The sequence below is a fragment of the Piscinibacter sp. PDB1-1 genome, assembly GCF_056675995.1.
Genome location: NZ_JBWVZJ010000004.1, coordinates 1 through 56,973 on the forward strand (window position 1 = coordinate 1; position 56,973 = coordinate 56,973).

Consider the following 56,973-nt stretch of genomic DNA (forward strand, 5'->3'; position numbering starts at 1 on the left):
CTGCGCTGCGCCTTCGAGGTTGTACAGCCGCACAGCGCTCGTCCAGCGCGCAAGCAGATTCGACAGCGGGGCAGGCAGTGAAGTCGCCAGTGCGGCGTCGCTCAGGCGGTCGTTCATGGGGTCCCTCCGAGACTGGCCGACGATTTTGCGGGGATCGAGCGCGGGGCACGAGTGAGTGCAACAGACCCTTACACCGATCCACTCCGATGGGGGGTCAGCATGAGCAGTCGGGTGCGCTGTCTTAGCATCGCCGCAGCTCAAAAAACGAAAGCAGCCGCAGCTCGGACGAGCGGAAAGCGGTCTGCGAAAACGGGAGAGGAAACACATGTCGCTCGCGGTCATCCACAGCCGTGCGCTCGACGGCCTCGCAGCGCCCGAGGTCACCGTCGAGGTGCACCTTGCCAATGGCCTGCCGAGCTTCACCTTGGTCGGCCTCGCCGACACCGAGGTGAAGGAGGCCCGCGAACGCGTGCGTGCGGCCATCCAGAACAGCGGGCTGGCCTTTCCCCATGCCCAGCGCATCACCGTCAACCTCGCGCCGGCCGACCTGCCCAAAGAGACCGGCCGGTTCGATCTGCCGATCGCGCTCGGCATCCTCGCCGCCAGCAGCCAGATCGATGCACAGCAGCTCAGCCGCTACGAGTTCGCGGGCGAGCTCTCGCTGGCTGGTGACCTGCGCCCGGTGCGCGGCGCGCTCGCGATGGGGCTGGCCATGCGCCGGCGCGCCACGGCGGGCCTGCCGCTGCGCTCGCTCGTGCTGCCGACCGACAGCGCGCAAGAGGCCGCGCTGGTCGATGGGTTGTCGATCCACCGCGCAGGCCACTTGCTCGACGTGGTGCAAGCCCTGCTGCCCGCTGACGCACAGCACCGCCACGAACTCCCGCGCGCCACGGTCGCGGTGCAGCCCGGCCTGCTCGCGTTGCCTGACCTGCGCGAGGTCAAAGGCCAGGCGGCCGCCAAACGTGCGCTCGAGATTGCGGCCGCCGGCGGCCATAGCGTGCTGATGATGGGCCCGCCCGGTACCGGCAAATCGATGCTGGCGCACCGCTTCGCCGGTTTGCTGCCTGCGCTGACGCAAGACGAGTCGCTGGAGTCGGCCGCGGTGCTCAGCCTGCAGGGGCATTTCAGTGCCGAGCGTTGGGGCGTGCGCATGGTGCGCCAGCCACATCACGGTGCGTCGGCGGTGGCCCTGGTGGGGGGCGGTGTAAAACTTCACTGGGGATGCGCCGGCGGCAAATTCAGTGCGAATATGGCGCACTAGATGCGACCAAACCACAGCGCTCAGCACCCGCTAGACGTTGCAATCCGCGAGTTCCCAAGCGGGCGGGAGCCCTGGCGGATAGATGGGCTCGGCAGGATTCACTATGCCGGCAGCCACCGCAGTGAGCCTTTGATATCGGTCTACCTCACCCAACTCAAAGAGGGCTTCGCCGATCCTTTGTCAAACCTGTCCTTGAACGGCCCAAGCACTGAGGTTCAAGTCAAGGCCGGCCAGATCGCGTTTATGAAGCATGGCTCTGTATGGGTCAATAAACAACGCGCTGGCTATCGACAGCAGGCCATTCGTGACGTCGTGGTTACCCACGAGCAGGTTGAGCTAAGAAGCTTTACAGATGAGATCGAGGTGGACGGGAAAACGGTTCCTCTCGTGGGCCATGGTTTCTTTGTTGGAAAAGAAAGCTGGCTCGGGTTGAGAGACTCGTGGCTTGCGGTCATTCGCCGGCCCAGGCCAGATATCCCGTATTTGGTCATTCCATCAACAGTGATCTTCCAGAAGTGTCTGGCTCAGTCAGCGAAGGCTGTGCCTCAGCTGCTTTGGGGGCGCCTCAACAAGATCGTGGACGCACCCTCTTCCTTAGTTGACGACGATGGAGCTAAGGCTCTGTATTTGGAGGTGTCCAAAGAGATTCGGTCTAGGCATGCCTATGCCTACGCAAATCTGCTGGTAGACCCCATCGGCCGACGCGAATATGAGCGGTTGCGGCGCTCGCTTGTAGTTGGAACGGTCAATGAGGCAGCAAACCGAACTGCAGCTTCGCTACATCTGCATCTAAAGATGGGGCTTCCGTTCAGTGGCCCTGTGGCTATGAAAGTCCGAGGCAAACCGTTGCCCGTAAAAAAGTCCCGTTTCGATTCCTCCCCCGAGTGGGCCTTTCTGGTCACCGAGATCATTGACCTCAGTGTGCAACTGTCTTTTGACCGCCTCGTTGTTCATCGAAAGAACGATGGGGAGCAAGGCCTCAACGCCGGAGATCCTTCGCTGCGAGATGCCTGGGGCGTGCCGCCGCCAGCGAGTATTGATTTTGACGAGGATGAAGTTGTACAGGTTGGCTCCGACGATGATCCGTTGACTAGTCTTGAGGCGATGTCGGCTGAAGAGATGGCCGGATTTGAAGCTGTCGGTCTCGATGTAGTAAAGGATCCTAAGTTCGTCCAGGAATACCGCCGGAAAATTGCGGCCATGGAGCCTGGCAGTTTTGACGGATCCGCCACAACAGGTGATGGCACCGGCGCTCATGAAGGGCCAACCGAAATCGACGTTCATGCCAATCAAGCACCTCGAGTCCCCGTCACTCTTGAAGCCTTCTTCGAAACCTTGGAGATACTGCGCCGGAGTGGGCTCAACGTCGAGACACACGTAGTCGCGGCGGTGCATCGCAGCGACAACCTGGGGAATATCGTGAACTTCTTTCCCGAGAGCATCAACGGTGTTCGCTCTTGGCACCTGACCTCGGATGAATTGGGTGCTTCTCCGCGTGGATACGTTGTCGCCTCGACTCGCGTCGGTAGCGCTCAGCACTACTTCGTTGAGGTCGAACGCAAGGGACAGGAGGCCTTGTCTTTGGCGCACTTTCGGCAGAACGACAACTCCGAAATTGACGCCCGCCAGATCCGCGCATTCATGCGAGACGTCGCCCGAGAGAATGGCTGGGGTGCCGCGAGGCTAAGGCCCAATTGGATATTCCAAACGATCAAACACACGCCGCAAGGTGGCCTCAAGAGATTCGCCCACTTCATCGCTCGAGCTACTGGGGCGAAGCTTTGAGCGCTGACGCTTCGGGCATCGATCCGGCGCATTTCGAGTGCGCAGTTATTCGGCTCGTCTCCATGCAGCTAAACAGGAAGCAGCGTGGCCGACTTTTTTTCGCCTCGGTTTCGCTGCTGGCGCGAGGCCGCCAAAGACCGCCGACATCCCGGCTCGAACTCAAGGCAATTGGGCGTACTGAAGGGCGCTTGTACTTTCGCCGCTCCGTATTGACCCCGGAGGCAGCTCTTAGCTGGTACCGCGGCTTGGGCACCGACGTAGGTGACGTAACACCAGTCCCCGAGCTAAAGGCAGAGCAGAAAAAAGAGCTGGATGGCGTACCCCTGGAGATTCCAAAACTTGTAGACAGTCCAGCGTGGCCCCGATTGGGGCTCAGCCTCGGACGTGACCTCATGGTGACCGCAGACGAACTGGCTGAGCCTTGCCCTTTCGTGGGTTCCACTGCTTCGAGAATTCACCGCAGATTTGGCTCAGCTGCTGGCATGGAAGACGTGGTGGACGATGCGGACTGTGTTCGTCTGCTCAGGCAGTGGGTTCATGTTGACCTGCGCAGGTACCCAGAGTATCTCGGTAGCGCTGTACTGGTTGTTCCAGATCCCTTTGTCAGACGCCTAGATAGCTTTTGCGTCAACAAGCAGTCCGGCGGAGAAGACCAAGTGGTCCGGGTCGTGCCGCGATCGCCTGATGGTCTGAAGAACCTCACCCTGACTCTGTTCGAGCGCCAAGCGCACCTTCTAAGCCGGTTCGAGACGCGCATTGTCCCCGCTGACGGTTTGATTGTCGTGTCGGGCAACGAATCGCCGGGCGCTACCGGCTTTGTCTTGAGTCATCACATCTATGGCCCGCTGCAAGCCACAGCAGCGACGCACTATCTGCGTGCCGTGCGGCTCAACCTCGACATCGAGGAACGTGTTGGGCTAATCGAAGTAGCCGCCAGCGACTCTCCTAGCTCTACAGCTACCTCGTCCTACAACGTCACGAACTTCACCTCGAGACACACCGTTGCCGTTGGTGAGGCGTCGGCGCAATCGGTTGAGATTCGCGTCGAGGAAGCGGCGATACGTCGTCGGCAAGCGTTCGAAGCCTCTCACTACGAGCAGACCTGGCTGGAGGCCAACAAAAGAGAAGCGGCGCTGAATTTCGTTCGTTCTCGTGTTCATCGCGCAACGCAGAATGTGCTCGTTGCTGACCCGTACCTTGGCTTCCGTCAGGTCAGACAATTCATGTTCGCAATTTCTCATCCTGGCGTGACGGTGACGCTGCTGACATCTCGCTTGGCGTTTGAATCTCGCTATGCCGAGAACGCCGAGTCGGAGCCTATTGATTCGCTTGGGTCCGGTGTCCCGACATCGCGCGCTATCGAGGCTGCGCGCTTGGAAGAGCTTCGCAAAGAAGTCGAAAACCTGAAGAAGCACGTCAAGGGCGACGTCAGCGTTTGGGTTCTGCCTGGGGACTCACCAGAACTGCACGACCGATTCCTTGCTGTAGACAGAACTGTCTGGTTCTTTGGCGGCTCGTTCAATGGGCTTGGAGACCGTGCGAGTCTGGTTGTTCGGCTTCCACATGCCGGCGGCGTTCTGGAACAGCTGGCAGTGATGACTACTCGGGCCAGGACGCTTGATCAACACATCGCAATGAGATCGGCCGCAGTTGGCCAAGCCCATCCGAGCAATTTGAGTTGGTGGCGCCGCAAGCTCATTCATTGGCTCGATTCACTGCGGAAGTTTCTGAAGCACGGAATTAGGAGCGACTCTGGTGAGTGATGGCTCTTCCGACAGTTTCACGGAGCTTCAGCGCGCGTTCGATGAGCTGTGGCGCGGTAACAGAACCACGTTGAAGGCTACTACCGGCGTTCTGCTTAGTCAGCTCGCGGCTATCGGCGCAAAAGATTACAAGAGCGTTGACTGGCGGGTACAGGTCGAGAGGCTAACCAACGCAGCTGAGGGCGCAGCTCGCTCGCTGAGTGAGACCACGGTTGAGAAGGAGCCTCTTGGTCAAGCGTTGCTGCTGTGCGCAATCACGCTTGAACTTGCGATCACGCCTAACGCCAGAAGCTTGTCAATACTTCGAAGTTTGGCGTATCACTCCTGGGTGCTTGAGCATAGCTTGGCCCATTTGATACTGCTCGCCATGAACGAAGACGAGGTGACTCGTCTATCTTGGATTGAACTGCTCAAAGGCTGGCTGTCGCAAACAGTACCGGCCAAGCAACCCGCCGAAGATCCGCTTGACCATCACACATGGGGAGATGTCTTTCAGCCCAACAAATCGCACGCATCACTCGATGATCTTGTTGTTCCGCTGACGGTGCTATTGGAAGTCGATGCCGCGTTTGGTTTCGCCTGCCTTGAATCAATTCCTGACTGGGAGTACGTCGAACTTGCACTTCTTCGGTCAGGCGTAGTGTCGACGTTCGAGCGTTGGAGTTCCGCCTTGGCGCAGGCCTCGCCTTCATTCACGGCCTCTGGCAACTGGACGGGGTCCGTCGTGGGCTTGCTCCTGATGAAGCGCGCCCAGGAAGAGCTACTGCTTCCCGAGGGCGACCGCCTATTTGGCAGATCACTAGCCGAGCCACTTTGGTCTTGCGAAAGCGTAGTCGCAGCAGCACGAAATCGAACGGATTGGTTGCCAATGCTGAGGTGTTGGTCGGTCAGCATGTCCCGTGACTACATCGACACTGCGGACTCAGTGTCTTGGGGAAATCAGGATCGGAGAACACAGCGGTTGTCCCGTCTTGAACAGGTCCTTGATGGCATGCCAGTTGAAGTGCGCGAAACCCGCTCTACTAGCGAGCTCCCTACCGGCTATCCAGCTTGGTTCGTCTGGTATGAGCGGGCGCTTGAGGTCCACTGGCATGCTCAGCTCAATCCCAGCCTTATTCCAAGCGCACAGGTAATCGCGCTCTACAGCCAGGTGGCCAACTGGGATTCGACTGTGTGCGTCGATCTGCGCCGTCACCGCGCGCAAATCATTTTTGGCCGATCCGATTTGTTCGTTGGGGGCCTTGATTTTCAACTCGGCGTGGCAGTGGCTGCTGCTCAACATCCAGTTGTTGCCTGGCACACACTCTGGCAGAGCACCTTCAGTCTTCGCGAAATGACTGAATTTGGTGGGTGTAGCGAAGATGACTCCGAGGACTGGCAAGACCGCAGCGCCGCATCGAGCCTGACGGAGCTTGTGCTCCGACTTGGATTGGCGATTGCCCAGACGATGCTTCAGTCATCGACGCCAGACTGGGTTACGCGTCGTTCCGAAGCGTGCTTGCTTCTGGGCTTGCTGCAGACTTCCGCAATGGAAATGGCCTCAATAGAAATCATTAAGGCTGATGTTTGGGCCCATGCACTGCGCTATGTCCTTCTACTCTGGGGACGCTTCCATGCATTGGAAGCGGCTGTTGATGGTGCGAAGACTGGCGCACCGCGAAGTGAAGAGCGTCAACTACTTGAGTACCTTTCAGCTGATCCCACTGAGCTACTTCTGGCACTCGCAGCCTGTGCAAAGAACGGCATCACTGAAAAAGTTCTTGCCGACCAGTTGGCCGATGCTCGAATCGACCTTGGATCTGCTTTGTCTCAGGCAAGGAAGTTCTCCGACATCTGCGGGTCAAAAGAGCGCTTGCCCAATGTGTGGGTGCCTCTCGCGGAAAGACTGTGCAACCTGATAGTGCCTGAGTAGGTGCAGGCCAGCGGGTTTGGAAAGAGCGTTTGCCATCCCACCAATGGGTGCCCCATGCGGAGGCATCGAGAAGGATGCGCGTGTCGCCAAGGGAATCGCAGAGCACATCGGACTTTCGATTGATCAGTAAAAGTGAGGTCTGTGCGCGAGCCATGCCGACGTTCGCCCGTGTGGGGGAACACCATGTGGTGATTGGCAATGGTCTTTGATGAAGAAAGAATTCCCTCGTCAACTGCCAACGAGGAAGAAATATGGAAGAGTGGTTAACTCAAGTTGAGCGACTTTCGCTGGAGCGCGCACCCGGGATGACGACCGAGCACGCTCGTGATCTTGCCGATGATTTGCATCGGGCTTGGCCGGAGTCTGCGCCTTGCGAAGTGGTGGCCAGGTTCTTTGCAATGATGCCGAAAGGCTGGAATGCCGCGCCTCGCCAGCACTGAAGAAACGACTCGGCCGAGTTATCTTCGAGCGTCGCAACGGACGGATGAATACATCGTGGACAAAATTCAACCAGACCCTGCGCAAGGCAAGCTCGAACCCGCGGTAGCCAGCCCATCGGCGTCGTCGCTGGTCGACGCGCCGCCGGGCGACCAGCGGCCCATTGATGCCTGGATGGATCGAGCGATGGCCAACGTGAAACTCATGTCTACCGACGAAAGCTATCGCCGGCACATTGGCCTCCTGGCGCTTGGCGATTCATCCGCGTGGCGACGACATCGAGAAGCAATCGCAAGCGTGGAGAGCAAATCTCGCTCGTAGAGACTTCACCGTGCACAAGTGATCCAACGGTCTTTCGCCGCGATGGTTCATCGCCTTTGTCGGCGTACGCGCGACCCAACTAAGGCACGTGAGCGGTTCCAAAAACTATGTTGCCGTCTTCATCCATGCCTACCCCACCGCCACGTCGGCGGAGTTCTTCGAAGTAGGCATCCTCAATGGGACTGGGAGCCCAGTAGCTCGCGTCTAGCTTGTCGAAATAGACTTCTTGCTCCGCCTCTGTCAGGTTGCCAGGAGCAATCTGCCCGTTGAGCGCACCCTCGACTTTCTTGAGGTCAACGTCAACGTCTGAGCACGTATCTCTCTCTGTCATGGCGCGTCCTTTCACACGAGCACGGCTCGGGATCACATCTACTCAGGTGCCGCTTGAGCTCGGCCACATCTCATGGGATCAATGCTACTCGCCGCGACGCTTGCCTGCTCCATCATCGGCATCGCTGACGGTGACACTCTGACGGCGCGATGCGAGATGCCTACAGGCGCGGAGAACGTGAAGGTTCGCCTGGCCGAAATCGATGCCCCTGAAAAGGCGCAAGCCTTCGGGGTTCGCAGTAGGCAGAGCCTTGCCGCGCTGTGTTTCAAGAAGGCGGCGATCGTGCGGGCGCAAGGAACGGATCGCTACGGGCGCACCATCGCGCGCGTCGAATGCGATGGCGTCGATGCCAGTGCCGAGCAGGTGCGCGCCGGCATGGCATGGGTGTTTGACCGATATGCCACCGATCCTTCGCTGTACGCCCTCCAGGAGGGGGCACGCAACGAGCGCAGAGGTCTGTGGGGTGACATCGAACCGATGGCGCCGTGGGAGTGGCGCAAAGCGCAGAGGGCGCGCTAGGTTTTCCGCAGTGAAAGCTGTTGGCAAACAAAAAGAGGCGACCGCAGTCGCCTCTCCGAGTCAGTCCTCCCGGAACTGACTCAGCCCGTCACCGGCCTTTCGGCTTGGTGGGGGCCGGCGCCGGCGCTGGCCTACGCGTCGGGATCGTTTCGATCACCGTCGTGCTGGGTCGGCGCTGCGCTTCGCGAACGGGGATGAACTCGCCCGTCTTCGCGTCACGGCCAATCTTGGTCGTCATAGCGTTCCTTTTTTGGGAAAGGATGTCGGTGCCAGACTGTAGAAAACCCCAGGATTGCGCGCTGCAGCAAGTTAGCTTACTGTTCGCGCCTGTTTTGCATCGCAAGGCAGACAGGTTTCGCCGGCATAACGGTCGCCTGTCAAGGCTGCTCTCGGGACTCGTACTCCCTTGAGCAGCTTTTTCTCGTTAGCACTCCCGGGAGGTGAGTGCTATGGAACGGCAATATAGCCTCAGACCGTCCCACCAACAAGCACTACAGATAGCGCCTTACCCTATTTGGGTTTGCTGAGGCGCAAAACGGGTGCGACGCATCTATCTCGGCGCCGCTATTGCGACTGGTCTATAGACCGGCCTCATGGCGCTCCGTCAGCGCGTTGAGCAACACGAAGTCGAACAGCGGAACTCCATACGTGGCACTTGGGGACACCACATCCTTCTTGCTGTTCGGTCGAGCATGCTGGTGCGCCGGGCCGAAAGGCAGTTCAGGATGATGAGCGGCCGAGTCAATCCTGTGTCTCTCTTTGCCTTTCGGATCGAGCAACACATATGCGTAGTCGCTCAGAGAACGCAGCCGCAGCTTCCATGTCCAGCCCGATGTTCTGGCGAGCGAGGCATGCCACCCGTTCCCGCGCTTTTCTGGAGTTGATGCAGTGACCTTCATTTGAGCTGCCAGGAAATCGACGATCGAGAAAATCACGTCATCTGGAATGTGATCAAGGCGTTGGAGTTCAGGCAGATCAATCTGGGCGTGGAGCAGCTCCGCGACCAAGGACAAGACAGTTGGAGAGGCCTTGGCATGCTCGGCGTGTGTTTTGCAAACCGGCAACTGAATGAACTGGCGGCCATCACCGGACGTTGTCCCGGCGTAGAAGCCAGCGGTCTCACCGCAAAAAACGCAGCCGTCGCCGCGACTGAAAATCACGGCCTGCTCTACGGTCGTGTTGGAAAGGCGCACCTCGGCTAGTTGCGCTGGCATGGCAAGAATCGTTTGGCGGTGCTTCAACCAGGCTTCATAAATCTGTGACCGCCCCGAGCCTTTGAGAACATCCACCAGGTCGTCCTCGGAGCCAAAGGTTTTCCATTCTGCAGATGCTGGCTGAGGTGCATAAAGGTAGGCGCGCTGACCACGGGAGGGAGTCCACTGGTAGACCCGCGTCATACCCAGTTCTGCATGTGGCTCATAGATTGCGAAGCCGCAGCCTTCACGGCGTGACCAACACCGCCAAGAGCAATCCTTCAGCAGTTGATGCCACAGTTGTTCCTGATGAGTCACGAGCGCGGCAACGAACTCGGGGCTTCGCTGCGTTTTGGCAATGTTCAAAGCAGCCGCTTGGACGACCTGGTCGATGCGGCTCCCCGTCACTTGCGAGAGCGACATCGAATCGAGCAACCCGTCGATGTCGATCAGCGGAAGTATCGAATGCTTCGGGGCCAGTTGCATCGAGTTGTCGCTTCGGATATCCGTCAGTAGTGAACCAGAAAATGCCGCGCCGCCATGCGATGGCAGTCGACCATTACGATGGCTGGTGTTGGCATTCTTCTCCTCCCCGCTTGCGCGCTATTGTTGTGCCGAGCCTCTTAGAACTGCTCATCAATTTCGGGATGCAAATGATCGAACCTCCATGTCGTGCAGTCTCGCGCGGGTAGGGTCTAGCTATGCTGGGCGTGAAACAACCAGAGAAAGCTCGATGTGCATGACGCCGCCACATCCCACTGGATATCTGAGGACGCAGTGCTTGTGGTGGGCCAGCTGCAGGCGTGTCAAGGTGCGCTTCTAGGAGAAGAGTCGAACTCGATCCATGTCGCCATTCCCGCGCGCGTGAGGGAGTTCACTGCCGGTAGAACGATCGCGCGCAAGGGGATCGTCGACCTCGGAGTTGCTGCATGTGAGATCCCAGAGGGGCAGGGAGGCGAGCCGATCTGGCCGGACGGCCTTTGTGGAAGCATCAGCCACACTGGAACTGTCGCCGTTGCCCTGGTCGCGCGCCGATCAGCGTACGCCTCGGTCGGGATTGACGTTGATGACGAGCGTCTCATTGGCGACTTGGCATCAGAAGACGTGACATGGCCGGATGAAGTTGAGCTGGTGCGTGCGCTGCACTTTGCCGTTGATACGCCGGCAGCTCAAAACTTCATCTTCTCGGCGAAGGAGGCCATCTTCAAGTGCCAGTACCCAGTGACTGGGTACAGAGGCCTCGGCTTCCACCATGTGCGCCTGATCGAAGGCGCCCGTGCCGGAACGCTTTCCCTTCAGGGCCAGGGGGTTGACTCATCGGTCGCTGAGGTCTTGAGACACATCCAGGTTGCGCCCTTGAACACCGGCTCACGCAGGATCGTGGGGGCGTTCTTGGAAATCAAGAAATAGTTTGAAAATCGAACAGATTGGCTTATAGTGTGTTCGGAAATCGAACAAGGAGCCAACTGTGTCCAAGGCGAAACTCTCCCCGGCCCGATACAAAGACATCGAGCCCGCTTTGCGGAAGCGGCTGACAGAGGGGCTCAATAAAGAGCTTCTCGATTGCGCTCTGCCCGAGTTGGGCAAAGACACCAGCACCGATCTTTGGACACCACCGGCGGTGGATTCCAAGACGGTCGTCAAACTTTCGCCGATCGTCAAAGAGCTAACCGGTGGATGGCCATTGGATCCGACTTGGATTCGCAAGGGAGGCTACCCGACCGTAGCCGACGCTGTTGCGCATGTGATGGCGGAAATAAAGCAGCACTGCGTTGCCGAACCAGTGACAACCAAGTCCAAAGAGGCGGTTGCGGTCGCGTCCTAAATCTTAAGGAGCAACGACATGTCCGACGATCGAGCCGTGACTGCAGCACGGCTAAAAGAAGCACGCGAGTACCTCGGCCTTTCTCAGCAAGAGGTCTCTGAAGCATTGGGGCTACCGCGATCTGCGGTATCTCTCATAGAAACCGGCCAGCGCCGCGTTGATGCGGTAGAGCTCACAGCGATGGCCAAGCTGTATCAACGCTCCGTGGCGTACTTCACCGGCGAAGAAGAGCAAGTCTTCTCTGCCGAGGTGAACATGCTTGCAAGGCAAGCTGCACAGCTATCTGAGCAAGACAGATCTGAGCTGATGCGATTCACCGAGTTCCTCATGCAGAGATCGCAGGTGGGCACTGACGATGACAACAAAGCGTAATGCACTGCTGACCGGGATGGGCCGCGCTGCCGAGCTGCACGCGCAACTCGGGTTGCGCGAGAAGCTCAGTGGTGGTGATCGCCCCATTGACGTGCTTTCCGCAATTCACGCGCTTGGTGTGATGGTGCTCTTTCGCCCGCTCAAAGGTTTGCTGGGGGCTTACGTGCCGACACCACGCAGCGCCGGCATGATGATCACGACGGAGCGCGACCATCACGTCCAAAGGTTCACAGCAGCGCATGAGCTTGGTCATCACGCGCTCGAGCATCGCGTGATGAGCCTCGACAAGGATGTTGGCTACGTAGGCCGAGGCGAGCAGACGGGTTACGACTTCCAGGAAGTAGAGGCCGATGCCTTTGCCGCAGAGTTCCTTCTGCCAAAGTGGCTGATCGTTGCGCATGCCAGGCGACACCGTTGGGGAAAGCAAGAGCTGCGGCGGCCGGATGTCGTCTATCAGTTGTCGTTGCGACTGGGGGCAAGCTATTCGTCGACCTGCTGGGCGCTCGCGACTGCGGACATCGTCACCCAGTCGGAAGCGAGACTGCTGGCCGATCGCCCTCCCAAAGAGTCGAAGCAGCGTGCGATCGCGGGCATTCAGCCGGCGTCTTGGCATCCCGACGTCTGGTTGCTTTCGCAAAGCGATCGCGGTGTGCAGCTGCTCGGCAGCCCCAACGATTTTCTGGTCTTCGATCTCGAAGAACACGTTGCCGGTGGCTATGAGTGGAACGTTGACTCGATGCCCGGTGTTGGGCTTGCAATCCAAAGTGACGAACGGCGTGATGCCAACAGAGAGGTGCTCGGGGCGACCGTAACCCGGCACTTGGTTGCTCAAGGGCAGCGCCTGTCAGTCGGCCGCCTTCAGCTCGCCGAGAGGCGTCCGTGGGAGGCGCACGCTGATCCACTGAATACGTTCGAACTCGATCTCGCACTGCTAGGCAAGGAGCCTGTGGGATTGCCGCGCCGCGAAAGGTTGATGGCGGCATGAAGGCATCGATCGGCGGTATTGAATTGAGCGTAGATCTGCGTGAACACTGGACGGGTGTACGCGATCAAGGGGCGAGGCCGTCTTGTCTTGCTTGTGTGGCATCGGACGCCCATGCGCATGCTCACAAGTTGGGCCATCCGCTGTCAGCGGAATACCTCTTTTGCCAAAGCGCCAAGAGCATGCCTGGAGGCGATGCCAGTGGCGGGCTTACTTTCGATGCCGCAGACGCCGCGCTTCAATCCGAGGGGCAGCCACATGAGAGTGACTGGCCGTACCAAAAGACCACGCCTGACCCCTGGACGCCACCGGCACCTTCCAAGCTCTGGTTTGGAAAGTTCAATGAGCAGGGGACAGATGCAAGGGCCATGTTCGATGTCGTAAGGAGCGGCGTGCCCGTGGTTGTCGGGGTTCGGCTCGTAGACGGATTCATGCGGGTGCAGGCGCCGCCGCACATCGTGGACTCAACGGGCACGGATGCCGGTGGGCACGCAGTACTTGCGGTAGGCATTGGCCGCCGACCTGAATCTCAAGATGACGACCTTCTACTCGTCAGAAATAGTTGGGGCTTCGGCTGGGGCTTCGGTGGGCATGCGTGGCTGCCAATCGACTACTTTGCCGACAAGCTCGTGGGCTTTCGCGCGCTGATTCCCTTGATCGCACCATAACCAGTCAGGAGGCAACGATGAAAACTTGTAGCAACCAAACTCGCGCAGCGGCCTGGATAGACGCGGCAGAGATCCTTCTCAATGCGCGTGAGCGCGTCTACAACCTGATCGTTGAAGTAACCGAGCCAGGCCTAGCCACGGCAGCATCGCGTGCCGTTGAGGCTCGAGTTGACGCATTTCTGGCGGAGCAAGACTGCCAGCCAATTCAGACCGTTGCCGACACCATCTTTCCCACCGCTGAATACATCTCAGGTGGTTTGTCCAAGGTCTACGAGTACCCGACTACCATCTACCCGCACATCAGATCCATCTCCGCCAACAGCAAGGGAACGTACGCCCTTCGCCTGGTGGAGCGCAAGTGCTCCGATGGCACCACCATCAATCCTTTGGACAAAGTAATCGACAAGCTGGGAAAGCAGATCAAGTCGGGCCTTGCCCAACGCGCCGTCTACGAGCTTGATCTGAATATGGAACCCCTCGAGCTCAAATTCTACGAAGCCGAAGTCGACAACAACAACATCCGCAGTGGTCAATGCTTGAGTCATATCAGCCTCAAGTTGGGCCCAAAGCACGAGCTGTACCTCACTGCGCTGTATCGCTATCAGTACTTCGTGCAGAAGGCACTGGGCAACTTCAAAGGGTTGGCTCGCCTTCAGGCGTGCATCGCGAACGAACTCAACATTCCCATTGGCCCACTGGTTTGCCACGCAACGCTCGCAGTTCTAGAGACCGGCAAAGGGAAGGGGCGGGGATGGGGGCGGGCTGCACTGGAAACCCTCGTCCACGACTGCCGTGCGCTCGAAGGCAATAAAGAACTAGTGGCGGTGGCCTGACAAGTCGCGCCCAGCGCCACGCCGGCTAAGACGGCTGGCTTCGTTGGCGCGGGCGATCCGGCTTGAAACGCAAGACCATTGTGATGACGCCGCAGGCATGGCGATTTGCATCGGAGACCTATGCTCGTTTCAGTGTTTGATAGCTTTGTTCAAGAGACCGACCGTTCAGCTGGCAAGTCGAGAGAAGTCCGGCTCGATATTGCAACCTACGGGCTGGCAGCAGAAATTGGATCCGTCGTTTCTGCCATCAAGAAAAAGCTACTTGCCGAGGGTGGCCCCGAGGAATGGTGCGTCGCCAACGAAGAGATTATCGAAGAGCTTGGCGATGTGATCTGGTACTGCTTTTCGCTGGCAGGCATCGCCAACGAAGGTAAGCCGGTCAACATCTTTGCGCGTGACATCGCGAATGTGAAGAAGGAACTCAGCGCGGGCGACGACCGGGCGAAGCGCATACGCAGCGTCCTCGATCCGTCAAAGCGCGAAGCGTTTCTAAAGGCAGCTCAGACGTTTCCCAAGAAGACGAAAGTCATGCAGTTCGAGGACTACCAAACGGTTGCTTTCCTCACGGCTCGTACTGAACATCGCACGCTCGTAGACGTCTGCCTTGCGCTGCTCTGGCAGCTCAGCGCGCAGCTCTTTCGCCGCAAGCTTCCAGACATTGAGTTGGAGCTGAACAAGGCTCTAGTGGATAGAGATGCCAATGACATTCTTGGTGAGATCGCCTGGCACGTCTCTGCTCTCGCGAGTATCTACAAGCTGAAACTCAGCGACATCGCTGAGAAGAACATGGAGAAGGTGTCGTTCCGGCTTGATCGCAAGCACCCAACGCCGTTGCATGACGAGTTGCACACGCCTCCTTCCCAGCGGTTCCCTCGATGCTTCGAGGTCGCATTCGTCAGCTTCGCAGAAGGCCGATGCCGCATGTACCTCGATGGTCGTTCGCTTGGTGATGATCTCACCGACAACGCCCATGAAGAGGACGGCTACCGGTATCACGACATCATGCACTTGGCTAATGCCGCCAAGCTTGGCTGGTCACCTGTCTTGCGGGGATTGATGGGGCGAAAGAGGCGTTCGAACCTGCGAACCGATGAGGTCGAAGACGGCGCGAGGGCCAAGATTGTTGAAGAGCTGGTCATCAAGGCTATTCATTCGGAGGGGACGAAGCTTGCAGCAAACCTGGGGCCTGTCCCTCAGGGTCAGCCTCGGTGCATGTTCTCCAATCCCGATGACATTACTTTTCGGCTCCTCAAGTTCGTGCGCGACCTGGTGGTCGGCCTTGAGGTGCACGGCAATCGCTACTGGGAGTGGGAAGACGCCATTCGTGAGGGCCATCAGATCTTTTACCGCCTGCGCTGCGAAGGGCAGGGAACAGTAACTGTGAACCTAGATGAGCGGTCAATCACCTTTAGACCGGAAGTGTGCATTGACCTTGACGGCAAGGTTGCCGGTCTCGGCTCGGCATGCCTCGACGCGGGTATGGTTCAAAGTGACGCGCGGCTTCAGAAGGCGGTTGCTGATGCGAAGGGGCTCGGCATGGACGAAAGCCAGGCGATGCGCATCGTTGTGCAAAAGCTGGCCGTCCTTGATGCCCTCGGCATTCGTGATGCCTCTGTCGATGGTTTGGCTTCGCTGCTACTCACAGAAGTTGAGGGCAGGGGCATTAGCGTGAAAGCGAGCGGCCCAACTCAAAGCGTCATGTGGCATCGCAAAGTCGTTGCCTTCAGAACAACGGTAGCGATGACAAGTTCAGGTGGTCGTCACTGCACGGCAATCGCGGTTACTGACGAATGAATGCGGGTTCACCTGGGGCTTCGGTTGCTCTGCCTGCTCGGGCAAAGCGCCGCCGTGACGTGGCTTTGGCATGGATGAGTCAGCCCACTCAAATCCAAGAGAAGCCATCGCGTGGCGATCCCATAAGGCTCCGCCCGGCCAGGAGGAGACCGTGGTCAATGCCTGCTCCCGGGCTGGCCCATGACCTCAGCGCCTCGGATTTCGCGTGCCAGCTCGCGGGCAAAATGCTCAGATGAACATCACCTTCGACGAGACGCCTGGCAGACCCAAGAAGACCGCGCTCCAGCAGATTCAGGAGCAGTTCGAGCGTCAGATGCGCCCGCTGCGCCAAATCCAAGAGATGCAGGATCTGGTGAAGCGCTACTCCCCTGAGTACCAGCTGAAGGAATTGACGCGACAGCTTGAACCGCACCGCCAGGTTCGGGAAATGCTCGAACGCTCGGCGATCCCTAAACATATCCAAGACATCATGGACGGGTCGTCCATCGCCACGCAGGCAAAGCGAGTGATGGAACAGTACTTCCCAAAAGACACGTTCGCCCGCCTCGGCCTGGACAACGCCGTTACTAGGCGAGCGGCTGGCATCGACTCCATCAGCGATATCGTCAAGCAGTATGAGCAGCACCTGAAGCCGATCTCTGAGCATCAGGAGATGCTGGAGAAGCTTCGGCGCCAAGCTTTTGGTGGGCTCTCGGCTCTCGGCTTCGCGCGCCAACTGGACGAGGTAACCCCCGCGTTCCGGGCAATGGAGGAGGCCAAGAAGTCGTTGGACCGCTTGTGGCCGACGTTCCGCGACATTGACCTCAGTCAGTTCGAGGCCAGCGAGAAAGACGAGCAGGAGACCAAGCAGGCCGCAGAGTCCATAACTCAGGCGGCCGCTGAGCAGGGATCGTTGCAGGAGGCAGTCGAGCGTATCGTCCTCGCCATTCAGGCGCAGCAGAACCGCTCGGTGCAACTGATGCTGTGGCTGTTCTTCCGCAAAGTAATGGACTGGCTAATTGCAGGCGCCATAGGGGCGGCTATGGGGCACTACGCGCCAGCGGTGTTGGGCGAGAGCCCGCAGGCAGCCAAGAAAGCGGTGCAGGAGAACGCGCGCACCGCGGTGGGGTCACCACAACTGCTGGTTGACTACCGCTACGTCTCAGCCAAGGTGCTCATTGTTCGGCAGAACCCTAGAGCCGGCTCGCCGGAGGTCGGACGCTTGTCCTTCGGCAAGGCGGTGAAGCTGGTCAAGAAGGAAAAGGACTTTTCCTTGGTTCTATGGACCGACAAGGAGAGCGGTGCCGAGATTCAGGGCTGGGTGTTCTCCCGCTATCTTGGCAAGTTCAACTGAAATGCCTTGATGGGATTGCGAGATCTTTGGCGCCCGAGGCTGGCATGGACAACCCTGGTGAGGATTTCAAGCAGGTATGACAAGAACAGTGTCGAGGGTTAACTCCGCACTGATGCGTTCATTGATGCCCCACTTCGGCGGAAACCAGGGCTCTGGAAGGGGTGCCAAGTTTGCCGAGAACTTCTGCTTGATCCTCGTGCGACCAGTCAGCCCTTGCGCTTCTGGGTGCACCACGCGCGCGTACTTGTCCACTTCGCAAAACAAGTTCTGACAGTCAATGAGCTGGAGGTCTCTGCCCCAAAGAGACTCAAAAGCCAAGTCACGGAGTTCAAACTCGCCGTGTTGTCGATCTGTGACCCAGCGGATTGCGTCAGCTTCGCTGTACTCACCGAGATGTTCGAAGCACTTTCTCATTCCATCCCGCGCGCCAGGACCCGGGACAACGAACTCGACCTCTGAGAACTTGAGATGTTGGCTGTAGTTGAGATCTGTCACGAACTGGTATGCCAGGAACGGGCCCAGGCCAGGCAGCGAACGAAGAAGTTGATAAGCCTCATTCATTGAGCTCGTCGCCGCCAACCTTTCAGGGAATCCCTCATCCATGAGGCTCTCCAAAAGCACCAGGTGCATCTGGTGCTTGCGTGTCCGACGAATCTCAGCGGGCCCACTGGGCATGATGTATGCCGCAGAATAAATGGCAGCACCGGCATCCATCGCCAAGGAGAGAACCCGATCAAACTTGGCGACGTCGAAGGTGGCCTCGGTAATTTCTCCGAAGGAATGAGTCAGTAGCTCCCACGTTTCGATCTTGTTGAAGAACTTGAAGAGCAGGGTTCTGAGCACCGTGTCGCGCAGATTGAATGCACCTCCATAGATCACATTTCGGATGAGGTACTGGCTAACTCGGTCGGCTGCGCGGTAGGGGTTGGTGAACTTGTAGGTTTGAAGGACGCTGTCATTTGTCCAAGGCCCACGATCGCCTCGCGTACGGCGCCGGTAAATGGCCTGGCGCTCGGCGGCGAAATGCCAGTAGGTGTCAAAGACTGCGCTTGGCTTGGGTTCTTGCCGTCGAACAAATCCCATCGGCGCGAGACGACGAGCTGTCAGAACCGTGCCTATCGGTTGAAGTTCATTCATGGTGTTCTCACTGGGTGAAAGCGTACCGCTTCGCGGTTGCCTGTGTGGACGAAGGGATGTGATGACCTTCACGACATCACCACTGCAACGGGCTTTCCGCGCCCATTGGATGGCCCAACGGAGATGACCACGGCTTGATCCAGGGCCACGAGCGCTGCAATCAGTCGCTCAAGCGATATGCCGTGTAAGCGGTAATTCTGAATTGCCGAAATCTTTGGCTGCGGAATGCCAAGGTGCACTGCTGCATGTCGCTGGGACATGCCGGCGCTGCACAAGAGCCTGTTCACTCTGGTGGCTAGTCGAATTCGAGGGTCGGCGCGCTCGGCCGCATTCTTCTCCGCGATTGCGCGCGCCCTGCGTGATGTAGTCGACCTGGCGGCCCCTGCCTCAATCGCGCCTTTGCTGCGCGGCTTCGATTTGCGTGAATTCGGCATGAAATTTTCGAGTGAAAAACCGTTGGCGAATGATACCTAAAAAGGTATCAAACCCACAGACAATTTCGTGTTTCGGCAGATATCTTTTTAGACATCAAAAGATGGATGAAACCTGACGATCCAACGAGGGCTGGGCTGCGTCGGAGTGGCTCGGTTCCACGAGGCGGAAACGTCGCCCGCGCGCCTCGCTATGAAAGCTGACCAGGCGCTCACTCGATGAGCCACTACGTAAAGAAAGCAGGTGCTAGTTCGCCGCCCAAGTGGCGTTTTGAGCTTTGACTGATCGCAGCTGCAGATGCCTCGAGTGGGCGTGCGCTCAAGGCCTGACGGCGCGCTGCCATCAACTTCACCTAGTGGACGCAGCTGGCGGAGCGGAGTGGCTTGCGCACCCAATGCTTCCAGTCAGGTATGGCTCGGTCTAAGCCGGCTCTCTGAACGGCTCTTGTGAATCTGGCGCCCACGGCATTCGACTTCAGTGCCGCCCCGCCAAATGCTGTGAAGAGGGCGCGACTGTTCGACTCTCCGAGCAATCGCGGGCGCAGTCGATGCAGATACCAATCCAACATGGCAGCCGCGCGTTCAGGCGTGTCGATTCGATCCCAGAAAGAGAACTCTGGCTCTGCCGAAGTGCTGAAGTTGGCGGGCTCCAGGGCGAGCAGCTGCGGGACGCTGGATTGCATGCACCTTGCGGCGATGAACATCACCTTGTCGCGCTGAAGCAATAGCTGACGAGTGCCGCTTGCCTCGCCAATCTCGTGATCGATCGAAGCGATGAACACGTCAGCGGTGTCTTCAGAAATGCAGGGCGGTGCCGGCAAGGCTCGTTCAATGCTTCGCCCTGAGAGCAAGCGAGCTGCATAGACATCCGAATGCCCCGTGAAGTGCTCAGTGGCGGCCGAAATTGCCTCGGCCTCATCAACAAGAATCCTTGCGCGCAAAGACAACAGGTTCCGACGTAGCACCGACGCCAACCAGTATGGCGTCACATCGACATCCTTTGTGAACACCGTGTACGGCTTGCTGATGCGTGCGCAGAAGCCCAGGAACTTGCTGGGCCAAGCGTCGACAAGAGAAGCTGCAAACTGGAGCCTGTTGAGGCGGTCACTAATGGTGGCATGCTCAAACGAGTAGCAGCGGTCCTTCGAGGCACCTTGTGTGGCTAAGCCAGCCATCACCTGCCGAAGACCATCGAAGTAAAGATGTGAATAGACAGGGCTCTGATCCGAAAGCAACGCAAATCCGTTGTCGAGCGCGCAGTCGATGTGCCGCTGCATTTCGAGGGCTTCGCGCTCAGCCCGCACAGGTGATGCTGCGATGCTTTCTCGGCAGTGGCCGCATTCCCGAATCGTGCTTCGCTCAGGAAAGGTCGACATCTTCGTCATGTCTGAACGATGCGGAGCGAGTGGGCGACCGCAACTGCCGCAACGATCCTGAAGCAAAACCCCATGACGAACACACACCACAGCGAGTGCAAGGCGCCAGCGACGGCGTAGATATGGTGCTTTGTCCGTTGTCAAACAGACAGGGCAGAACTGCTGGCCATAGGCACGCCGGGTCCGATGGAAGATGCTGAGTGGCATCAGGAAGCGCGTGTTGCCGGTCTCATTGAGCCGCTCGAAGACGATCGACTCGAAGGCCCGCAGGGTCAATGCCTGAAGCCGCGTATGCGGGAGGCCCGAGTACGCTGCCAGTCCATCGAGCAGCCAGGCGGGCGCATGGTGATCAATGTCCCTGTTCCATATTTGGCGCTCGCGACCAAAGTGATCGGCATAGAAGTTGTGAACCTTGAAGCCGTTGTCTCTGGCGACACGAATCATCCAGGACGAAAGCAGCTCATCGGCCTGCGGCTGCGGGTGAATGGGCCAGTGCTTCTTGCCCATTCCGAACCACCCATGACTAGAGAGCCGACGCCGCTTGCTTGCGCATAGATGGCGCTACGTAGCCACAGGCGTCGAGCGCTTCGAGAGTGATCCGCTCGTCGCCCGTCTTGATTGCGTGGATGGCGGCCAGATTCAGCAACGTTGACATCTCACCGATCGTGCCATTGGAGAGATCAACGATGCGGCCTGCAAGGGAGGGTGACGCAAGTTGCGACGCATGCTGCAGCGGAAGAACCCGCTCAAAGCTCGCCAGCAGGCGTGCAAGCTCCATGTCTTTCGTCCACTTCGGAAGAACAACCGGAGTGAAGCGGTTGGCGAGCTGCGGATCAGTTTGGATTGCACGCATGGCCTCAGCTGTGCCGATTCCAACCATGGGGACACACAGCTCGTTGCCGAGGTACTTCAGGACGTTGAGGCAGTTCCGTTGCTTCACATAAGAGCCTGCCAAGAGATGGTGGATCTCGTCGACCATGATCATGCCGAGGTTGACTCGACGCAGTATGGCCACGACGCGGTCGCGCTTGGCATCGGTCGCTTCGCTGCGCCCGTACGACTCGAACAGGCGGTTCAGGATAGCGTTGTATAGCCCTCGCTCGTCTGGGCTTGGTGGTGCTTGTATGTAGAGAACGGGGATGTTGATGCTCTCGCCATCGAGGTTTTCGTCAGCGGGGTGCATCTCCCGGAACTTGGTGACCAGCATGGTCTTGCCGTTGTTCGTCTCACCGATGAGCAACATGTTCGGCATGCGCGGCTGAGGGGGGTGAACGAGCAGATCTTCAAGCTTCTCGAGTACTTCTTTGGCTCGCCCATAGCCGATCCACCGGGCTTTGCGAATGTGCTGAATGCGTTCGCGCTGAGGCAGCGCCATCTTGCCGGCGGCGTTTTCGGAGAGGTGAGGGAACTCGCTCATTCAGCCTCCTCGATGTCGTCAAACGGTTGAATCTCTGTTTCCCAACTTGACGGAGGAGTCGGCGCAGCTGCGGGTGGCTTGGATGTGGCAGCTCCCGTCTTCCAATCGGCGCGGCGTTGTTTCGCGCGCCGAACTGATCGAGATTTCTCGGCGGCATCTTTCTCAATGCGCTGCATGTCTTCCAGGCCCTCGAAGATCATGTCCTCGTTGACCTGCAGGTCAGGATGTTCCGCGAGGCGCTTCAAGATGGCGTTCAGATCCCACACGCTCATTCGTGGCCTGGTGACATCGCGGTACGGCACGGAGTAGTACCTCTTCGCCTCGGGGTCAAAAAAGTAGAGTTCACCAATGTCTCGTGGATCACGAACAAAAACGAACTTGCGCTTCAGCTTCGCGTTACTTGGATCCCGAGCGTGGATCCACGGCCGCAAGACATCCGCGTAGTAGTGGATGTTGTCGACGACAACGCCATACTCTTGAATGGTCCGCTCGACATATGGCATGAAGTCGAGCCGAAGCTTGAACTCGTCGGCAATGGGCTCAGGCAGGCCGATCCCCTTGTGGGTATCAGTGCCGAGAATGAACTGCTCGTAGAGCTTGATGGGAGGTACGCGGCCTATGCCTCGATGGGGCCGTTGGTGATAGACCTTGGTGACGAACGTGCCGAACCATTTTTCGAACTCTTTCAACGTCATGACGGCTTTGCCGTCGGAGTCGTACTCGCCACGTTCCTCAGTGTTTGAGAAGGTGGTTCCTCGCAGACTCTGTGCCCGGTGCATGAAAGTTCGAAACAGTCGTTCGATGTAGCCACCGTAGTTCGGAAGCCCTTTTGGGCGGTTCTCCATCACGATGCCGTATTCCTTGCATGCCCGCTCAAGCATCGTTCCGCGAAATTCAGCGGCGTTGTCCGCATAGACCTTGGCAGGCATTCCTTGCACGGGCCAACTGGCCGCGATCTCACGGTCAGCCAGCCATTGCGCCTTGGGCAGGATGGCATGTGCCAAAGCGAGTCCAGTTGCCAGGGCTCCGGGAGGATCGAGGGACGCGCAGAACCCAGACAGCACTCGAGTGCAGCTGTCACTGACTATGGTCAGGTATCCGCGGCCAATCGGTCTGCGGTACGTTTCATCGACAAGGATCACGTCGATCGGCGAGTGATCTATCTGATACACCGCCAGCGGGACGTTGGCACCCGGGAATGCCCCCTTCAAGGGTTCAAACGTTTCGCGTGCCTCCTTGGCGCTCCGGCGTTTGGACATGACCAAACGATCCTGCAGCCGCTCGACTCGGCGCCGTATCGTAGAGGTGTTCGGCGGCTTGAGCTGTACCTTGCGGCAGGCGATCTCAATTTGTTCCGACAGCTCAACAACGGTTGGCCGTTCCGGAACCAGATAGAAGTTCTCGATCTTGTCTTTGATGATTGCTTCAGTGGTTTCGGGTAGGCGCGACTTGCCATGGTCGCTGCGGCCCGAGCGCACTAGCGAGGAGACGGTCTTGTTCTCCTCCCACTTGGAGATCCATCGGTAGACGGTTGCTGGATCCCGCCCAAAGCTCCGAGCCACTTCTTCAATTTCTCGTCTGGTTCGCTTGCGCGGACCACGATTCAGGAGAGGACGGATGGCTTCGAAGCGGCTCCATGCCTCGTTCCAGTCCTCGTCGGGGATGGTCATGAGCCCGTGAGCGCCGGTCTCCGCAGGCTGGCTGGACTTCAGTTCGGCCGGCGATGCCAGCTCAGCGTGACCCGTCACCGGGTCGCGAATGAGCACCCGATCGATGGCTGGGATGTCGAGGAGGATCCAGGTGCGATCCTTCCAGACGACTGGGGTGCCTGGTATTAGACGGCTCATCCTAGCCTCGCAGTGACCAGATCGTTGAGCGCATGTTGAGCGACTGCGCCAGGTCGAAGCCGATTCGCCGCTCCGCGAGGAGGCGCCACAAAACTGGGATCAGTGCAGCTTGGTTCCACTTGTCGCGGTACAGCGAGCTAACGAGATCCCGAGGAGTGGATTCGACGAGCTGCGCCAGTTGAGTGAGCAGCCAATGCTCCGTTTCAGGTGAACCTTCTCGACGCAGGTAGGGCAGCAGGAACGTCGCGTTTTCCAGCGCCGGTGTCCTGATTTCGCGCTCGGTATAGATCATGAAGAGCCAACCCTTCTCGGCTGCAAAGTTCCTTGCAGCTCGTGCCCGCTCACGCCACTCTCGCCACTTCCCGTTTAGATCCTCCCGGTACTTGACTTCTACCAGCACGGGCCGTGGGTCATGAACAGGACGATCTGTGCGCCACTCGATCAGGCCGTCTGGGGTGTATCGGTGGCTTGCACCATCGCTGCCCGTGTAGTTCAACGTCACGGGCTGTGGCGTGTATATGTCCACCGCAGGGTCGAACTGCATGAGCAGCATGAAGTCGCGCTCGAGCGTCGACTCATACCGATTGCCGTCAGGCATCGTGCCGGTGACGCTTCGGCTTTGAACCCCAATACGCCGGACCGGTCCAGACACCAGTGAGGAACCTGTAGTCGCAGTTAATGTGGCCATATCACCTCATCATTGCATTCAATCTGCATTTTTACAGGCGGTTCGCCACCTCGCCCCGGTGAGATCTCGCTCGCACACCACGGTGTGTTGTTCCTCGATGAGTTACCCGAGTTTCCACGCGCCGCGCTTGAGGCACTGCGTGAACCGATGGAGACGGGGCGCATCGTGATCTCGCGCGCCGCCCGGCAGGCGGAGTTCCCTGCGCGCTTCCAGCTCATCGCGGCGATGAACCCCTGTCCGTGCGGCCATCTGGGTAGCCCGCTGCGGGCCTGCCGATGCACGCCCGATGGGGTGTCGCGCTACCAGGGGCGCATCAGCGGCCCGCTGCTCGACCGGATCGACCTGCAGGTGGAGGTGCCTGCGGTGGATGCACCCACCCTCGCGGCCGCGCCCGATGGAGAGCCGACGGAAGCGATCGCAGCACGCACCCAACGTGCGCGCGAGCGCGCCCATGCGCGCCAGGCCTGCAGCAACGCGCAACTCACTGGCGCCATGGTGGACACGCATTGCGCACTCGACCCAGCCGGCCTGCGCTTCCTGCAAGCCGCTGCCACCCGCCTGGGGTGGTCGGCGCGCAGCTACCACCGCGTGCTGCGCGTGGCACGCAGCGTGGCCGACCTGGCCGGCAGCGCGACGATCCAGAGTGCCCACCTGGCTGAGGCGATCCAGTACCGGCGCATGCTCGCCGCGAACTGATCCGCCGCAGATTCCGCCCACAGAGGGCGCAGCAAAGATGCCGATGCCCATGCATCGGGCGCACGCGCTTCATCCTGCGGTCACGCGGCGGCATCAATCTCTACGCTGCACGACGCTTCTGAAGTTATGCACTTCAGGGCACTTGGCATGCAATTCGCACAGGCCTACCATGACCGTCACTGGCCTGGCATCGATGGAGGGATCCGAGATGAAGCCTGGAGAAAGATTGGCTCAAGGTCACAAGGCCAGTGCACGCATTGCGAGCTTGGTGCAAAAGCGCACCGAGAGTGCCCGCAAGCGTTACACGGCGGCGGTTGGCGAAGCTTCCAGGAAGCTGGGTGTGAAACCCTTCGACGGCGTTGATGCCTCGGCGACGACGGCTCACGCTGCAGCGGCTGCGCTCAACCCACTCGCCTGGATGAATTACGCAGTCGACGCCGCACAGCGCCAGGTGCTGTTCCTCGACGCCCTCTGGCAGCGCGGCAACAACTACCTCGACAACACCGCCAAGGGCCTCGCCCCGGTGCTGCACTTCGACTACGAGACCGTGCTTGACGGACGCAGCTTCGAGCGCCCGGTGAACTACGCGCTCTTGAGCATCACGCCGCCCGACGGCGTGGTGGTCGACGCCACGCGTCGCCCGTACATCATCATCGACCCGCGTGCCGGCCACGGCCCGGGCATCGGCGGCTTCAAGGACGATTCGCAGGTGGGCGTGGCCCTGCGCGCGGGCCACCCGGTGTTCTTCGTCAGCTTCTTCCGCGACCCGGTGCCGGGGCAGACGCTGCTCGATGTCTGCGAGGCTGAACGCCGCTTCGTGCGCGAGGTGCGAAAGCGCCACCCGAAGAGCCCCAAACCCGCGCTGATCGGCAACTGCCAGGGCGGCTGGGCCGCGATGATGCTCGCCGCCTCCGACCCCGAGAACATGGGGCCGATCGTCATCAACGGCGCCCCGATGTCTTACTGGAGCGGCGCCTGGGCCGAGGGCGAGGGCGACAACCCCATGCGCTACAGCGGCGGGCTGCTCGGCGGCTCGTGGCTGGCCTCGTTCTCGGCCGACCTCGGCAACGGGCGCTTCGACGGCGCCCACCTCGTGCAGAACTTCGAGAACCTCAACCCGGCCAACACCTTCTGGAACAAGTACTACCACCTCTACGACCAGGCCGACACCGAGCCGCCGCGCTTCCTGGAGTTCGAGCGCTGGTGGGGCGGCTACTACCTGATGAACCGCGACGAGATCGAATGGATCACGCGCAACCTCTTCGTCGGCAACAAGCTGTGGTCGGGCGACGTGAAAGGGCTCGACGGCGACCACTTCGACCTGCGCGACATCAAGTCGCCGATCGTGCTGTTTGCCTCGATGGGCGACAACATCACGCCGCCGCAGCAGGCCTTCAACTGGGTCGTCGACGTGTACGGCAGCACCGAGGAGATCAAGGCGCGCGGGCAGGTGATCGTGGGCCTCAAGCACGAGAACATCGGCCACCTCGGCATCTTCGTCTCGGGCAAGGTAGCAAAGAAGGAGCACTCGCAGATCGTCTCGGTGCTCAAGTCGATCGAGCGCCTCGCTCCGGGCCTGTACCGCATGGACATCCAGGAGAACGCCGGCGACGACGGCCCCGAATACGAGGTCAGCTTCGAGGAGCACCGCCTCGAAGACATCGCCAAGGCAATCAACCGCTTCGATCGCAACGACGAAAAGCCCTTCGAGGCCGTGGCCGCCGTCTCCGATCTCAATCAGCGCGCCTACGAGTTGCTGCTGCAGCCGTGGGTGCAAGCGGCGTCGAACGAGTTCACCGCCACGCTCGGCCGCGAACTGCACCCATTGCGCATGCAGAACTGGGCGTTCTCGCGCCTGAACCCATGGCTTGCCTGGATCGCACCGGCCGCCGAGCATGTGCGCGCGCACCGCAAGGCGATGGACGGCGATCACCCGCTGCGCCGTGGCGAGCGTGCCGGGGCCGACCTGGTGACGGCCACGCTCGACCTCTATCGCGATCTGCGCGACGCGAGCACCGAGGCGGGCTTCTTCTCCGTCTACGCCAATCTCTTCTCGCTCTACCAGAAGCCTGAAGCGAAGCCGGGCGCTGTCGGGCGTGCGGGCTCGCCCGATGCCAGCGCGGCGCAGCCGTATCTCGACGCGGCCATGGCGACCATCGAAGAGGGCGGTTATGTCGATGCGCTGGCCCGCATCGCCGCGCTGATGCACAGGGGTGGCGCGAAGATCGCGCTCTCGCGGCTCGAGCTGCGCGCCGAACTCGCCAAGGACTATGCCGAGTACCTGCCCGTGCTGGACGCCCACGCCTGGCATGTGCTGCGCGGCCAGCAGGGGATCATCGTCCACCATGCGCCCGACCTCGCGCTGCAGACGTTGCCCGCCCTGCTGGGCCAGGGCAACGACCGCGCCCGCGTGATCGAACTCATCGACCACCTGAGCGAAGACTCGCGCATGCTCGACGATGCCGCGAGCGGAGTGCAGCGCGCCCTGCTGGCCCGCATCCGTGCCGTGCTGCTTGCGGGCCGCGCGCTGACGAACGGCTCGGCGCACAAGCCAGCCAGCGCCTCTGCCGGCAAGGCGGCCGGCGCTCCCGCCAGCAAGCCCGCACGGGCCACACGCGCGAAGCCCGTGCGAGCGGCCGCCGCCCGCAACGCCCGCCGCAAGACCGCCGCGGGCACCGCAGCTTGACCGAGGGTCGACCCATGCCGCATCGCCACGAGAAGTACGAACGACTGATTGCACGCTGCCGATCGCTGCCGGCCACGCCGACCGCGGTGGCTCACCCTTGCGACGCCAGTTCACTCGAAGGCGCCGTGCAGGCGGCGCAGCAGGGCTTGATCCGACCCATCCTCGTCGGCCCGGCGGCGCGTATCGCGGCGGTGGCAGGCGAACTCGGGATCGACACCTCACCCTACGAAATCGTTGACGCACCGCATAGCCATGCAGCGGCAGAGTTGGCGGTGGGCCTCGTGCGCGAGGGCCGCGCCGAAGCGCTGATGAAAGGCAGCCTGCACACCGATGAACTCATGGGTGCGGTGGTGCGCCGAGAGAACGGCCTGCGCACCGAGCGGCGGGTCAGCCACTGCTTCGTGATGGACGTGCCGGGCCACCCCGATGCGCTCATCGTCACCGACGCCGCGATCAACATCGCGCCCACGCTTGAAGACAAGGTGCACATCTTGCAGAACGCGATCGACCTCGGTCATGCGCTCGGCGTCGAAGAGGTTCGCGTGGCGATTCTCTCGGCCATGGAGAGCATCAACACCAAAGTGCCGTCCACGATGGAGGCGGCGTCGCTGTGCAAGATGGTCGATCGCGGGCAGATCACCGGCGCGCTCGTCGATGGCCCGCTCGCGCTGGACAACGCGATCAACATGGAGGCCGCGGCCATCAAGAAGATCGTCTCGCCGGTGGCTGGCCGCGCCAACGTGTTGCTGGTGCCCGACTTGGAGGCGGGCAACATGCTGGCCAAGAGCCTGAGCTTTCTCGCGGGTGCCGATGCGGCGGGCATCGTGCTCGGCGCGAAGGTGCCAATCATCCTGACGAGCCGCGCCGATTCGGTGCAGACGCGGCTGGCTTCTTGCGCGGTGGCGGTGATGGTTGCGAACGCCCGGCGTGCGGCAAGTGCCGCAGCGGCAAGGTGAGGTGAGCGATGTCGCAGCTGATCGTCGTACTCAACGCGGGTTCTTCCAGCATCAAGTTCAGCGCCTTCACGGCGGGCGAACCGATGCGCCTCGTGGTGCGCGGCCAGATCGAGGGCCTGTACACGGCGGCGCGCTTCAAGGCCGTGGATGCAGAGGGCCGCAGCCTCGGCGCCCACGCCTGGGAGCCCGGCAGCGGCGTGGGCCACCAGGAGGCGCTGGCGTATCTGGCCGAGCACCTGCGTGATTTGGGCGAGGGCCAGGAACTGGCTGCCGTGGGCCACAGGGTCGTGCATGGCGGCATGGATTTCCGCGAGCCGGTGCGCGTGTCGGCCGACACGGTCGCGGCCCTCGCGCGGCTGTCGCCGCTGGCGCCGCTGCACCAGCCGCACAACCTGAAGCCGATCGAGATCCTGCTGGCCACGCGCCCTGGTTTGCCGCAGGTCGCCTGCTTCGACACCGCCTTTCATCGTGGCCAGCCCGAGGTGGCGCAGGCCTATGCATTGCCCGCCGAAGTGACCGACCGCGGCGTGCGCCGCTACGGGTTTCACGGGCTCTCGTACGAATACATCGCCTCGGTGCTGCCGCAGCACGACGCGCAGGCCGCGCACGGCCGCTGCGTGGTGGCGCACCTCGGCAACGGCAGCAGCATGTGCGCCATGAATGCCGGGCGCAGCGTGGCGAGCACCATGGGCTTCACGGCACTCGATGGCCTGCCGATGGGCACGCGCTGCGGCAACATCGACCCGGGCGTCGTGCTCTACCTGATGGACGAGCTGAAGTTGGACGCCCGCGCGATCGAGCGCATGCTCTACCGCGAGTCCGGTCTGCTCGGCGTCTCGGGCGTGTCGAGCGACATGCGCGCACTGCTCGAAAGCACCGAGCCGCGTGCGGCCTTCGCGGTCGACCTGTTCGTGCATCGCATCGGTCGCGAACTGGGCTCGCTCACTGCGGCGCTCGGGGGCCTTGACGCCCTCGTGTTCACCGCGGGCATCGGCGAGAACTCGGCAGACATCCGCGAGCGCGTGTGCCGCGAGGCGGCTTGGCTTGGCATCGAGCTCGATGAAGCGGCCAACCGCGCCGGTGGCCCGCGCATCAGCACGCCGGGCAGCAAGGTGGCAGCCTGGGTGCTGCCCACGAACGAAGAACTCATGATCGCCCGGCACACGCAGGCGCTGCTGGGCGGTATCGAAACGAACCGGAGGGGCGCGCCATGACGCAAGAGCACGTGACGCAGGAACATAAGGGTCTGGCCCTGGAGGGCGTGCGCGTGCTGGTCTGCGGCATCGCCAACGAGCACTCGATCGCCTACGGTTGCGCCAAGGCGTATGTGGAGCTGGGTGCGCGGCTGGCCGTCACCTATGCCGGACCCAAGGCCGAGCCGCATGTGCGCCCGGTGGCCGAGGCGCTGGGTGCCGATCTGATCCTGCCGCTGGACGTGTCCGTGCCCGGCGAACTGGAGGCGGTCTTCGATGCGATCGACTCCCGATGGGGCGGCCTCGATTCGCTGGTGCACTCGATCGCCTGGGCACCCAAGGACGACCTGCAGGGCGGCCTGCTCGACTGCTCCGCCGAAGGTTTCGCGAAGGCGATGGACATCTCATGCCACTCCTTCGTGCGCATGGCGCGCCTGGCGGCGCCGCGCATGAGCCAGGGCGGCACCCTGTTCGCCATGAGCTACCACGGCGCGCAGAAGGTGGTCGAGAACTACAACGTGATGGGGCCGGTGAAGGCGGCGCTGGAGGCGTCGGTGCGCTACCTCGCGCACGAACTCGGGCCGCAGGGCATCCGCGTGCATGCGATCTCGCCCGGCCCGCTGAAGACGCGCGCCGCTTCGGGCCTCAAGGACTTCGACCTGCTGCTGGCCGATGCGGCCCGGCGCGCCCCGATGGGCGAGCTGGTGGACATCATGGACGTGGGCTTCACCACGGCCTTCCTCGCCACCAAGTACGCGCGCAGGCTCTCGGGTGATACGGTGTACGTCGACGGCGGCGTGCACATCATGGCGTGAGGGGCGACGCCTGGCCTGCGCCCGAAACTTCTTGAAAGTACATCATCATGAGCGGCATGCTGCTGGCGAACGTGGACCCGTCCACGACCGATGACGAGATCCGGGACTTCCTCGTGAAGTACGGCTTCCCGTCCTGCACCTCGATCGAGCGCCACGCGGGCGATGGCTCGGCGCCTTCGGCACTGGTGTCCTTCGATGCGCTCGACACGGTAGGCCTCACCAAGCTGCAGCCGCGGGTCGACCACGTCTACTGGAAGCACCGCGAGTTGCGCGTGCGCGTGCTGCAAGACCGCTTCCGGTGACGGTGGCGTGTAGATAGGACTGTGTGTTTCGAGGCTGCGAGGCCGAGTGACGCACGCATCGTGACAACGACGACAACGCAGGAGCAGACACATGGCTGAAAAGAGCGGCAAGCACCACGGCGACAAGCGTGGTGGCGATCAGATCAAAGCCCAGTCGGTCGACGACACCAAGCCTGACTCGGGCAAGTTCAGCGAGAAGGACTACGACAAGGAGCTGGCGCGCCTGCACGTCGAACTCGTCAAGCTGCAGACCTGGGTGCAGCACACCGGTGCGCGCGTGTGCATCATCTTCGAGGGGCGCGACGGCGCCGGCAAGGGTGGCACCATCAAGGCGCTCACCGAGCGTGTGAGCCCGCGCGTGTTCCGCGTGGTCGCGCTCGCTGCGCCCACCGAGCGCGAGCGCTCCCAGATGTACATGCAGCGCTACCTGCGGCACATGCCGTCGGGTGGCGAGGTGGTGATCTTCGATCGCAGCTGGTACAACCGCGCCGGTGTCGAGCGGGTCATGGGCTTTTGCAGCCCGGAGCAGACGCAGGAGTTCCTGCAGGTCGCGCCCATGGTCGAGCGCGCGATCGTGGCCTCGGGCGTGATCCTGATCAAGTACTGGCTCGAGGTCGACGAGGCCGAGCAGACGCGCCGCCTGCAGTCGCGCATCACCGACGGGCGCAAGACCTGGAAGCTCACCGACATGGACCTGCGCTCTTACAGCCGCTGGTACGACTACTCGCGTGCGCGCGACGACATGTTCCGCTTCACCGACAGCGACCACGCCCCGTGGAGCGTGGTCGACTCGAACAACAAGCGGCGCGCGCGGCTGAACATCATCAGTGACTTTCTCTCGCGAATCCCCTACACCGAGATCCCGCGCAAGAAGATCGTGCTGCCCAAGCGGCAGAAGGCAGGTGACTACGCCGACCCCGGCTACCCGTACAAGTACGTCGCCACCCGGTACTGAGCGAGCGCCGCATGAACGCAGCCCCGAGCGCCAGCTTCGAAGCCCGCGAGCACCAGTCCAGGCAGGGGGATCGCTTCGTGCTGCGCGAGGTTCGGGCCGAAGACGAGGCGGCGTTTCTCGCTGCCTTCCAGCAGTTGTCGGCCGAGTCGCGTTACACCCGCTTCATGTCGGCAGTGCGCGAACTGAGCCCGGCGGCGATCGAGCGGGCCATCCACCCCGATGCGGCGCGCGAGTTCGCGCTCGTGGTGTTGAACGTCGGCCTCGAAGGCGAGCGCATCATCGCGGGGGGCCGCTGGGTGGCGTGCCATGAACCCGGGCACTGCGAGTACGCCCTCACCGTGGTCGACGGCTGGCAGGGGCACGGCATCGGGCGTGCGCTGCTGGTGGCGCTGCGCGACAACGCCACGGCACGCGGCTTCGAGCACCTCGACGGGTATGTGATGTCGACCAACCACGCGATGCGCAAGCTGGGTGCGCACCTGGGCTTTCGTGATGCCCCGGTGCCGGGTGATGCGACGGTTCGGCTCGTGACGCTCGCGCTGCAAACCGCCCTGGCCGCCACCGACGACCACAGCGACGGCCGTGCCCCCGCTGCCTGAGCGCCTCGTGCCCGAATGGCTGCGGGTCTATCGCGGCCCGTGGCTGCGCGCCGATCTCGTTGCCGGGCTGATCGTCGCGGCCATCGTGATCCCCAAGGCGCTGGCCTACGCCACCATCGCCGGCCTGCCGGTGCAGGTGGGTCTGTACACCGTGATCGTGCCGATGCTGCTCTATGCGTTCTTCGGAAGCTCGCGCACGCTGAGCGTGAGCACGACCACGACGATCGCGATCCTCACCGGCGTGGCGCTCGGCGAGGTGGTGCCCGCCGACCGGCCCGACATGCTGCCCGCGGCGGCGGCCACGCTCACGATGCTGGTCGGTGCGCTGCTCATGCTGGCCAGCGTGCTGCGGCTGGGATTCGTTGCCAACTTCATCTCCGAGCCTGTGTTGCTCGGCTTCAAGGCCGGCATCGGCGTCGTGATCGTGGTCGACCAGATCCCCAAGCTGCTGGGGCTGCACCTGCCCAAGAGCGGGTTCCTGGAGCAGCTTGCAAACATCGCGCGTCAATTGCCGCAGACCTCGGTGGCCACGCTGGTCGTCGGTGTGGCGACGGTGTTGCTGCTGGTGGGCATGGAACGCTGGTGGCCCAAGGTGCCGGCCCCTCTGGTGGCCGTGGCGGCCAGCATTGCGGCGGTGGTGTGGCTGGGCCTGCCCGAGCAGGGCGTGTCGGTGGTGGGGGCGGTACCCACCGGCCTGCCGGCGCTCAGCCTGCCTTCGGGTGAGTTCGTGCGCGCCTTGCTGCCCGATGCGCTGGGCATCGCGCTGATGAGCTTCACCGAGACCATTGCGGCTGGCCGCGCCTTTCAGCGGCGCGGTGAGCCGGCACCGGCGCCGAACCGCGAGCTCGCCGCCACCGGGCTGGCCACGCTGGGCGGTGGCTGGGCCGGCGCCATGCCGGCGGGCGGTGGCACCTCGCAGACGGCCGTCAACGTGATGTCCGGGGCGCGCACCCCCGTGTCCAGCGTGGTGACGGCGTTCGTGGCCCTGGCCTGCGCGCTCTGGCTCGGACCGCTCATCGGCCTCATGCCCCATGCCACGCTCGCGGCCATCGTGATCGTCTATTCGGTCGGTCTGATCCAGCCGGTGGAGTTCGCTCGCATCCTGCACGTGCGGCGCACGGAGTTCATGTGGGCGCTCGTCGCCGTGGGTGGCGTGATCCTGTTCGGCACGCTGAAGGGCATCGTGGTGGCGATCATCGTGTCCCTGCTGGTGCTGGCGTATCAGGCGGCCGACCCGCCGCTGACGGTGCTGCGCCGCAAGCGCGGGACGAACGTGTTCCGACCCCTGACGCCCGCGAACCCCGACGACGAGGCCTTCCCAGGCTTGCTCATCGTGCGTACTGAAGGGCGCATCTTCTTCGTCAACGCGGAGCGCCTGGCGCAGCGGTTGCGGCCGATCGCCGATGCGGACGACGTGCAGACGATCGTGTTCGATCTCAGCGGCGTGCCCGACATCGAGTACACCGCACTCAACATGCTGATCGGTGCGGAGGCCCGGCTGCGAGAGCAAGGCCGCGCGCTGTGGTTGGTGGGGCTGACGCCGCGCGTTTACGAAGTGGTGCAGCGCTCGACGCTCGGCCCGCAACTGGGCCGCGCCGGCATGCACTTCAACCTGGAACAGGCGGTGGCGGCCTACGAACTCCAGCGCGGCGGGCAGCCAGGCTGATAGATCTGCCGGCGCGCGTGAGGGCCGGGCTGTCAGCCCTTGGCTTGCTGGGAGTCTTGTTGATGCGCCAACGGCTTCAACTGCTGGCCGTGCAACTCGACGCGCGCACCGACCGCCGGCGCCGTGCTCTGCGTGAGGCTGCGCGTGCTGCCGTCGTCCATGCGCAGCTTGACGTGGTAGACCGTGGTGCTGCGCACGCGCTTCTCGACCTCGTGGCCGGCAAAGCCGCCACCCACGGCGCCGAGCACCGTCATGACCTTCTTGCCGTTGCCGCCGCCCATCTGGTGGCCGACGACCCCGCCCACGACCGCACCGCCTACCGCACCAATGCCCGTGCCCTCGCCCTTTTGCTTCTCGGCGGTGACGCTCTCGACCGTGCCGCAGGTGGTGCAGATGGAGGTCGCGGCCACCTTCGTGTCCGGTCCCTTCTTGAGGGGTGCCTTCTCCACGGCACGCTGCGGTGCCGCCGCCGTGGGGGCCGGTGCGTTCGACACGGGCATGGCAGGTGTTGCGGCCTCGACCTGCGGGTGGCGAGCGAGCGCTGCCGCCAGTGCGCCCGCACCCAGCAACGCGACTCCGCCAGCGATCCACCACGCCGTCGGTTTGATGGGCGAGGTGGTCGGCTCGGTGGTCGAGAGTGGGGGCGTGCTCATGGCGTCGTGTCCGCGCGCTGTGTGCGACATCAGGCCGGGTCCATGAACCCCAGGTCGCGCCCGCTGCCGAAGTTGCGCAGGTTCGGGAACACCATGTCGAGGTTGGCGTCGCTGATGCCGAACCACTTGCCGAGCGTGGCGCCGATCTGGTCGACCGACACGCCGGGCAGGAAGCTGCCCGAACCCACTTCGTCCGGCTGGTTCAGCCCCACCTGCGGGAAGCGGCCGTAGATCTCGCGGCCGCGCACGGCGCCGCCGTGCACGAAGTGGTGTGCGCCCCAACCGTGGTCGGTGCCGTCGCCATTGCTGGTGAAGGTGCGGCCGAAGTCGGAGCCGGTGAACAGCGTCACGTTGTCCTGCATGCCCATGCTGCCGAGCACGCCATCGAAGTAGCCGATGGCATGCGACAGGCGCGACATCAGGTCGGCCTGCGTGCGGTTCTGGTTGTCGTGCGTGTCGAAGCCGCCCATGCTGACGAAGAACACCTGTCGCCCTGCGCCCAGGGCCGAGCGCGCCGCGATCATGCGGGCGACCGTCTGCAGCTGCTGCGCCAGGCTGTTCGTCTGATTGGTGTTGTCGGAGTGGCGCAGGTACGGCGTTGGGGCCGTCACGCTGGTGGCGTTGAACGCCGTCTGGAAAGCGGCCTGCGCATCGATCGAGCGCTTGGTCATGCTCGTCTGCTCGCGGCCGAGCAGGTGCGCCACGCTGTTGGGGTCGCCGTTGGCGGTGATGATGTTGCGGTAGGCGGTGGCGGCGGCGGTCGAGTTGAACAGCGAGCCGCTGATGTTGCCGATCGCCACGGCACCGCCGGTGCCTACCTGGTACTGGAAGACGTTCTGCCCTGCCATGAACACCGCGTTGCCACCCACCGAGATGCTGGTGAAGATGGTGTTGGTGTTGCTGCTCGCCAGCAGGTCGCCGAAGCGGCCGCCCCAGCCCACGCGCACGCCTTCGGGGCCGAGTGCCTGCCAGGTCGACTGCTGGTCGTTGTGCGAGAACAGCTTGGCCGGCCGCGGCTTGGCCGCCGAGTTGGCCTGGTATTCGGCCTTGGTCATCGGGTGGATCAGCGGCCCGGCGTTGGCGATGATGGCCAGGCGCGATGCAGGGTCGTTGAACAAGGTGCGCATCTCGGTCATCGCCGGGTGCAAGGCGAAGCTGCGCGTGTTGTTGACCGGGAAAGCAGTGAAGCCCGGCGTGAGCCCGAGCACGCCGCCGAGCCGCGCCGGCGAGGCGAACGCGGCCGCGGGATCGGCCGCAGTGCCCACGGCACGCAGTGCGATCGGATCGGGTGCCGTCGAGCGCACGGTGGAGTAGGTGTTCCATGACGTGGTGTCGGTCGGCAGCACCATGTTGGCTGAGTCGTTGCCGCCGTACAGGAAGAGGCACACGATGGCCTTGTAGCTGCCGGCGGTCTGGGCCTGGGCAGCGTTCATCGTGGCGAGGTTCATCGCGAAAGGCAGGGCGGCCGGGCCGATCGAGCCGCCCAGGACGGCGGCGCGGCGCAGGAACTCGCGGCGTGAGGTGTCGTACTTGTTCGTCATGTTCTTGTTCCTCCTCACTTCTGGACCATGTAGTCGGGCGATGCCATCGTCAGCAGGATGCCGATGAAGACGCGGTCGCGTTTGGCGTTGTCAACGGTGGTCTGGTTCGTGGCGGTGGCCGTGGGGATGGTCCGCCCGTTGATGCCGGCGATGATCTGCGTGCGCAGCGCGCTCGACATCTGGCCCGACATCAGCAGCAGATTGAGGCGGTCGACCAGCGCACCCGGGTTGTCGGCCAGGGCCATCTCGGCGCTGAAGTCGAGCTGGATGTCGCGCGACGTGCTGACCGCGAGCCAGGTGCCGCGGATGTAGTTGAGGTAGGCCGGGACCGAGACCTCGTTGGTCAACTGCAGTTCGGGGCCCACCAGGTCGGCTGCGGCTGCCGCGCTGTTGGGGGGCGTGTAGCCGGGGCGGTAGAAGTTGAACACCGACGACGAGCGCATGGCCGTCTGGCTCAGGTTGCCGTCGGTGTTGTCCAGGCCGGAGAAATCGCCACTGGTCGACGTGGCCTTGAAGGCGCGCAGCAGGTGAGACAGCCGCAGGAGGGGCTCGCGCACCTTGCCGTAGCTGTTGCTCGCCGCGTTGTCGGCTCGCGCTTCGGGATCGAGCAGCACGGCGCGCCATACGGCCTTCATGTCGCCGCGCACGCCCGCGCCGTTGTTGTTGAAGGCCGCGGCGACCCGCCCCACATACGCGGGGCTCGGGTTGCTCGTGACCAGACGCTGGATCAATTGCTTGCCGATGAAGGGTCCCACGTTGCGGTGATTGAACAGCGTATCGAGTGCGGTGCGCAGGTCGGCATCGGCGTTCGCCGTGCCCGCGGGGATGGTGGTGCCGAGAAAGCGCTTCTCGCTCGTCGAGTGGTACTGGTTGTAGGCCTGCATGGGCCGCCAGTCGCGCTCGCCGTTGGCGTCGTTGCCGGCAAAGCGGCGGTTGGTGCGGTCGGCGGTGTTCGGGCCGGCATACCAGCTGAAACCGGTGAAGACCTTGGCCAGGCCCTGGATGTCGGCGTGCGTGTAGGTCTCCGTGGCGGCGCCGTTGCGCAGCGAGCCGTCGTTGTTCAGCTCGTACAGGCCGATCGAGAAGAGCTGCATCACCTCGCGTGCGTAGTTCTCGTCGGGCACGCGCCCGCTCGTGGCGTCTTCCTTCTGGTTGCGAAGGTGCGTGAGGTAGATGCCCATCATCGGGTGCAGCGTCACCGCCTCGAGCAGATCGCGGTAGTTGCCGAACGCGTGCTCGGCGAGCATGTCGTAGTACGAGGTCACGCCGCGCGTCTGGTTGGCCAGCGTGCCATCCACGAACGAGATCACGAAGATCTGCGACAGCGCGAAGGCCGCGCGCTGACGCAACTGGTCTTCGCCGCTGAGCGCCTGCTTCCAGTAAGTTTCGCGGAAGTTGGTCTGGCTGAGCGAGCCGCCGGTCGCCAGCAGGTCAGTGGCCTTCTGGTCCACGTAGGCGCGGTGCATCACTTGCGGCATCGCGAACTGCGCGTTGATCCATGCCGAGAAATTGCTGCGCGTGAGCGCGCTGATCGAGGCTTCGGTCGGGCCGAAGGTGGATTGCGCGAGAAAGCGCGCCGCCTGTGTCTCGGTCGGCGGTGTGGCCGTGGCCTCCTTGCTCTCCGATGAGGTCCCCTCGTCTTCGCCGCTGCCGCATGCGGCCAGGGCGGCGGCGAGTACGGCCGCGCCTGCGACGCGCATGGCGCGGCGTGCCCAGTCGCGCTTGTGCGCTTGTGCGCGCACCTTTGGTTGCTGGTTCACCTGCATCCCTCCTCGTTGTTCGATCTGATACAGGTGTGGGCACGCAGGAGGCGTACCCGGCCTGTGGGTCAGATTGTTCGAGGTGGAATCGGCCGTTGCGCGTGAAAAGTTGGCACCTGACGAAACGGTTTCGTCTCACGCCGCGGCAAATGGTGACGATTTATGCGCAGCTTGCGTGCAGGTGCGTCGTGTGTATTCGTCTGTAAGCGGCGGCCTGGACGCGCCGCCGCACACTCATCTGATCGGTCAGAGCAGCGGTGCGAGAGAACGCTGCGCCTGCACGTCGTCGACCTGATTGCGCTCGGCCCAGTCCTTCAACTGGTCGTCTCCGATCTTGCCCAGGTTGAAGTAGGTGGAGTCGGGGTGCGCGATGTAGAAGCCGCTCACGCTGGCGGCCGGCGTCATCGCCAGGCTCTCGGTCAGGCCCATGCCGATCTCGTCGCATTGCAGCACGCGGAACATCTCACCCTTCACGGTGTGATCCGGGCAGGCCGGGTAGCCGGGCGCGGGGCGGATGCCGCGGTACTTCTCGGCGATCAGCTCTTCGTTTGAGAGCAGCTCGTCGGCCGCATAGCCCCACAGCTCCTGGCGCACGCGCTGGTGCATGCGCTCGGCAAAGGCTTCGGCCAGGCGGTCGGCCAGGGCCTTGAGCATGATCGAGCTGTAGTCGTCGTGGTCGTCCTGGAACTGCTTCTCTTTCTTCTCGCAGCCTATGCCGGCGGTGACGGCGAAGAGGCCGATGTGATCTGCCACGCCCGAGCCCTTGGGCGCGATGAAGTCGGCCAGGCAGCGGTTGGGCCGTGCCACGCCGTCGATCACGGGGCGCTCGCTTTGCATGCGCAGGCCGCGCCAGGTCATCAGCACTTCGGTGCGCGACTCGTCGGTGTAGATCTCGATGTCGTCGTCGTTGACCGTGTTGGCGGGGTAGAGGCCGATCACGCCATTGGCCGTGAGCCACCGGCCCTTGATCAGGCGGTTGAGCATGCTCTGGCCGTCGCTGAACACGCGGCGGGCAGATTCGCCGACGATCTCGTCCGTGAGGATGGCGGGGTAGGCACCGGCGAGGTCCCACGTCTGGAAGAACGGGGCCCAATCGATGCACTTCGCCAACTCGCCCAGGTCGTAGTTCTTGAACACGCGCCGGCCGGTGAACTTCGGCTTCGGGGCCGCGTAGCCGGCCCAGTCGATCGGCGTCTTGTTGGCGCGCGCCTTGGCAAGCGTCACGAGCGGCGTGGCCTTCTTGTTGGCATGCTGGTGGCGCACGCGCTCGTAGTCGGCGTTCAGCTCGGTGATGTAGTTGGCGGCCTTGTCGTCCGACAGCAGGTCGCTGCACACGCTCACGCTGCGGCTCGCATCGGGCACGTAGACCACCGGCCCTTCGTAGTGTGGCGAGATCTTGACCGCGGTGTGCACGCGGCTGGTGGTGGCGCCGCCGATCAGCAGGGGGGTCTTCTTGCCGCGGAAGTAATCGTCGCGCTGCATCTCGCCGGCCACGTGCTGCATCTCTTCGAGGCTCGGGGTGATGAGGCCTGAGAGGCCGATGATGTCGGCGCCCTCGACCTTGGCGCGCGCGAGGATGTCCTGGCACGGGACCATCACGCCCATGTTGACCACCTCGAAGTTGTTGCACTGGAGCACGACGGTGACGATGTTCTTGCCGATGTCGTGCACGTCGCCCTTCACGGTGGCGATGACGATCTTGCCCTTGGAGCGGACCTCGCCGCCGGCTTCGATCATGGCCAGCTTCTCTGCTTCGATGTAGGGCAGCAGGTGGGCCACGGCCTGCTTCATCACGCGGGCGCTCTTGACCACCTGCGGCAGGAACATCTTGCCCTGGCCGAACAGGTCGCCGACGACGTTCATGCCGTCCATCAGCGGGCCCTCGATCACATGCAGCGGACGGCCGCCCTCGGCCTTGATGGCCTGGTAGACCTCTTCGGTGTCTTCGGTGATGAAGTCGTTGATGCCGTGCACCAGCGCATGCGCCAGGCGCTCGCGCACGGGCTTGGCGCGCCAGGCGAACTTGGCGCTGTCGTCCTTGGCGGCGCCCTTGGCGGTCTCGGCGATCTCGACCAGGCGTTCGCTCGCGCTCAGTTGCGGCTCACCATCCTTGTAGGCGGGCGTGCGGTTCAGCACCACGTCTTCGACGCGCTCGCGCAGCGTGGGCTCCAGGTCGTCGTACACGCCGACCATGCCGGCGTTGACGATGCCCATGTCCATGCCCGCCTTGATCGCGTGGTACAGGAACACGGTGTGGATGGCCTCGCGCATCGGGTCGTTGCCGCGGAAGCTGAAGCTCACGTTCGACACGCCGCCGCTCACCTTGGCGCCCGGCAGGTTCTGCTTGATCCAGTGCGTGGCCTCGATGAAGTCGACCGCGTAGTTGTCGTGCTCCTCGATGCCTGTGGCGATGGCGAAGATGTTCGGGTCGAAGATGATGTCTTCGGGCGGGAAGCCCACCTCGTCGACCAGGATGCGATAGGCCCGCTCGCAAATCTCGACCTTGCGCGCATAGGTGTCGGCCTGGCCCTTCTCGTCGAAGGCCATCACCACCGCGGCGGCACCGTAGCGGCGCACGAGCTTGGCCTGCTGCTTGAACTGCTCCACGCCTTCTTTCATCGAGATCGAGTTCACGATCCCCTTGCCCTGGATGCACTTCAGGCCGGCCTCGATCACCTCCCACTTGGAGCTGTCGACCATGATCGGCACGCGCGCGATCTCGGGCTCGGAGGCGATCAGGTGGAGAAAGCGCACCATCGACGCCTTGGCGTCGAGCATGGCTTCGTCCATGTTGACGTCGATCACCTGCGCGCCGTTCTCGACCTGCTGGCGCGCCACGGCGAGGGCCTCTTCAAACTGGCCGTTGAGGATCATCCGCGCAAAAGCCTTGGAGCCGGTGACGTTGGTGCGCTCGCCGATGTTGACGAACAGCGTGCCTTCGCCGATGGCAATGGGCTCCAGGCCCGCGAGCTTCATCGGGGGCACGTCGTGTGCGGCGGCAGGGGCGGGCGTGGCGGTGGTCATGGCGGTCGGTCGACTCGGCATGCGCAAGCGGTGCTCCCCCGCGGCGCATGCAATGGTTTGCAGGCTGGGGTGAGCGTCGTTGCGAGCTTCCAAGCCTGGCGGTGTCAGCAGAAGACACCGTCGCAACGCTCCTTGGAAGCGGCCGATTTTAAGCGAGCCTGCACGGGGTGTGTCCGTGGGGCCGTGCAGTGCTGCGCGTCATGTGCAGTTACAAACAAGGCGCGGCGGCCGTGAACTGTGCGCGCCTCACGCGTTCCAATGGCGGTCTCGCCACCCAGACAAAAAGACCATGACGCTCGCTCACCGTTCGGATCGCCGCCCTGTTGCCGCTTTCATCGCGCCGTGCCTGGCAGCGCTGGCGCTCGTGGCGGGGTGTTCCTCGCCCAGGCAGGTGCCGCCTTCGGGGCCGGCCGTGCCGGGGTCGTCGCCGGGGCCGGTGTACGGGCAGACGCCGGGCGCGCGGGCCTGGTCACCGCAGATGGAGGCCGCCGAGCGCCAGCTCGACAGCTCGCTCAGCGGTACCGGCGCCACCCTCTCGCGCACGACCGACGAGCGCCTGTGGATCACCTTGCCGGGAGACATGGCCTTCGATGCCAACCGCTCGGCGCTCAAGCCCGCGGCCACCGCCGTGCTCGACAAGGTCGTGATCGCCCTGCGCAACGTGCCCAACGCCGACCTGCGCGTGGTGGGCCACACCGACTCGAAGGGCTCGGTGGCGGGCAACGACTCGCTCTCGCTCGACCGGGCCGCCAGCGCACGCGACTGGCTCGTGGCGCGGGGTGTCTCGCCGGTGCGCATCGCCGTGGCCGGCCGCGGCTCGCGCGATCCGGTGGCGAGCAACGACGACGAGGCGGGTCGCGCGGCCAACCGGCGCATCGAGATCCTGGTGGGCGACAAGGCCAGGGCGCCGGCAGCGGTGAAGTAAGGGGCCGCACCGAGGCGCAGGCGGCTCAAGTCCGCCTGCACGGGGCCGACAACCAGGGGAGCGCCTGACTGTTTGGGCGCAGGATCGCGCCAGCTTCCCCACCATGCCCGTCGTCCAGATCCCCCCGGAAATCCTGCGCCTCGGCCAGCCTGCGCCGGTGTCGGTGCGCGACGCATCGGGGCACCTGCTGCTGGCCAAGGGCGTGCTGGTCGCCACCGAGGAGCAGCGCCGCCGCCTCGTCTCGCGCGCGATCTATGTGGACGAACTCGAAGGCGAGCTGCTGAACCGCGCTCTCGCCGGCAAGCTCGATGCGATGCTGCGCCGCAACGCATCGCTCGGGCAGATGGCGCGTGCCACGCCCGATGGCGCGGTGATGGTCGCCCCCACCCAGCCCGCGCCGCTCGAACAAAGCCGAGGCGCCTCCTGGGCCGACCTGCAGATGCGCGGCCGCGTGCTGCTGCAGGACCCGGCGCCCGCCGACTTCTTGCCGCGCCTGCTCAGGCTGCAGCGCGAACTGCTTGAACTCGCCCAGGCCGACGCCGATGCCGCGCTGCTCGTGCTGGTGCAATCGACCACCAGCGACGCCCACCAGTACAGCGTGTTCCATGGGTTGCTCGTGGCCGTGCTGTGCGATCTGGCGGCGCGCCAACTGCCGTCGTTCACCGATGAATGGCGCCGCTCGCTGCGCTGTGCCGCGTTGACGATGAACATCTCGATGACTGCGCTGCAAGACCAGCTCGCGCTGCAGGAGACCGCACCCACGCCCGAGCAGCGTGCGCAGATCGACACCCACGCCGCGCGCGCCGTGGCCTGCCTTCACGAGGCGGGCGTGCGCGACGAACTGTGGCTGCAGGCGGTGGCGCATCACCACGGCACCTCGGCCGGCCCGCTGGCTGCGCAGGCGCCAGGCATGCAGCTCGCGCGGCTGCTCCAGCGTGCCGACATCTATGCCGCCCGCCTGAGCATGCGCCGCGCCCGCCCGGCGCTGGCGGCGTCGGCTGCGGTGAAGGCGGCCTACCTCGACGAACACCAGCAGGCCGACGAGGCCGGCAAGGCAATCATCCAGACCACGGGCATCTACCCCCCGGGCAGCTATGTGTGCCTGGGCAGCGGTGAACTCGCGGTGGTGCTGCGACGCGGTCCGCACGCCAAGGCGCCCAAGGTGGCGAGCATCGTGAGCAAGAGCGGCACGGCTCTGCTCGAGCCGGTGGTGCGCGATACGCGCGTGCGCCCGCACGACGTGGTGGGCGGTGTGGCGCCGCACGAGATCAAGGTGCGGCTCTACATGGAGAAGCTGCTGCGCTTGGCTTGACCTCGCTGCGGCGAAGCTCGCGGCCAATGAAGCAACAACCCACGGAACGGGCTTTGCCCGGCCGTCGGGTCGGCGCCCCTGGGGGCAGGAGCGAAGCGACTGGGGGGCTGTGTCAGGCCGCCGCCAATCCGCTGAACAGCGGGTCGTGCCGGCTGCGCGGCCGGTAGGCCGACACCCGCCTGGCGATCTCGGCGATGTGATCCGGCGTCGTGCCGCAGCATCCGCCCGCGATGTTGAGGAAGCCTGACTTGGCGAACTCCTCCAGCAAGCCGCCGGTGATGTCGGGCGTCTCGTCGAAGCCGGTCTCGCTCATCGGATTGGGCAGGCCGGCGTTCGGGTAGCAGCTGATGTAGGTATCGCCCGCCACCTTCGACAACTCTTCGATGTACGGGCGCATCAGCGCTGCACCCAGCGCGCAGTTCAGGCCGACGGCGATCGGCCGGGCGTGGCGCACGCTGTGCCAGAAGGCGCTGACCGTCTGGCCCGAGAGGATGCGGCCCGAGGCGTCGGTCACCGTGCCGGAGATGATCACCGGCAGGCGCTCGCCGGTGGCTTCCATCAACTCGTCGAGCGCGAAGATCGCGGCCTTGGCGTTCAGCGTGTCGAAGATGGTCTCGACCAGGAACACATCGGCACCGCCTTCGAGCAGGCCCTCGGCCTGTTCGTAGTACGCCTCGCGCAATTCTTCGAAGCTCACGTTGCGCGCGGCTGGGTCGTTCACGTCGGGGCTGATGCTCGCGGTGCGCGGCGTGGGGCCGAGCGCGCCGGCCACGAAACGCGGCTTGTCGGGTGTGCTGAACTTGTCGCACGCGGCACGCGCCAGGCGCGCACCCACCACGTTGAGCTCGCGCGCGATGTGGCCGAGCGCGTAGTCGTCCTGTGCCACGGTGGTCGCACCGAAGGTGTTGGTCTCGATCAGGTCGGCGCCGGCGGCCAGGTACTGCTCGTGGATCTCGGTGATCACGTCAGGCCGCGTGAGCTGCAGCAGGTCGTTGTTGCCCTTCAGGTCCTTGTGGTGCTCGGTGAAGCGATCGCCGCGGAAATCGGCTTCGGTCAGCTTGTAGCGCTGAATCATCGTGCCCATGGCGCCGTCGAGGATGGCGATGCGATTCTTGAGGATCGCGGGCAACTCCGCAGCGCGGGTGTAGGTCGGGGCAGTCATGCGTCGATTGTAAAGATGGCGCCCCTCGCCCGGCGCGTACGTGGTCGCTCCCCGGAGGGAGTGCGGGCCGGCTTGTGGCGGCCCGGCGCTCGGCCCGCCGCGCCTGTGTTCAGCGCGGGAGGGTGCTCTGTAGCAAGGTGTCGCTGAACAGCGAGGGCCGGAAGTCGATCGGGCGCGGCCCTTCGTCCTTCATGGCCCACAGCGCCAGGGCCGACGCCGGCATGGGCTTGGCGAACAGGTAGCCCTGCAGCTCGTTGCAGCCCAGGCTGCGCAGGATCTCCTGCTGCTGTTCGGTCTCGACACCCTCGGCCACCACCTTCAGCCCCAGCGCCTGCGCGAGCTTGACGACGGCGTCGACGATCGCGCGCGCATCGGCGCTGCTCTCCAGGTCGAGCACGAAGCTGCGGTCGATCTTCAGCTCCTCGGCGGCGAGCTGGCGCAGGTAGCTGAGCGAGGAGTAGCCGGTGCCGAAGTCGTCGATCGACAGGTGAACGCCCGCGGCCGAGAGCTGTTCGATCACCTGCAGCGTGACGCGCGTGTCTTCCATCGCGGCCGACTCGGTGATCTCGCAGGTCAGCAGCGAGGGCTCGACGCCATGTGCCTTCAGCGCCCCCACGATGCGCGGCACCAGGTCGTCCTGCTTCAGCTGGTGGACCGACAGGTTGATCGCCACGCGCATGCGCAGCCCTTCGCTGCGCCAGGCGCTGATCTGCCGGCACACGTCTTCGATCAGCCAGTTGCCCAGGGCATTGATGAGCCCGTAGCGTTCGGCCAGCGGGATGAAGACGTGCGGTCCGACCATGCCGCGCTGTGGGTGCTTCCAGCGCATCAGGGCCTCGGCGCCGGTGATCTGGCCGCTGGGCGCGTGGATCTTCGGCTGGTAGTGCAGCTCCAGTTCCTGCTGCGCAATGGCGCGCCGCAGGTCTTGCAGCAGCTCGATCTGTTCACGCGCTCCAGCCACCATGCGTTCCTCGAAGAAGCGCAGGTTCGCGCCACCGGCGTCCTTGGCTTCGCGCATCGCCGCGGCAGCGTGTGCGATCAGCCGCGTCACCGCGCCATGCGCCGGGTACATCGCGATGCCCACCGAGCACGACATCGTCACCTCGTGGTCCTCGACGCGGCACAAGCCGTGCGTGCTGCCGAGAATGCGTTCGGCCATCTGCCGCGCCTGCTCCGAGCTGGGGCTGCGTTCGAGCAGCACGATGAATTCGTCGCCACCGGAGCGCGCCACCATCTCGCCTTCGCCCACGCAGTCGTTCAGGCGCCGGGCCATCTCGCACAGGGCGCGGTCGCCGGTGGCCTGACCGAAAGATTCGTTGATCGCCTTCAGGCCGTCGATGTTGATGAACAGCAAGGCCAGGCGTTGCTGCTGCTTGTCGGCGCGGATGGCGGCAACCTGCAGGCGCTCTTCGAACATCGTGCGATTGGGCAGGTTCGTCAGGCTGTCGGTGAGCGCTGCCAGCCGTACCTCATCGCGCGTGCGCCGCAACAGCGTGCGAAAGCGCGACTCCATCAGAGACGAGATCAGCAACAGGGCGAGCAGGACCGGCACGCCCACCCAGGCCAGCGCCGAGACGGTGCCGCTGCTGAGTTGGCCCGCGGCAAGTGCCTTGGCCCCTGCGGGCAGTTTGAACGAGAGAAGGACGCCCGCATTGCCCACGCTGAGCGCGCAACCCAGGATGAGCGCGACGCCGCCCTGCGCCCATGACCCGAGGGATTCGGTGCCACGCCGGTCTGCCGCCACGATGGCCAACGCCCAGGCGGCAAGGGTGCAGGCCAGCAGCCAGGCGGCCGCGAGCATGGGCCAGTTCCAGCGCGGTGCCGGGTCGAGGTGCAACCCCGCCAGGCCGAGCGCCGGCACGGCGCACGCACCACTGCCCAGCACCAGCGAGGCCAGCAGCACGCGCTGCAGGCCGAGGTGCGGCAAGGCACTCAGCCCGACGCCGATGCAACTGCACCCATACGACAACACCAGCGCGCCGAACACCGGCCAGGGGTCGTAGCCGAGCGCGAAGGGCAGCGCCCCGCCCGACATGGCGATGAAATGTGTGGCCCAGGCGCCCGAAGCGAGCGCCAACGCCGCCGCAGCGAGCGTGCGCAGCACGGTGAACCGGTGCCGCGACGAGCCGCCGCGAGAGCTGTCGAGCGCCACATAGCTGGCGAAGACGGCCACGGCCGTGGACGCCGCCCACAGCTCCGTACGCCACTCCCAACCGATGTAAGCCTCGTTCATGACCCGCCCGGACACCTTGGTATGGCGTCTTTATCGGCCGCTCAGCGGCTCGCTTGAGCCGCCAAAGTGTTCACGAATCGACGCCCAATCTGGTGCGCGCCGCGCGAGGGTCAGTGCAGAAAGCCGATGTCGCGCCGGCGACGCACCTCCGGCTTGGCGCGGTGCTCGGCTTCGAGCTGCGAGAGAAATTCGTCGGGCGTGAAAGCCTCGCCCAGCACATCGACCTGGCGCTTGACCGCGGCAAAGTCGCCGGGGGCCAGCGCATCGAGCCGGTGCAGCCGGTCGGCTGCCTCGGCCGTGAGGCGCGCGAGGTCGCCGTCGAGCGCCTCGGCTACGTACATGCGCTCCCGCTGCGCGGCGGTGAGCGGCAAGAAGCGGATCTTGAAGGTGAAGCGTCGCAGCGCGGCCTCGTCCAGATCGTCGAACAGGTTCGTGGTGCAGATGAACACGCCCGCATAGCGCTCCATGCCCTGCAGCATCTCGTTGACCTCGCTCACCTCGTAGTTGCGCTCGGCCATGCGCCGGCTGCGCAGGAAGCTGTCGGCCTCGTCGAGCAGCAGCACGGCCTGTTCGGTCTGCGCTTCGTCGAACATGCGGGCCATGTTGGTCTCGGTCTCGCCGACGAATTTGCTCACCAGGTCCGAGGCCTGGCGGATCATCAAGGGCCGCTGCAACTGCTGCGCGATGTGTTCGCCCAAAGCCGTCTTGCCCGTGCCGGGCGCGCCGTGAAAACACAGAGTGCCGTAGCCTTTGCGCCGCAGCGCCTCGATGATCTTGGGCAGCTCGAAGCGCGACTCGGTGTTCAGCAGGCTCAGGTCGTACTGCGTGACCACGCGCCGCGCGCCGCGTTCGTTGGCGGCACTCCCCAGCGCCTTGTCGGCGTTGCCGAGTTGCCGCTCGATGAGTGACTCGAAGCCGCCCGGGTCGGCCGCATCGGCCGCCAACTTGGCGAACTTGACGGCGGTGCGCACCTGCGCCGGCGTGAGGCCGCGCCGCTCGGCCAGTTGCGCGGCAAAGCCTGGCGAGACGCTTACGCCTTCGAGCGCGCGGGTGACGAGCGCCTCGCGCGCACCGGGGGGTGGGCTCTTCAACTCCAGGTGGTACTGGAAGCGACGGCGAAACGCGGGGTCGATCTGCTCGATGCGGTTGGTCACCCAGATCACCGGCACCGGGTTGGTCTCGAGGATCTGGTTCACCCAGGCCTTGCCGCTCACGCTGCCCGAGAGCGCGCCGTCGCCGGTGTCGATGCGCGCCATGAGCTGGGCCGCATCGGTCGAGATCGGCGGGAACACGTCTTCGACTTCGTCGAACAACAGCGCCACCTGAGGGCTGCTCTTGAGGAACACCTGGCTGATCTGCAGCGAGCGGTAGCGGTCGCGGCCCGAGAGCGAGTTGCCGTCGCGATCGGCGTACTCCACCTCATACAACTCCACGCCTGCGGTCTGCGCCGCCACCTTGGCCAGCTCGGTCTTGCCGGTGCCGGGCGGCCCGTAGAGCAGCACGTTGACGCCAGACTCCTTGCGCGCCACGGCGTTACGCAGGAGGGCGGTCAGCACCTGCTGGTCATCGCCGACGAAGTGAAAGTCTTGCGGCGTGAGTTCGCTGCGCGTCGCGGGGCGGGTGAACACCGCCATCAGGTCCGAGGGCCCTTCATAGTGACGCATCAGCACCGGGGGCAACTGCTCGCTGACCTTCATGAGGTCGGCCAGGTCGGTGATGTTGTGCTCGGAGATCAGGTTCTCGATCATCCCGGTGCGTTCGAGCCGCGAGCCGGCGCGCAAGGCCTCGGCCACATCCTGCTCGTTCACCCCGGCCACGGCGGCAATCGCCGCATACGCCTCCTGCGCGTTCGACACCTTGAACTCCACCAGCAGGCCACGCAGGTCGCGCTGGTAGCGGGCCAGCGTGCCGTAGAGCAGCAGCGCGCGCTCGGCTGGGTTGAGTTGCAAGAGGCCCGCAAGCGCGTCGATGTTCTTTTCGACGAGTGTGGATTCCTTCTTCAGGCTGCGGTCCAGCCAGTCGGCGGTGGCGCCGAGCACCGAGAGCAGGTCCTTCGGGGCGTCCTTGATGTATTCGTCGAGGTAGAAGAAGAGCGTGCCTTCTTCGTACGGGCCGCTCCAGCCGCCGTGGCGCTGCATGAAGGCCGCGTCACTCAGGCTCTCGTGGCCGACCCAGTGCTCGTTGCTCTTGCAGCGGTTGTTGAGGAACACTCTCAGGCGTGACAGCACCGACGCGGGCCACACCAGGTGCTTGCCGGTGAGGGCCAGCAAGCCGTTCGAGTCGCGCCGCACGTTGAAGCGCCCCGCGTGCCGCACGGTGAGCGTCAGCACGAACTGCGAGCACATGCGATCGAGAACCGGCGCGTCTTTCAGGCCGGGAGACAACAGCACACGGGCATCGGCATGGGGGCTGGCCATTGCATCTCCTGCATGGACTCGCGGACGATCTTGGCGCAGCATGCGCGAAGCGGCAAGCCCCTGCGCGCCCTGGGTGTGAATTGATGCAGGCCCCCGCCCGTCATCGGGGCTGCCACCGGGTTATTGCGGTGGCAGCATCCCAGTCGCTTCAGTGCAGGATCACGGGCTGCTGCATCAGCGAGGCATAGCGCTCGATGTAGGCGTCGATCTCTTCTTCGGTCGGCGAGGTCTCGATCAGCGCGGCCACGCCTTCCTTGAAGCTTTCGGCCATCGCGCCCTCGATAAAGATCTCTTTGCGCGCGAACTTGTCGACGATTTCGTAGCCGCCGCGCGAGAGCATGCTCGTGCTGCTGCCCTCGTCGCCGGGGACCTCGAATTGCACGACCGAGAAGCTGTCCGAGTTGTAGAGCATCTGCATGGATTCGTTTCTCCTTGCTTGCCAACTCGGGGCGAAGACGCAATATTCAAGCCACCATCTGGCTCAGGAGCCGGGTTCGCTGCTGCGCAAGTTCAGCTCAAGCGCCGAATCGTCGCTGCTCAGGCGGGCTTTGGCGGGCAGATAGTGCAGGGTCGGGGCCAGCCAGGCCTCGACCTTGGTGTCGTTGGGTTTGCGCGGTTCGCGCTGCAACTTGAGCGCCTGCACCGACTTGCCGCCCACCGAGACCTCTTCGGTGCCCACCACCTGGAAGTGCCACATATCGGCGTCGCCGCGCGCACCCGACACGAACATCGACACCCGCGCCCCGGGCGCCAAGCGCTTGGGGTCGGCGCTGGCGATGGCGGCGATCTGGATCATCCAGCTGAGGCGGTCCTGCGCGCCGGGGGGCAAGGGAAACTGCGCTGCATCGGTGCTGTAGCTGACCTTGCCTTCCTTGCGGTCGAACTGCGCCAGGCGCGGCTCCTTGTTGCGACGCTGGTCGCTGTAGCGCACTGGGGCGATGCCGGCGGCGTCGAATCCGCCGGTGCTGACCCAGGTGAGGATGTTGAAACCCGCCACGCGGCCTTGCATGCGAGCCTCGTAGCTGTTGGCCGCAGGGCGCCACTGCAAGAGCCCGCTGCCGCTGAACGCGCCCTGGCGCATGTCGTAGTTCAGGGTGATCGCGGGCGGCATCTTGGTGCGGTAGACCGGCAGTGCCTCGGCAGGCGCGGTGTTTGCCGCGGGTATCAGGTTTGCCGACGATCCGGCCGCTGTCGGGGCGGCTTGACCCACGGTCGGCGCCAGCAGCAAGGCGAGCAACGCTGCACCAACGGCCCGTGCGGGCCTCGCGCAAGGCTTGCAGGGAGGGGGGAAAGTGGTTTCGAGCATGCGTTGACAATACGGCAAGCGCCGTTCCCGCGCTGATGACAAGACATCCTGGACGAGACTCCCACCCCATGAAACTAGCCAGCCTCAAGGACGGGTCGCGTGATGGCCAACTGGTCGTCGTCTCACGCGACCTCAGTACGGCCCACTACGCCACCGGTGTGGCCACCCGCTTGCAACAGGTGCTTGACGACTGGAACTTCCTGTCGCCGCAGCTCGAAGACCTGTATGTCACGCTCAACCAGGGGCGCGCGCGACATGCCTTCGCGTTCGACCCGAAGATGTGCATGGCCCCGCTGCCGCGCGCCTACCAGTGGGCCGACGGCTCGGCCTACATCAACCATGTGGAGCTGGTGCGCAAGGCGCGCAACGCCGAAGTGCCTGAGAGCTTCTACACCGACCCGCTGATGTACCAGGGCGGGAGCGACGACTTTCTCGGCGCCTGCGACGACATCGTGGTGCCGAGCGAGAAGATGGGCATCGACTTCGAGGCCGAGGTGGCGGTGATCACCGGTGACCTGGCCATGGGGGCCACGCCCGACGAGGCGCTCGAAGGCGTGCGCCTGCTGATGATTGCCAACGACGTGAGCCTGCGCAACCTGATCCCGGCCGAGCTGGCCAAGGGCTTCGGTTTCTTCCAGAGCAAGCCGGCCACGGCCTTCAGCCCGGTGGCGGTCACGCCCGACGAGGTGGGCGGCACCTGGCAGGGCGGGCGGCTGAACCTGGCGCTGCAAAGCATCTGGAACGGCAAGCGCGTCGGCCTGTGCGACGCCGGCCCGGAGATGACCTTCCACTTCGGACAGCTCATCGCCCACATCTGCAAGACGCGCAATGTGCGCGCCGGCAGCATCGTCGGCAGCGGCACCGTGAGCAACAAGGACTGGACGCACGGCTACTCGTGCATCGCCGAGAAGCGTGCGATCGAGACCATCGAGAGCGGCGAGCCCAAGACCGAGTTCATGAAGTTCGGCGACACCATCCGCATCGAGATGAAAGGCGCGGACGGCCAGACGGTGTTCGGCGCGATCGACCAGACGGTGCGTGCGGCGGTCGAATGACCTTGCCGCGCCAGGGAGGGCGGCTCGCATGAACGAACTGCCGCGCACGCTGAAGATCGCGACCGTCTGGCTGCTGCTGGGCTTGGTGGTGTTCCTGGGCTTTCGCGCCTGGGAGCACGAGCGCGCCCAGAGCCGCTTTGTCACGAGCGGCGGCGTGATCGAGATCCACCGCGGCCCGGATGGCCACTACCACTGGCCCGGCAGCATCAACGGTGTGGAGGTCGATTTCCTCATCGACACCGGCGCCACCGGCACGGCGATGTCGCAGCGGCTCGCGCGCCGGCTCGATCTCGCGCCCATCCGGCAGGTGCAGAGCAACACCGCGGGCGGCCTCGTCACCGGCGAACTCGTGCGGGCCGATCTGGTCCTGCAAGGCGGCGTGCGCTTCGAGCGGCTCACCATGGTGTCGCTGCCCGGCCTGGGCGACCGCCCCCTGCTCGGCATGGATGTGCTCGGCCGCCTGCACTGGCAGCAACGCGATGGGGTGCTGACCATCGACACCGGCGGGCGTGCCCCATGAGCCGCGTGCGTGCCTGGCTCGCCGCGGGGCTCTGTGCCGCCGTTCACCTGCTGGCCACAGCGCAACAGCCGGCGTCCGCACCCGGCACGTCGGCCAGCGGGCCGGCAGGCGAGTGCCCGCCGCCCGCCCGCCCGCCCACCGCCGAAGAGCGCAGCCAGGCGCTGGCCCAGGCGCGCGACCGCGGCTTCCTCTGGCGCATCACCAAGAATGGCCGCAGCTCCTATCTGTACGGGACGCTGCATGTGGGCCGCATGCCGTGGATGTTCCCCGGCCCGCAGACACTCGCAGCCCTCAAGGCCAGCGCGGTGGTGGCGCTCGAGATCGACATCACCGACCCAGCCCTGCTGGAGCGCCTGCAAAACGGCATGGCCCCGCAAGCCAGCCCGCCCGAGGGCAGGCTGCCCGACGACCTGGCCCAGCGCCTGCGCCGCGCCTTGCAGGCCGCCTGCCTGCCCGGCGAAACGCTCACCGCCGTCTCGCCCGACATGCTGGGCACCCTGCTCGTGATGATGTCGGCGCGCCGCGACGGGCTCGACGCCGCCTACGGCATCGATCCGGCCCTGGCATTGATTGCGCGCCAGCAGCTCAAGCCGGTGCAGTCGCTCGAGACGCCCGAGATGCAACTGGCGCTCATGCGCAGCAAGACGCCCGCCGACCTGCGCGACAGCCTGGGCAAGATGCTCGACGACCTGGAGCAGGGCCAGTCGCGCCTGCTGCTGCTGCGCGTGGCCCGCCTGTGGGAAGAAGGCCGCGCCAACGAGATCGCGCGATACCCCGAGTGGTGCGGTTGCGCCAGCACGCCGCGCGAGCGCGCCGCCTTGAAGGCGCTGCTCGATGACCGCAACCCCGGCATGGCCGCGCGCATCGATGTGCTGCACACCGGCGGCACGACGGTGTTCGCCGCCGTGGGCAGCCTGCATATGTTTGGCCCGAGGGGCGTGCCGGCGCTGATGGCCAAGCGCGGTTACAAGGTGGAACGGCTGCCGTTTCGCGCGCCCTGAACGGTCATCGGCGCGACCCCGGTCGCGCGCCTTCGCATGCACAATCGGCTGCGCCTGCCTTCGACGCAGGGCACAAGCAGAAGGAGACACACCATGGCCGACACCACCCCCAACTTCACCAAGATGGTTCCGGGCTTCGACTTCCTCCAGGGCCTGGTCAAGAACGCGGGCTCCGCGTTGCCCAACATCGGTCAATGGGTGGCCCCCACACTGAACCCCGAAGAGCTGGAAAAGCGCATTGAGGAGCTTCGCACCGTGCAGTTCTGGCTGGAGCAGAACGCGCGCATGCTGGGCGCCACCATCCAGGCGCTCGAGGTCCAGCGCATGACGCTCTCGACCCTCAAGACCATGAATGTGCAGATGAACGACCTGCGCGATTCGCTCACCATCCGCCCGCCGTCGGCAAGCGCGCCGCAGGAACCGCCCGCGCCCGCCACCCAGGCCCCGGCGGCCAAGAAGCCGCGCAGCGCGAAGGCTGGCGCGCCGGCCGACGCGGCGGCCATGCCGCAGGTCGTCGACCCGATGCAGTGGTGGGGTGCGCTGACCAACCAGTTCGCCCAACTTGCCACCAACGCGATGAAGGACAGCGCCACCGACGCGGCCAAGAACCTCGCCGGCGCACTGGTCAAGCAATCGGTCAACGCCGCGGGCCAGACCATGAAGAAGGCGGCCGGCGTGCCGGCCAAGGTGGCGCGCAAGGCCACCGGCGCCGCGCGAAAGCGGCCCGCGCCTAAGTCGCTCTGATCCGATCGAACCGCCTGCCGCCATGAAGTTGTTCGCCCACGCACACGCCACGCACCCCGACTGGCGCATGGCCGTGGCGCTGGCCGCCGCGCAGATCGAGGCGCAGCGCGCTGACTCGGCGGGGCTGCACATCACCGATCCCACGCTGGGCTGGGCCTACTTCAGCGACCACTACGCCGCGCATGCGCAGGCCTTGCTGGGCGATTTGCAGGCTCGCTGGCCGGGTGTGTCGTGGGTGGGCTCGGTCGGCGTGGGTGTGGCTGCCAACGGCGTCGAGTATTTCGACGAACCGGCCCTCGTGCTGATGCTGAGCGAGCTGCCGCGTGACAGCTTCTTCGTGTTCTCGGGCGCACGGCCGCTGGGCCAGGCGCCGGCCGGGTTTGTCGCGAACACGGCCCAGGTGCATGCCGACCCGCGCCTGGCCGACCTCGGCGGGCTGCTGGGCGAACTGAGCGACCGCACGGCCACCGGCTACCTGTTCGGCGGGCTGGCCTCGGCGCGCACCCAGCCCCTGCACCTGGCTGACGGCGTTTTCGAGGGCGGCCTCTCAGGCGTGGCCTTCTCGCCAGAAGTCGCACTCGTCTCGCGCGTGACCCAAGGCTGCCAGCCGGTCGGGCCGGTGCGCCGCATCACCGAAGGCGATCGCAACGTGATCGCCCGGCTCGATGGGCAGTCGGCCCTCGACTGCCTGATGCGCGACCTCGGCGTGGACGCCGCCGAGCCGCGCGAAGCCCTGCCGCGCATCCGCGAGACCCTGGTCGGCCTGGTCGACGGCAGCGATGACGCGCTCTCGCGCCCCGGCCAGTTCGGCAGCGACACCCGCGTGCGCCACCTGATCGGCATCGACCCGGCGCGTGGCGGCGTGGCGGTGAGCGACGAGGTCGAGGCCGGCATGCAGGTCGCCTTCTGCCGCCGTGACACCGAGGCCGCCCGGCGCGACCTGGTGCGTATCTGCAGCGAGATCCGCGAAGAGGTCGAGCCCGAGGCGCTCTCAGTCGAGGCGGCGCTCGCGCTGCAGGGGGCCGAGGCCGACCAATCGCCGCACCCGGCACGCCAGATCGCCGGGGCGCTGTACGTGAGCTGCGTGGGCCGCGGTGGCTCGCACTTCGGTGCGCCCTCGGCCGAGCTGGCCATCATCCGCCGCGCGCTGGGCGACGTGCCGCTGGCCGGCTTCTTCGCCTCGGGCGAGATCGCACGGCGCCATCTCTACGGCTACACCGGTGTGCTGACCGTGTTTCGATCCCCATGAACGACATGACCCTGCCTCCTTCCACCGCCACGCGAGATGAACGCGTGGCCCGCCAGTCGCTCGTCGTGGCCGAACTCGCGGCCGTGCTGCCGCCCCACGCACTGCTCTGGCAGGGCGAAGACACCACGCCCTACGAGTGCGACGGCCTCACCGCCTACCGCGAGCAGCCGCTCGCCGTGGCCCTGCCCGAGACCGAAGAGCAGGTGGCCGCCGTGCTGCGCACCTGCCACCGCCTCGAGGTTCCCGTGGTGGCGCGCGGCGCCGGCACGGGGCTGTCTGGCGGCGCCATGCCGCACCGCATGGGCATCACGCTGAGCCTGGCCAAGTTCAACCAGATCCTGCGCATTGACTCGATGGCCCGCACCGCCACCGTGCAGTGCGGCGTACGCAACCTCGCCATCAGCGAGGCGGCCGCGCCCTACGGCCTGTACTACGCGCCCGACCCGAGCAGCCAGATCGCCTGCACCATCGGCGGCAACATCGCCGAGAACTCCGGCGGCGTGCACTGCCTCAAATACGGCCTGACGGTGCACAACGTGCTGCGCGTGCGCGGCTACACGGCCGAAGGCGAGGCGGTGGAGTTCGGCTCCGAGGCGCTCGACGCCGCCGGGCTCGACCTGCTGAGCGTGATGATCGGCAGCGAAGGCATGCTCGCCGTCGCGATCGAGGCCACTGTGAAGCTCGTGCCCAAGCCGCAGCTCGCGCGCTGCATCATGGCGAGCTTCGACGACATCTCGCGTGCCGGCGACGCGGTGGCCAACATCATCGCGGCCGGCATCATCCCGGCCGGGCTGGAGATGATGGACAAACCCATGGTCGCCGCCGTCGAAGACTTCGTGAAGGCGGGCTACGACCTCAACGCCGCCGCCATCCTGCTGTGCGAGAGCGACGGCACGCCCGAAGAAGTGGCCGAAGAGATCGGCCGCATGCAAGATGTGCTGATCGAAAGCGGCGCCACCCGCATGGAGGTGAGCCGCGACGAGACGCAGCGCCTGCGCTTCTGGAGCGGCCGCAAGAACGCCTTCCCGGCCAGCGGGCGCATCAGCCCCGACTACATGTGCATGGACTCGACCATCCCGCGCAAGCGCCTGGCCGACATCCTGATCGCCATCAACCAGATGGAGCAGACGTACCAGCTCCGTTGCGTGAACGTCTTCCACGCAGGTGACGGCAACCTGCACCCGCTGATCCTGTTCGATGCCAACGATCCCGACCAGTTGCACCGCGCAGAGCTGTTCGGTGCTGACATCCTGGAGACGAGCGTGCGCCTCGGCGGCACGGTAACGGGTGAGCACGGCGTGGGCATCGAGAAGCTGTCGTCCATGTGCGTGCAGTTCTCGCCGGAGGAGCGCGAGCAGATGCTGGGTGTCAAACGCGCCTTCGATGCGGCTGGCCTGCTCAACCCCGGCAAGGTGATCCCGAGCCTGCACCGCTGCGCCGAGTACGGAAAGATGCACGTCCGCAAGGGCCTGCTGCCCTTCGCCGAACTGCCGAGGTTCTAGGGGTGGCGAGCCCGGGGCGAGGGGCGCTGACGGGGGCGGTGCGTTCCTATAATCGCCCGTTCCCCAGCGGTGCCGTTCGCCCGGCTCGACCATGACCCCCGATTTCAAGCCCACCGACATCGAGCGCGCCGCGCAGGCAGCCTGGAACAAGGCCGATGCCTACCGCGTTATCGAGGACACCAGCCGCGAGAAGTTCTACGCCTGCTCGATGCTGCCCTACCCCTCGGGCAAGCTGCACATGGGCCACGTACGCAACTACACCATCAACGACATGCTCACGCGCCAGTTGCGCATGAAGGGCATGAACGTGCTGATGCCCATGGGCTGGGACGCCTTCGGCCTGCCGGCCGAGAACGCGGCGATCAAGAACAAGGTGCCGCCCGCGAAGTGGACCTACGACAACATCGCCTACATGAAGAAGCAGATGCAGGCGATGGGGCTGGCCATCGACTGGTCGCGCGAAGTCGCCACCTGC

The 56,973-nt window shown here is 64.1% G+C and carries 50 protein-coding genes, 1 pseudogene and 1 riboswitch (1 of these 52 only partly in view); of the genes and pseudogenes, 33 read left to right on the top strand and 18 right to left on the bottom strand.

All coding sequences use genetic code 11. The features are described from left to right. Positions 1-325: 325 nt before the first annotated feature. The 5 genes from AC1KAR_RS19435 (at position 326) to AC1KAR_RS19455 (ending at position 7,480) form a co-directional block, all read left to right on the top strand. On the top strand, positions 326-1,261 hold the full coding sequence (locus AC1KAR_RS19435) for a YifB family Mg chelatase-like AAA ATPase (RefSeq protein ID WP_480320788.1): 936 nt from the start codon (positions 326-328) through the stop codon (positions 1,259-1,261). Then, positions 1,262-3,046, top strand: a complete 1,785-nt coding sequence (locus AC1KAR_RS19440; protein ID WP_480320790.1) for a hypothetical protein — start codon at positions 1,262-1,264, stop codon at positions 3,044-3,046. Between the two features lie 62 nt (positions 3,047-3,108). Then, entirely contained in the window at positions 3,109-4,809 is a 1,701-nt protein-coding gene (locus tag AC1KAR_RS19445) for a VPA1262 family N-terminal domain-containing protein (RefSeq protein WP_480320961.1), read from the top strand. Continuing rightward, on the top strand, positions 4,802-6,721 hold the full coding sequence (locus tag AC1KAR_RS19450; protein WP_480320792.1) for a hypothetical protein: 1,920 nt from the start codon (positions 4,802-4,804) through the stop codon (positions 6,719-6,721). Before AC1KAR_RS19445 ends, AC1KAR_RS19450 begins: the two co-directional genes overlap by 8 nt. Before the next feature lie 495 nt (positions 6,722-7,216). Next, complete coding sequence (locus AC1KAR_RS19455) at positions 7,217-7,480, top strand: hypothetical protein (protein WP_480320794.1); 264 nt, start codon at positions 7,217-7,219, stop codon at positions 7,478-7,480. Positions 7,481-7,559: 79 nt separating this feature from the next. Here AC1KAR_RS19455 and AC1KAR_RS19460 read toward each other — a convergent pair whose 3' ends face one another. Next, complete coding sequence (locus AC1KAR_RS19460; RefSeq protein WP_480320796.1) at positions 7,560-7,811, bottom strand: hypothetical protein; 252 nt, start codon at positions 7,809-7,811, stop codon at positions 7,560-7,562. 177 nt (positions 7,812-7,988) lie between these two features. Here AC1KAR_RS19460 and AC1KAR_RS19465 point away from each other — a divergent pair, with 177 nt between their 5' ends. Then, on the top strand, positions 7,989-8,330 hold the full coding sequence (locus tag AC1KAR_RS19465) for a thermonuclease family protein (protein ID WP_480320798.1): 342 nt from the start codon (positions 7,989-7,991) through the stop codon (positions 8,328-8,330). An 88-nt stretch (positions 8,331-8,418) separates the two neighbouring features. On the opposite strand, the gene AC1KAR_RS19470 is transcribed toward AC1KAR_RS19465, so the two are convergent. Both AC1KAR_RS19470 and AC1KAR_RS19475 read right to left on the bottom strand, forming a co-directional pair. Continuing rightward, positions 8,419-8,568 carry a hypothetical protein gene (locus tag AC1KAR_RS19470; protein WP_480320800.1) on the bottom strand — a complete coding sequence of 50 codons (150 nt, stop codon included), beginning with the start codon at positions 8,566-8,568 and terminating at the stop codon, positions 8,419-8,421. 340 nt (positions 8,569-8,908) lie between these two features. Continuing rightward, entirely contained in the window at positions 8,909-10,009 is a 1,101-nt protein-coding gene (locus AC1KAR_RS19475) for a hypothetical protein (RefSeq protein ID WP_480320802.1), read from the bottom strand. Positions 10,010-10,309: 300 nt separating this feature from the next. On the opposite strand from AC1KAR_RS19475, the gene AC1KAR_RS19480 reads away from it, so the two are divergent. The 8 genes from AC1KAR_RS19480 to AC1KAR_RS19515 all read left to right on the top strand — a co-directional run bounded on the left by AC1KAR_RS19480 (position 10,310) and on the right by AC1KAR_RS19515 (position 17,330). Beyond that, entirely contained in the window at positions 10,310-10,933 is a 624-nt protein-coding gene (locus AC1KAR_RS19480; RefSeq protein WP_480320804.1) for a 4'-phosphopantetheinyl transferase family protein, read from the top strand. A 58-nt stretch (positions 10,934-10,991) separates the two neighbouring features. Further along, on the top strand, positions 10,992-11,348 hold the full coding sequence (locus AC1KAR_RS19485; RefSeq protein ID WP_480320806.1) for a hypothetical protein: 357 nt from the start codon (positions 10,992-10,994) through the stop codon (positions 11,346-11,348). Between the two features lie 18 nt (positions 11,349-11,366). Further along, a complete protein-coding gene (locus AC1KAR_RS19490) occupies positions 11,367-11,720 on the top strand; it encodes a helix-turn-helix domain-containing protein (protein WP_480320808.1) in 354 nt (117 codons plus the stop codon). Further along, the gene (locus AC1KAR_RS19495) at positions 11,704-12,705 is read left to right on the top strand and encodes an ImmA/IrrE family metallo-endopeptidase (protein WP_480320810.1); all 1,002 of its coding nucleotides are present in this window, start codon (positions 11,704-11,706) and stop codon (positions 12,703-12,705) included. Before AC1KAR_RS19490 ends, AC1KAR_RS19495 begins: the two co-directional genes overlap by 17 nt. Next, positions 12,702-13,370, top strand: a complete 669-nt coding sequence (locus AC1KAR_RS19500; protein WP_480320812.1) for a C1 family peptidase — start codon at positions 12,702-12,704, stop codon at positions 13,368-13,370. Before AC1KAR_RS19495 ends, AC1KAR_RS19500 begins: the two co-directional genes overlap by 4 nt. Before the next feature lie 17 nt (positions 13,371-13,387). Next, the gene (locus AC1KAR_RS19505) at positions 13,388-14,203 is read left to right on the top strand and encodes a hypothetical protein (RefSeq protein ID WP_480320814.1); all 816 of its coding nucleotides are present in this window, start codon (positions 13,388-13,390) and stop codon (positions 14,201-14,203) included. 132 nt (positions 14,204-14,335) lie between these two features. Continuing rightward, entirely contained in the window at positions 14,336-15,997 is a 1,662-nt protein-coding gene (locus AC1KAR_RS19510; protein ID WP_480320816.1) for a MazG nucleotide pyrophosphohydrolase domain-containing protein, read from the top strand. 232 nt (positions 15,998-16,229) lie between these two features. Continuing rightward, complete coding sequence (locus tag AC1KAR_RS19515) at positions 16,230-17,330, top strand: SH3 domain-containing protein (protein WP_480320818.1); 1,101 nt, start codon at positions 16,230-16,232, stop codon at positions 17,328-17,330. Between the two features lie 66 nt (positions 17,331-17,396). On the opposite strand, the gene AC1KAR_RS19520 is transcribed toward AC1KAR_RS19515, so the two are convergent. Together AC1KAR_RS19520 and AC1KAR_RS19525 are read right to left on the bottom strand one after the other, a co-directional pair. Beyond that, entirely contained in the window at positions 17,397-18,467 is a 1,071-nt protein-coding gene (locus AC1KAR_RS19520; protein WP_480320820.1) for a nucleotide kinase domain-containing protein, read from the bottom strand. Positions 18,468-18,535: 68 nt separating this feature from the next. After that, positions 18,536-18,754 (bottom strand): helix-turn-helix domain-containing protein, encoded by a 219-nt coding sequence (locus tag AC1KAR_RS19525; RefSeq protein WP_480320963.1) that lies wholly within the window; start codon positions 18,752-18,754, stop codon positions 18,536-18,538. Here AC1KAR_RS19525 and AC1KAR_RS19530 point away from each other — a divergent pair. After that, entirely contained in the window at positions 18,726-18,941 is a 216-nt protein-coding gene (locus AC1KAR_RS19530) for a hypothetical protein (protein WP_480320966.1), read from the top strand. The genes AC1KAR_RS19525 and AC1KAR_RS19530 overlap by 29 nt on opposite strands. Positions 18,942-19,251: 310 nt before the next feature. On the opposite strand, the gene AC1KAR_RS19535 is transcribed toward AC1KAR_RS19530, so the two are convergent. The 4 genes from AC1KAR_RS19535 to AC1KAR_RS19550 form a co-directional block, all read right to left on the bottom strand. After that, positions 19,252-20,781, bottom strand: coding sequence for a TniQ family protein (locus AC1KAR_RS19535; protein WP_480320822.1), 1,530 nt, complete (start codon positions 20,779-20,781; stop codon positions 19,252-19,254). A gap of 16 nt (positions 20,782-20,797) precedes the next feature. Beyond that, positions 20,798-21,691, bottom strand: a complete 894-nt coding sequence (locus tag AC1KAR_RS19540; protein WP_480320824.1) for a TniB family NTP-binding protein — start codon at positions 21,689-21,691, stop codon at positions 20,798-20,800. Beyond that, complete coding sequence (locus AC1KAR_RS19545; protein WP_480320826.1) at positions 21,688-23,361, bottom strand: transposase; 1,674 nt, start codon at positions 23,359-23,361, stop codon at positions 21,688-21,690. Before AC1KAR_RS19545 ends, AC1KAR_RS19540 begins: the two co-directional genes overlap by 4 nt. A gap of 178 nt (positions 23,362-23,539) precedes the next feature. Then, complete coding sequence (locus AC1KAR_RS19550) at positions 23,540-24,091, bottom strand: heteromeric transposase endonuclease subunit TnsA (protein WP_480320828.1); 552 nt, start codon at positions 24,089-24,091, stop codon at positions 23,540-23,542. A gap of 132 nt (positions 24,092-24,223) precedes the next feature. Between AC1KAR_RS19550 and AC1KAR_RS19555 the strand changes: the two are divergent. From AC1KAR_RS19555 to AC1KAR_RS19595, 9 genes and pseudogenes are all read left to right on the top strand, one after another. After that, positions 24,224-24,922, top strand: a pseudogene (locus AC1KAR_RS19555) (ATP-binding protein); the annotation flags it as partial. Positions 24,923-25,130: 208 nt separating this feature from the next. Then, positions 25,131-27,608 (top strand): DUF3141 domain-containing protein, encoded by a 2,478-nt coding sequence (locus AC1KAR_RS19560; RefSeq protein WP_480320830.1) that lies wholly within the window; start codon positions 25,131-25,133, stop codon positions 27,606-27,608. A 14-nt stretch (positions 27,609-27,622) separates the two neighbouring features. Continuing rightward, positions 27,623-28,564 (top strand): phosphate acetyltransferase, encoded by a 942-nt coding sequence (locus tag AC1KAR_RS19565; protein ID WP_480320832.1) that lies wholly within the window; start codon positions 27,623-27,625, stop codon positions 28,562-28,564. Positions 28,565-28,572: 8 nt separating this feature from the next. Next, a complete protein-coding gene (locus AC1KAR_RS19570) occupies positions 28,573-29,778 on the top strand; it encodes an acetate/propionate family kinase (protein ID WP_480320834.1) in 1,206 nt (401 codons plus the stop codon). Further along, positions 29,775-30,572 (top strand): enoyl-ACP reductase FabI, encoded by a 798-nt coding sequence (gene fabI, locus AC1KAR_RS19575; protein WP_480320836.1) that lies wholly within the window; start codon positions 29,775-29,777, stop codon positions 30,570-30,572. The genes AC1KAR_RS19570 and fabI overlap by 4 nt, the downstream gene beginning before the upstream one ends. A gap of 47 nt (positions 30,573-30,619) precedes the next feature. Beyond that, complete coding sequence (locus AC1KAR_RS19580) at positions 30,620-30,874, top strand: RNA-binding protein (protein ID WP_480320838.1); 255 nt, start codon at positions 30,620-30,622, stop codon at positions 30,872-30,874. A 91-nt stretch (positions 30,875-30,965) separates the two neighbouring features. Continuing rightward, positions 30,966-31,829 carry a polyphosphate kinase 2 gene (gene ppk2 / locus AC1KAR_RS19585; RefSeq protein WP_480320840.1) on the top strand — a complete coding sequence of 288 codons (864 nt, stop codon included), beginning with the start codon at positions 30,966-30,968 and terminating at the stop codon, positions 31,827-31,829. 11 nt (positions 31,830-31,840) lie between these two features. Continuing rightward, entirely contained in the window at positions 31,841-32,428 is a 588-nt protein-coding gene (locus tag AC1KAR_RS19590; RefSeq protein ID WP_480320842.1) for an N-acetyltransferase family protein, read from the top strand. Next, a complete protein-coding gene (locus AC1KAR_RS19595) occupies positions 32,412-34,094 on the top strand; it encodes a SulP family inorganic anion transporter (RefSeq protein WP_480320844.1) in 1,683 nt (560 codons plus the stop codon). The genes AC1KAR_RS19590 and AC1KAR_RS19595 overlap by 17 nt, the downstream gene beginning before the upstream one ends. A 32-nt stretch (positions 34,095-34,126) precedes the next feature. On the opposite strand, the gene AC1KAR_RS19600 is transcribed toward AC1KAR_RS19595, so the two are convergent. The 4 genes from AC1KAR_RS19600 to metH form a co-directional block, all read right to left on the bottom strand. Beyond that, positions 34,127-34,747, bottom strand: coding sequence for a glycine zipper 2TM domain-containing protein (locus AC1KAR_RS19600; RefSeq protein WP_480320847.1), 621 nt, complete (start codon positions 34,745-34,747; stop codon positions 34,127-34,129). A gap of 29 nt (positions 34,748-34,776) precedes the next feature. Continuing rightward, a complete protein-coding gene (locus AC1KAR_RS19605; protein ID WP_480320849.1) occupies positions 34,777-36,288 on the bottom strand; it encodes a DUF1501 domain-containing protein in 1,512 nt (503 codons plus the stop codon). A 14-nt stretch (positions 36,289-36,302) separates the two neighbouring features. After that, on the bottom strand, positions 36,303-38,048 hold the full coding sequence (locus AC1KAR_RS19610; RefSeq protein WP_480320851.1) for a DUF1800 domain-containing protein: 1,746 nt from the start codon (positions 38,046-38,048) through the stop codon (positions 36,303-36,305). A 246-nt stretch (positions 38,049-38,294) separates the two neighbouring features. Continuing rightward, positions 38,295-41,072, bottom strand: a complete 2,778-nt coding sequence (metH, locus tag AC1KAR_RS19615; protein ID WP_480320853.1) for a methionine synthase — start codon at positions 41,070-41,072, stop codon at positions 38,295-38,297. Positions 41,073-41,136: 64 nt separating this feature from the next. After that, positions 41,137-41,212: riboswitch (S-adenosyl-L-homocysteine riboswitch) on the bottom strand. Positions 41,213-41,361: 149 nt separating this feature from the next. Between metH and AC1KAR_RS19620 the strand changes: the two genes are divergently transcribed. Together AC1KAR_RS19620 and AC1KAR_RS19625 are read left to right on the top strand one after the other, a co-directional pair. Then, a complete protein-coding gene (locus AC1KAR_RS19620) occupies positions 41,362-41,997 on the top strand; it encodes an OmpA family protein (RefSeq protein ID WP_480320855.1) in 636 nt (211 codons plus the stop codon). Positions 41,998-42,100: 103 nt separating this feature from the next. Continuing rightward, the gene (locus AC1KAR_RS19625) at positions 42,101-43,309 is read left to right on the top strand and encodes an HD-GYP domain-containing protein (protein WP_480320857.1); all 1,209 of its coding nucleotides are present in this window, start codon (positions 42,101-42,103) and stop codon (positions 43,307-43,309) included. Positions 43,310-43,421: 112 nt separating this feature from the next. On the opposite strand, the gene AC1KAR_RS19630 is transcribed toward AC1KAR_RS19625, so the two are convergent. The 5 genes from AC1KAR_RS19630 to AC1KAR_RS19650 all read right to left on the bottom strand — a co-directional run bounded on the left by AC1KAR_RS19630 (position 43,422) and on the right by AC1KAR_RS19650 (position 50,232). Next, positions 43,422-44,471, bottom strand: coding sequence for a homocysteine S-methyltransferase family protein (locus tag AC1KAR_RS19630; RefSeq protein WP_480320859.1), 1,050 nt, complete (start codon positions 44,469-44,471; stop codon positions 43,422-43,424). Between the two features lie 109 nt (positions 44,472-44,580). Next, complete coding sequence (locus AC1KAR_RS19635) at positions 44,581-46,704, bottom strand: bifunctional diguanylate cyclase/phosphodiesterase (protein WP_480320861.1); 2,124 nt, start codon at positions 46,702-46,704, stop codon at positions 44,581-44,583. Between the two features lie 110 nt (positions 46,705-46,814). After that, entirely contained in the window at positions 46,815-49,121 is a 2,307-nt protein-coding gene (locus AC1KAR_RS19640; RefSeq protein ID WP_480320863.1) for an ATP-binding protein, read from the bottom strand. Between the two features lie 148 nt (positions 49,122-49,269). Further along, positions 49,270-49,539, bottom strand: coding sequence for a BTH_I0359 family protein (locus tag AC1KAR_RS19645; RefSeq protein WP_480320865.1), 270 nt, complete (start codon positions 49,537-49,539; stop codon positions 49,270-49,272). A gap of 63 nt (positions 49,540-49,602) precedes the next feature. After that, on the bottom strand, positions 49,603-50,232 hold the full coding sequence (locus AC1KAR_RS19650; RefSeq protein WP_480320867.1) for a DUF3108 domain-containing protein: 630 nt from the start codon (positions 50,230-50,232) through the stop codon (positions 49,603-49,605). Positions 50,233-50,495: 263 nt separating this feature from the next. On the opposite strand from AC1KAR_RS19650, the gene AC1KAR_RS19655 reads away from it, so the two are divergent. The 7 genes from AC1KAR_RS19655 to leuS form a co-directional block, all read left to right on the top strand. Continuing rightward, positions 50,496-51,482: a fumarylacetoacetate hydrolase family protein gene (locus AC1KAR_RS19655; RefSeq protein WP_480320869.1), complete on the top strand. Its 987-nt coding sequence runs from the start codon at positions 50,496-50,498 to the stop codon at positions 51,480-51,482. Positions 51,483-51,510: 28 nt separating this feature from the next. Then, a complete protein-coding gene (locus AC1KAR_RS19660; RefSeq protein ID WP_480320871.1) occupies positions 51,511-52,002 on the top strand; it encodes a retropepsin-like aspartic protease family protein in 492 nt (163 codons plus the stop codon). Continuing rightward, entirely contained in the window at positions 51,999-53,003 is a 1,005-nt protein-coding gene (locus tag AC1KAR_RS19665) for a TraB/GumN family protein (protein WP_480320873.1), read from the top strand. The genes AC1KAR_RS19660 and AC1KAR_RS19665 overlap by 4 nt, the downstream gene beginning before the upstream one ends. A 93-nt stretch (positions 53,004-53,096) precedes the next feature. Further along, a complete protein-coding gene (locus tag AC1KAR_RS19670; RefSeq protein WP_480320875.1) occupies positions 53,097-53,747 on the top strand; it encodes a PhaM family polyhydroxyalkanoate granule multifunctional regulatory protein in 651 nt (216 codons plus the stop codon). A gap of 22 nt (positions 53,748-53,769) precedes the next feature. Beyond that, the gene (locus AC1KAR_RS19675; protein ID WP_480320877.1) at positions 53,770-54,996 is read left to right on the top strand and encodes an FIST signal transduction protein; all 1,227 of its coding nucleotides are present in this window, start codon (positions 53,770-53,772) and stop codon (positions 54,994-54,996) included. Next, positions 54,993-56,498 carry an FAD-linked oxidase C-terminal domain-containing protein gene (locus AC1KAR_RS19680; protein WP_480320879.1) on the top strand — a complete coding sequence of 502 codons (1,506 nt, stop codon included), beginning with the start codon at positions 54,993-54,995 and terminating at the stop codon, positions 56,496-56,498. Before AC1KAR_RS19675 ends, AC1KAR_RS19680 begins: the two co-directional genes overlap by 4 nt. 91 nt (positions 56,499-56,589) lie before the next feature. Beyond that, a protein-coding gene (gene leuS, locus AC1KAR_RS19685; protein WP_480320881.1) for a leucine--tRNA ligase crosses the window boundary here: on the top strand, positions 56,590-56,973 show its start. The gene runs 2,232 nt beyond the window's last position; 384 of the gene's 2,616 nt are visible here — the first part of the coding sequence; the start codon lies at positions 56,590-56,592; the stop codon falls past the right edge of the window.

Coding starts and splice junctions, on each gene's coding strand:
- AC1KAR_RS19435 (WP_480320788.1), top strand. CDS start 326: ATGTCGCTCGCGGTCATCCACAGCCGTGCGCTCGACGGCCTCGCAGCG.
- AC1KAR_RS19440 (WP_480320790.1), top strand. CDS start 1,262: ATGCGACCAAACCACAGCGCTCAGCACCCGCTAGACGTTGCAATCCGC.
- AC1KAR_RS19445 (WP_480320961.1), top strand. CDS start 3,109: ATGCAGCTAAACAGGAAGCAGCGTGGCCGACTTTTTTTCGCCTCGGTT.
- AC1KAR_RS19460 (WP_480320796.1), bottom strand. CDS start 7,811: ATGACAGAGAGAGATACGTGCTCAGACGTTGACGTTGACCTCAAGAAA.
- AC1KAR_RS19470 (WP_480320800.1), bottom strand. CDS start 8,568: ATGACGACCAAGATTGGCCGTGACGCGAAGACGGGCGAGTTCATCCCC.
- AC1KAR_RS19475 (WP_480320802.1), bottom strand. CDS start 10,009: ATGCAACTGGCCCCGAAGCATTCGATACTTCCGCTGATCGACATCGAC.
- AC1KAR_RS19490 (WP_480320808.1), top strand. CDS start 11,367: ATGTCCGACGATCGAGCCGTGACTGCAGCACGGCTAAAAGAAGCACGC.
- AC1KAR_RS19495 (WP_480320810.1), top strand. CDS start 11,704: ATGACAACAAAGCGTAATGCACTGCTGACCGGGATGGGCCGCGCTGCC.
- AC1KAR_RS19500 (WP_480320812.1), top strand. CDS start 12,702: ATGAAGGCATCGATCGGCGGTATTGAATTGAGCGTAGATCTGCGTGAA.
- AC1KAR_RS19505 (WP_480320814.1), top strand. CDS start 13,388: ATGAAAACTTGTAGCAACCAAACTCGCGCAGCGGCCTGGATAGACGCG.
- AC1KAR_RS19515 (WP_480320818.1), top strand. CDS start 16,230: ATGAACATCACCTTCGACGAGACGCCTGGCAGACCCAAGAAGACCGCG.
- AC1KAR_RS19520 (WP_480320820.1), bottom strand. CDS start 18,467: ATGAATGAACTTCAACCGATAGGCACGGTTCTGACAGCTCGTCGTCTC.
- AC1KAR_RS19530 (WP_480320966.1), top strand. CDS start 18,726: ATGCCGGCGCTGCACAAGAGCCTGTTCACTCTGGTGGCTAGTCGAATT.
- AC1KAR_RS19535 (WP_480320822.1), bottom strand. CDS start 20,781: ATGGGCAAGAAGCACTGGCCCATTCACCCGCAGCCGCAGGCCGATGAG.
- AC1KAR_RS19540 (WP_480320824.1), bottom strand. CDS start 21,691: ATGAGCGAGTTCCCTCACCTCTCCGAAAACGCCGCCGGCAAGATGGCG.
- AC1KAR_RS19545 (WP_480320826.1), bottom strand. CDS start 23,361: ATGACCATCCCCGACGAGGACTGGAACGAGGCATGGAGCCGCTTCGAA.
- AC1KAR_RS19550 (WP_480320828.1), bottom strand. CDS start 24,091: ATGCTGCTCATGCAGTTCGACCCTGCGGTGGACATATACACGCCACAG.
- AC1KAR_RS19560 (WP_480320830.1), top strand. CDS start 25,131: ATGAAGCCTGGAGAAAGATTGGCTCAAGGTCACAAGGCCAGTGCACGC.
- AC1KAR_RS19565 (WP_480320832.1), top strand. CDS start 27,623: ATGCCGCATCGCCACGAGAAGTACGAACGACTGATTGCACGCTGCCGA.
- AC1KAR_RS19570 (WP_480320834.1), top strand. CDS start 28,573: ATGTCGCAGCTGATCGTCGTACTCAACGCGGGTTCTTCCAGCATCAAG.
- fabI (WP_480320836.1), top strand. CDS start 29,775: ATGACGCAAGAGCACGTGACGCAGGAACATAAGGGTCTGGCCCTGGAG.
- AC1KAR_RS19580 (WP_480320838.1), top strand. CDS start 30,620: ATGAGCGGCATGCTGCTGGCGAACGTGGACCCGTCCACGACCGATGAC.
- ppk2 (WP_480320840.1), top strand. CDS start 30,966: ATGGCTGAAAAGAGCGGCAAGCACCACGGCGACAAGCGTGGTGGCGAT.
- AC1KAR_RS19590 (WP_480320842.1), top strand. CDS start 31,841: ATGAACGCAGCCCCGAGCGCCAGCTTCGAAGCCCGCGAGCACCAGTCC.
- AC1KAR_RS19600 (WP_480320847.1), bottom strand. CDS start 34,747: ATGAGCACGCCCCCACTCTCGACCACCGAGCCGACCACCTCGCCCATC.
- AC1KAR_RS19605 (WP_480320849.1), bottom strand. CDS start 36,288: ATGACGAACAAGTACGACACCTCACGCCGCGAGTTCCTGCGCCGCGCC.
- metH (WP_480320853.1), bottom strand. CDS start 41,072: ATGACCACCGCCACGCCCGCCCCTGCCGCCGCACACGACGTGCCCCCG.
- AC1KAR_RS19620 (WP_480320855.1), top strand. CDS start 41,362: ATGACGCTCGCTCACCGTTCGGATCGCCGCCCTGTTGCCGCTTTCATC.
- AC1KAR_RS19625 (WP_480320857.1), top strand. CDS start 42,101: ATGCCCGTCGTCCAGATCCCCCCGGAAATCCTGCGCCTCGGCCAGCCT.
- AC1KAR_RS19630 (WP_480320859.1), bottom strand. CDS start 44,471: ATGACTGCCCCGACCTACACCCGCGCTGCGGAGTTGCCCGCGATCCTC.
- AC1KAR_RS19635 (WP_480320861.1), bottom strand. CDS start 46,704: ATGAACGAGGCTTACATCGGTTGGGAGTGGCGTACGGAGCTGTGGGCG.
- AC1KAR_RS19640 (WP_480320863.1), bottom strand. CDS start 49,121: ATGGCCAGCCCCCATGCCGATGCCCGTGTGCTGTTGTCTCCCGGCCTG.
- AC1KAR_RS19645 (WP_480320865.1), bottom strand. CDS start 49,539: ATGCAGATGCTCTACAACTCGGACAGCTTCTCGGTCGTGCAATTCGAG.
- AC1KAR_RS19650 (WP_480320867.1), bottom strand. CDS start 50,232: ATGCCGCCCGCGATCACCCTGAACTACGACATGCGCCAGGGCGCGTTC.
- AC1KAR_RS19655 (WP_480320869.1), top strand. CDS start 50,496: ATGAAACTAGCCAGCCTCAAGGACGGGTCGCGTGATGGCCAACTGGTC.
- AC1KAR_RS19660 (WP_480320871.1), top strand. CDS start 51,511: ATGAACGAACTGCCGCGCACGCTGAAGATCGCGACCGTCTGGCTGCTG.
- AC1KAR_RS19665 (WP_480320873.1), top strand. CDS start 51,999: ATGAGCCGCGTGCGTGCCTGGCTCGCCGCGGGGCTCTGTGCCGCCGTT.
- AC1KAR_RS19670 (WP_480320875.1), top strand. CDS start 53,097: ATGGCCGACACCACCCCCAACTTCACCAAGATGGTTCCGGGCTTCGAC.
- AC1KAR_RS19675 (WP_480320877.1), top strand. CDS start 53,770: ATGAAGTTGTTCGCCCACGCACACGCCACGCACCCCGACTGGCGCATG.
- AC1KAR_RS19680 (WP_480320879.1), top strand. CDS start 54,993: ATGAACGACATGACCCTGCCTCCTTCCACCGCCACGCGAGATGAACGC.